The organism is Paenibacillus baimaensis, from assembly GCF_025567575.1.
In genome coordinates this window covers 57,672-115,342 of record NZ_JAOQIO010000038.1, presented here as the reverse complement: position 1 = coordinate 115,342, position 57,671 = coordinate 57,672, and the positions used below count along the sequence as shown (strand labels likewise).

Sequence of the window (57,671 nt, the reverse complement as noted above, 5' to 3'; positions counted from 1 at the left end):
CTCCAAGTAGTACATTTGAGAAACGGAGCCAATAAAGGTATTGGTTACGAGAGAGCTAGACAATGGGGGGCCACATTTATCATTCAAAAAGACCGAAGCACCTTGTAGAAAGGGTTCCGGTCTTTTACTGCGCATAACTGACTGCCTGGTTATCTTAAATCGGCCTTCATCAAGATACCGGCTATTGTCTGGCCCTGATTATTAGTTCTCATTGTAATTTCATAGGGCTTGAAGTTTAATTTGGTGTAAAACATCAAAGCTCTTGTATTCGTATTATGACAAACCAAATGTAGTGCCTTCACATGTAATTCGTCCCTTGCAGCGGACATCATAGAACGGATTAAATATTCAGCGGCACCATTTCCTCTGAATTCCGGTGATACAATTACGTTACCTAACCAACATCTCAGCCCTTCGTCTAAATCATAAATGTTGGCATAGCCAATGACACGATCCTCATCACCCAATAGAACCATTGGCTTTAATCTGCTATTGGATTTCGCTTCAAGCTGATCCACTGTCAGTGGAAATGTTGCTTGGGGATACATATAAAATAATTCTTCAGCATTTAGTGGGAAATTACAAATTGTTAAGTAATCACTTGGCATAACTTGACGACATTTGTACAAAGACCGTCACCACCTATATATAATTTCACTTATGATATCATCTTTTTCCTTTACATCGCTAACTTACTTTGCCGCAAATCATGAAAATATCGTATTTCTTCTCGTATCGCTTTATAATAGAGTGGTTAGCATCTTTTATTTTTGAGCAAGGAGCTTTGCGATGAGTTCTTTTCCTGTTTTAAATGATGAGCAATGGTTGAAGCTGCTTGAGCAAGTAGCTCAATCTTTTAATGAAGTGACACTTAGCCGAGGATTTAATTATTTTAAACAGCAGCGTGTAGCCTCTCTGATTATTACGGAGAATCGTGTGGTACAAGCAAGGGTAACAGGCTCAGAAGATTACAGTGTTAAGCTGTATTTAGACAAGTTTTTGTCCAATACATGTACCTGTCCGGTCCGAACCTCCTGCAAGCACCTGGCTGCTGTTATCATGGAACTGGCTGACCGACTGGGTTATCCGGCTTCCCAAATTGTGAATGCCAATTATCACCTCAAGCGGGCCACTTCGATTATCTCCCCAGAGTCGCAGCTCAAGCAGCTGCCAGACATGGATATTAATAGCTGGCATAAGTTTCTGGACCAATATACAGCTCATGTTAAACCATCTTACGATCAGGGAACCTTTACGAACGTGCTGCGGTATGAGCTGCAAAATATTCGCAAGATAGCTATTCCTTTTTCTAAGATGGACTTGATCTTTTTTGAGTTGCATCAAGAGTTATTTATCCTGAGAAAAATCAAAGAGCAGACTGCGCAAGGAACTGTAAGTTACTATACTTCGTCTGCATTGTACCGAATGTACGATGAAATTCACGCTTGGTTACACCAAAAGTCTGCACAAATCGACTTCACTCTCGCTGGAGAGCGTCTTAAACAAACTTTAAGTTATGTCAGACAGCAGTTGGCCAAAGAAACAGATCAGAAGTATCTTGATTATGGCCTGTATACGGCACTGTGGAAATATTGGATAGCCCCCTATCCCGATACGGAACAATGGGTATTGCAGGAGATAAACGACATAACGCAGCAAACAACCGACTCGATCTCTTCTTCTCTCTCAGCAGCCAAGGCATTCCTGTACCTGCATCAATCAAGAACTAGTGACGCATGGGCGGCTTTAGAAGCGAGTGGTACTTTAAATAAAGCACCGACGCGTCTTTTTCTGCCTTTCCTGAATCATATTGCTGCTGCTCACGATTGGGACAATCTGATTGATTGGTTATTAAGGACGGCCTCTTACTTTTACGGCCAAAGAACCAAGGAGCTCGATGCCTATTTGGGTTACTGGAAGGAAGCTGTCGCACATGTTCCTGAAGCCGAGAAGCAACTGTGGACCGTGCTGGAAGAAATGCTGCCCCATTCGGCCCTGATTATTGATGAAATGTTGTACGAGCAGCGAAAATGGAAGCCTTGGTTGGAAATGCAAATCTTTAAAGGACAAGACCCCCTCTATCATCGGGTTAGCGTCCTGCAGCCAATCGAGAAGGAAGCTCCAGCTCTCCTGCTGCCCTATTATCATCAAGCCATCGAACATTATGTCTCCCTTAAAAATCGGCATGATTATAAATTAGCAGTCAAGCTGCTGAAGAGACTGGATAAAGTGTACAAAAAAATGAAGCAGGCCGAACGCTGGGACCGTTTTTTCTCTGGATTTATGGAACGACACAGCCGACTTCGAGCGCTGCAAGAGGAACTGAAGAAAGGAAAACTGTTGGAATGAGTACACAATTGTATGAGATGACGTTGCATGTAATTCTAACGGATAGTGGGGATGCCTTACTCTGGGGATTTCAGAATGGATATGAGGTTCCGGGCGATAAATTCCGCAAAATTATGTTTGCCTGGCACGAGCCATCCTTCTACGGAACAACGCTGGAGCTGCGGCTGGCAGGTGAGCTCACGGTGACAGTCCTGCCTGCAGAAATGGTGCTCCCCTTCTTCTCTGATCCGAATTTCATGGACATTATTCGCTGGCAGGGTGGGAATGAAGCCACCCAAGAACTGCTTGCAGCCGCACCGCGACTATACAGAGAAGCCAAGGAAGGCCGTTATATGCCAAGCTACAGCTCATTCCGTAGTGGAAAGCTACAGTGGACATGGGAGGCTGGATCAGAGGACCTCAAAGAACTGGATTGGAATACGCTGGTCAGTCTGGAATTGTCAGGCGAGGATATGGTTGGTTTGCGCTCAGCTTTTTCTGCTGCTGTCACCACCGAGCACTATGCAGATGAAGCAGCCGTGTCCGACCTTCGACGGGACTATCCCGCACTCTTTAGAGGAGCACAGGCAGGAGCTGCCTCGGCTCCTACTTTTACAGAGGATGAGTGGCTCGCGGCACTTGGCTGGAAGCCGGATATGGCTCCCTTCCGTCCCGCTTTACAGCTGCTGGAACCGGATGACGAGCAGTTCGATTGGCGGCTCCGTTTGGTGCTTCAGGATAAGAGCGAAGGCTCGGCGATTATACCGATTCGCTTGGGTGCAGACGGTCAGGCTTCCGGCACATGGGCTAGCGATTGGAGCCCGTATATTCAAGAACGTTCTGGCGGATGGGCTACCCGACTGAGCGAGGCGCTTCCAAATGTGAATATCGGTGGTGAGTTCTTTGCTGAACCGCTAACTGATGAAATCGCATGGCGGTTTCTGACCGTAGACAGCCGACAATTACTAAATTACGGCTGGAATGTGATGCTGCCGGGTTGGTGGGAGGCTGCTTCTAAGCGGAAGCCGCGCCTACGCGCTCGAGTTACGTCCGAAGCCGGCGGCAAAGGCAAGTCCTTATTCGGACTCAATGCGCTGGTTGACTTCGACTGGCGAGTTGCCATCGGCGATACCGATCTGGATGCAGCCGAATTCGCTGAGCTGCTCGGCCGCAAAGAAAGGCTGATCCGTTTCCGCGGAGAATGGGTCTACTTGGATCCTGCTCTGCTGGAGCAAATCCGTAGGCTCATGGAAAGCGTGAACCCGGAAGAAGGCTTATCCTTGCAGGATGTCCTTCAGCTGCATCTGTTAAATGAAGCGGAACCAGCAAAGCCAGCAGAGCTTGGTCTGACAACTGAAGCAGATGCGGAAGAAGAAGAAAAGCGGATTCAGTTGGAAATTGAATTGAACTCGCATCTCTTGGCTCTGCTTCGTCAGTTAGGACAGCCATCGAGTTTAAAAGAGCTTGTGATACCTGATGGACTGCGCGCAGAGCTTCGCGGCTACCAGCGTGAAGGCTTTACATGGCTCAGTTTTCTGAGAAAATTCGGGCTGGGTGCCTGTTTGGCCGATGACATGGGACTTGGTAAAACCGTCCAATTCATTACTTATTTACTTCATCACCAAACAGAATCTGAGTCCCCCTCCCTGCTCATCTGCCCAACCTCTGTTCTTGGCAATTGGCAAAAGGAGCTGGCGCGTTTTGCGCCCGAATTAAAGGTATGGCTTCATTACGGGAAGGGACGATTAAACGGAGAGGCGCTGACTAACGTTTTGAAAGATACAGACGTTGTCATCACCTCTTATACAACTGCACTGTTGGATCAAGAAACCCTGCGTGAGACCGTCTGGAGCTCCCTCTGTCTGGACGAAGCCCAGAACATCAAAAATGCGCAAAATAAACAATCGGCAGCCGTTCGCTCGCTCCAGGCACAACATCGCATTGCGCTTACAGGGACGCCGATTGAGAATCGATTATCAGAACTGTGGTCCATTTATGATTTCCTTAATCCTGGTTATCTGGGCAACCAGCGAGGATTTCAGCATCGCTTTGCCAATCCTATTGAGAAGCATCACGACGAGGGGGCAACTGCACAGCTGCAGAAGCTTATCAAGCCCTTCATGCTGCGCCGTAAGAAGAAAGATCCTGCCATACAGCTGGATTTGCCGGACAAGCTGGAGATGAAGGTGTATATCAACCTGACCGCCGAGCAAGGAGCCCTCTACGAGCGCGTAGTCAAGGATCTTATGGAACGTATGAAGAATCTGGAGGGCATTGAGCGAAAAGGAGCCATCCTCGCCGTCTTGACCCAGCTTAAACAGCTATGCGACCACCCCATGCTGCTGCTAAAGGAAGCTGCGCCATCGGGAGAAGCTCTTCTACTTGATGAATACCGTGAAGCGTACATCACACGATCAGCGAAACTGGAAAGGATTGCAGCGATGGTTAGCGAGCTCAGGGATGAGGGTGATTCCTGCTTGATCTTCACCCAATACGTAGGCATGGGCCGTATGCTGGCCGACGTACTGCAGGCTCAGCAGAACGAGCCCGTGCTGTACTTGAACGGCAGCACACCCAAAGCGGAACGCGATAAAATGATTGACGCGTTCCAGGCTGCAGACGGAACAGGTCCGGGTATCTTTGTTCTGTCCTTGAAGGCGGGCGGTGTCGGACTCAACCTGACGGCAGCTAACCACGTGTTCCATTACGATCGCTGGTGGAACCCTGCTGTCGAGAACCAAGCTACGGATCGAGCCTATCGGATGGGACAGAAGCGAAACGTACAGGTGCATAAGTTCATTTCACTGGGCACGCTTGAGGAGAAGATCGACGAGATGCTGGAAAGCAAGATGAGCTTAAGCGAGAACGTAATCTCCACCTCAGAAAGCTGGATTACAGAGCTATCGAATGAGGAGCTTCATGATTTGTTCGCGCTTCGGCAAGCTTGGTGATGCTTATGTAAATGATGTCGAAGCTAAAGGCAGCCCCATAAACCCACAGTATCGACGAGCAGTTTCCAGGATGCCCTCTTCCCTGTCTTGATGATGCGCAAATAAATGGAACTCGATATCAATACCTTTCTTCTTGATTGTGCGTTTCCATATGCCCGCGACTTGACCATCGATGATGATGGTCGATCTGAATACACCATTATTCCCAGGTACAATATGTTGAGCATCTTCGGCTTGCAGCACCGCACTGCGGTCCTTGTAGCCGAGCAGATGCTCGTCAAATCCCGGTAGCAGATAAACAGTTGATTCAGAATCGGTAATTCTTGTTTGGATATGTTGGCCTTCCCAATATACCTGATTGTTTACCTTCTCCGACACCAGACGGGACTGCACAGCTTCGACTCCCTGACGAGCAGCGGAGAGCGTAATTCCAGCCCACCAGGCAAAATCATACACGGTTGCAGGCCCATGACTCGTAAAATATCTTTCTGCAAGCGCGGCAAGCGCTTCGCTCATCGATAATTCCTTGGATTTGGGCACCCACTCATCCAACCATACGAAGGTTTGCTGCTTGCCTTCCCTCGGCCCCATACAAATATGACCAGACTGTGCGATATACCAGAGGAGATGATACCCCCACTGATTGTTCGTACTGATCCCTGCTTCCTCCAGCAGTTGCATGAGAAGGGGCCGGGATATCTGCTTATTGCCCTGTAAGGCGTCATACATAATCTGCTTACTGCGTTCAATGATCTCCAGATTAAGCTCCAGTTGTTCCAGCCTTCGGTTATCCTGTGCCAATGTACGGGCAGCCGAAAGCTTCAACAACCATCTCACATCATCAGGAGATACAAAATGGATCGTTCCGCGCATTGGCCAAGTCTGTATGATCTTGCGGTCTGCGATGGCTTGTTCGATATCCGCCGCGGTTGATGCTTGCATCCGCAAACCTATTGCCCACAGGGCTTGATGGTAATCCTGTGCCTGCATAGCACCGAGCTGCTTGACGACTTGTTCAGGCCTATCGAACCTTCCCGCATTGATACGCAGATTGAACAACCGACGATAAGGTATACTTTGCTCCTTCATGGACTGCCCCCCAACATCGAATCTTTTCTAATTTCACATACATTGTATGTGGACGGGCCATCGAATGTATAGCAGAAATTTATCAAAGCTTATTTAAATATTCAGTAGCTCATTGAAGGTAGTCGTAGTAATCGAGCACTGGGATCGAAAAAAAGCCTTTCCTTGGCAAATCGGAAAAGGCTGTGAAGGTCATTCATTCATGTCAAGTTGTTGAGGGGGAAGGGTTCTCCCTTTTTCCTTTAAATGCTAAATAAATACTTGTTCCCACAGCACCAATCGTCCCGCAAATGATGTCTCCCATCGTATCAGTCAAGCTGCCTCTCTGAGATTGAAACCCAAACAGGTAATCTGTAGTGAATTCGTACATTTCCCAGAAGCCCGCCATCGCCACAGAGAAGAAGAAGCCAAACCAGATCGCAGTGGAAGACACGTTACGTTGGTTACCCTCAGCAGCAGTGAGCTTCCAGTAAATTAACATGCCGATAAAGTGGAGAATTACTCCTGACAGCAAATGCTCGATTTTATCCAGATTCGGGATGATACCATAAAATCCGAATTCGTTGGCTAGCAGCATCGTAAGGAAAATGAAAAATAAGATCGAAAACCTCAGTGCGGGAAACAGCTCCGTTTTTGTAAACTTAACAACACCACGAATAATCGTCAGAACAGAAATGATGAGTATGCCTTGTAAGGCTTTCAGAGGGATACCTTGGATCAGAAAGTAAATCAGGCACCCCGTGGATATGAAGTATAACCCCAGTTCAAAGTAATCGTTGAAGCGCTGTTTTTTCTGACTGCTCATGGAACCTCTCCTTTCCGAACTATCCCTATCTATTTATACACATTCTACGATCCAGGTAAACATCATCCAGCTAAGGGGATAACATTATACCGTTTAATAAGTCACGAGTACAAATATTTTTCTTTCAGAAACAACTTAATTTCATTTTCGGTAAACTTGGGGATTCTTACCACAAAAGTTGTACCCATCCCCTGCGAGCTTTCGCATTCGAAGCTGAAGGAATCTCCAAAAAACAATTGAAATCTGCGGACAACATTGGTTAGTCCATAACCATGCTTCTCGTCCGTATCCGTTGTTAAATTCCGTATATAATCGATCATATGCTCCGGTAAGCCTGCTCCGTCATCCGAAACATACAGCTCGATTCCTTTCTCCACTTCTCTGCCACCAATGACGATCGTTCCTTTCTTGGAGGGCATGATGCCATGGAAAATGGCGTTTTCGACGAGCGGCTGAAGCAGCATTTTAATGGAGTAATAATCCATGATGTCATCCTCAACTTCGAACATAACGTCAATATCAAGTGAGTAGACGAATTTGCTAAGCTCCAGGTAGTGACGGATAATTTCAAATTCCGCAGCCAAGCTTATGATAAGCTTTCCTTTGTTTAACATGTTCTTGTAGAAACGAATTAGATGGTTGGTTACTTCATAAATTTCAGTTTGGTTCGATTTCTTGGCCAAGGATGCGATCATCGCCAAAGTGTTATAATGCAGGTGCGGATTGATCTGCTCCTGCAGCAGCTCAAATTTCGTATGGTTCAACAAAATTTTCGATTTATATTCAACCTCGATCAAATTGTGAATTTGCTCAATCATGCTGTTGAAATTTTTATCCAGCTGGCCGATTTCGTCATTGCCACGGATTACATCCGTGATGATAAGGTTACCCTGCTTAGCCTTATTGGTTTTACTAACGAGCACATCAATTCTTTGGGTCATATAGGCGGAGATCAACAAGGCAATAAATATACATAAGACTATGGAGACCAGAATAGACACGATGATCGAATAGCTAATCCGGTTTACTTTATCGGTGATATTGTTCTTATGGGTAAAATAGGTGAGCTTCCAGCCCGTTATTTCCGATTTCATAGCACCGGAAAGGTATCGGCTGCCATCTATTATCGATTCGGATACTCCCGAGTCTAATGGGACTTGCTTGACTCGCTCCCTTAAACCGGGTAATTGCGCAATCATAGGTCCATAGCTGGTAATCATTCGATCCTCTTCGTCCGTATAGATCAGCTGGTAATCGGAATTTTCTATGCTTTTAGCTATAATGTTCTGAATACGTTCCACCGGGATAAGGAGTCTCATAACACCCAGGTCCTTCGAGGTTCCAAAATCGATGAGCCTTCGGTTCAATGCAACATAATATTGATCGCCGAATTTGACCCGGCTTTCCCATATAAAATAAGTATCCGTCTCCAGCATGGTCCGGTTCCAAGCCATATCCTTAATATCATCGTAGTTAAAAATCGTCTGACCATCGGAAAACAGACTGCTGTTTTTGGTATACAGCAGCAGCTGGATGTTACCACCGAAATAGTAAGAATTTTTTAGATAAGGCCGTTTCACATCGTTAATAATTTGTTTGACGATATCATTAATATCTTTGTGCGCGTACACCAAATCATCGATATCCTCCTGATATGTAGACAAATGCTTTTGCAGCTGCAGATTAAAAAACACCATTTCGCTTTTGTTAAAATAAATTTCAAGGAAACTATCGATCGCATTATGAAGCTGCACCATACTTTGGGCAGCTGCATTCTTCTCGGAATTGGTCATGAAATCCCTTGATTGATAGTATGCCGTAAAGCCGACGGAGAGGATGCTCACGGTAAATACCAATGAATAGGCTAACATGAGCTTATATTTGAGCTTTGTGTTACCATGAACCTTCATGACGGTTGCAGCAAGTGAGCGCAATAAATGGTTCATGATTCCAATTGCCTTCTAAAGTCTTTGGGTGTGACACCCATATATTTCTTAAACAAGCTGCTAAAGTAGGCGGTATGATTGTAACCAAGCTTTTCCGCTATTTCGTACAGCTTAATATGATTGACTGCCAGCATGTCCTTAGCTCGCTCCATTTTGTACCGTGTCACATAATCGAATATCGTTCCACCAGTCTCTTGCTTAAAAATCTGATTGATATAATTCGGGCTGTAATAAAGCTCCTCTGATAACATTTCCAATGTAATATTCGTCTGATAATTCCGCTCAATGTAACGTTTGATCTTCTCGACCATGACCTTGTTTTTATGAAACTCCCGTTCCCTTATGCACTTGTTTGCGGTAAGCAAGCATTCGCAAATCCATGTTACCGCATCGGATACCGTTTCCAACGTAACCAAGGTTTCCCATGCAGCCGGAGACGTAAGTTCGGACTGCCCGGCAAAGCCTTCGGGGTTGGAGTGTACGATATTTTGCAAGCAGATCATCATGAAATAAAAAAAGCCTTTAAGCTCCTCAGGGGAGCTGTTGTCCGGCAAGCCAAGATACAGATTATGGATATAATCTGTGATTTCGTCCGCAGTTCCTGTATTCAGCAGAACCCGCAGTTCCTTTTCAATCCCGTTGTAATCAAATAATGGTTTCTCTTTACTGGAAGGTATGTCGCTGCTGTACAAGATCTTTCCTTTACCCAGCAAATATTTGTATCGTAATATATAGAGGCACTGCTCATACAGAAATTTGAGGCACAAAATATGCTTCGAATAGCCGCTGACCATAATCGACAAGCTGATATCCGATTTCGAAAACTCCAATAAAATATTACTTAGCACCGTATGTATTTGACTTAAACGATCCTCAACAGCTTCCGGATAATAAAAAACGATGGCAATATGCGCCTGATGAAGGGAAACCGAAAGCTGATTGCAGCAGGAGCCGAGAACCTCACGGATACGGCTTAATACCATCATTTGAAAGAGATGCTTCTCTTCGATATTCATATCCCGAGTTAACTGGACGAAGCCGTCGATTTCGATCAACGAGGCAACATACCAGCAGTCCTTCATATCCAACCCCAGCAGCTCCAGCTTTTCCGACACATGGATGTCATTGCCAGCCGTTCCGTACATCAAGCTTATCAACAAGCTTTCGATTAAATACGGCTTGTTCTCGTTAAGCTGCCTGGATAAGTATTCGTAATCTTTGCGAAACTTCAAATCGCTAGTGATCCTATCCGTAACTGCGCTGACGCATTGCAGAAGCTCCTTGGGATCAACAGGCTTCAGCAAATATCCGTAACCTCCCAGATACATGGCGTCTTTCGCATATTCAAATTCATTGTAAAGGCTGGAAAAAATGATTTTGATCTGTGGATACAGCTGACGTACCATCCTGACCATTTCAAATCCATCCATGACGGGCATTTCAATATCACTGATAATAATATCCGGTTGAAGCGTTTTCATAAAATCCAATGCTTCCTTGCCATTCTCGCATGCGCCTATGACAGCCACATGCTGAAATGCAGGTTCGGTTTCTAACATCAGCGTAAGATTCTCACGATCAACCTGAAAATCGTCTACGATCAGCACCTTGATCATATTGTGGCCTCCCGGTACACGTTTTCTTCCATAAAGCGAATGTAACGGGATATCTTGTAGGATATCCCGTTAAGCTTATTGACAGACTATTATTTTTTTGGAGCGTTGGCTTTGAACCATTGTACCATATTTTTAGCTGCCTGTTCGTAGTTTGTATCCTTCATGTACTTCGTTTTTATCGTGTCCCAGTTCTTGTCGAACTCTTCTTTGGTCTTGGGCGTCAGCAGCTTTGCTACATCCAGTGTTGTGAATGTCCAGTACGTATTGGAGACCAATTCGGCTTCCTTGCTCCCATCGCCATAGGAAGCCGTTCCGGTAACATTATAACCCCCTTTGCCGACCATGCCACTGTTCATTACATAAATGTCATAGTTCGGCGGGTAGCTTCGCAAGGGACTCTTGGGATTGTAGTCTCTTGCCATATACCAACCAAGTCCGAAATACGATGCCTTGCTGTAAAACTGCTTGGCGTATAGACCATAATAATCCGCGCCTTTACCACCCAGCTTGCCTGTGAGCATATCACTTTCCACCTGCGGGTCTACAAACACCTTCTTGCCGTCTTGCATCTTCCAGATGCCTGTGTTCTCAGGTCCCCACGACATCAGATCAAGCGCTTCATCACTTAGGGTCCAATCCAAATATTGCGTCAGCCGTTTTATTTCCGGGAAATCCTTGCGTATAAGCAGCCGCCAGAACGAGCCCTCGTAAATATCGTAAAATCCTTTGTCCGGATCCATCTTGGGCCACGGAATGACACGAAGCTCCATCGAAGGATCGGTAGCCAGTAGGGATTGTCTCACCGCATCCAGGTTCAGTACTGCAAGTATCACACCGAGCTGACCTGTAGCCGCTTTAGTCTGTAATTGATCGTCCTTTTGGATGATGAAATCTTTATCAAGCAGCCCTTCCTGATACAGTCGGTTCAAATATTCATGATACTTCTTGGCATCCTTGGAACCAAGAAAACCGTCTACAGTACCATCTTTATCTTGGGTCCAGTGCCCAAAATCGAACATCGAGCCAAAATGGAATTGCGCCCATATCGGGAACGAAAGCGGAATAAGCGGCTTCCCGTTAGCTGTTACGTTCAGCTCTTTGATTTTTTTTAACAGCTGGTAAAAATCTTCCGGTGTGCGGATAGCCGGTTCGATCGCAAAATCCTCAACAGTCGGTTTTTTGCCCTTATCAATCGTATCTTTCTTGATCTCTTTGATCGGCTTGAATTTATATCCAGCCTTAGCGAGAAGGTCCTCACGTACCTGCAGCGAGGTTAATCTTTTTCCTGAATTGTAAGGATCATTAGCGAATTTCGGATCATTGGAATTCGTGTTTACGACTGGAGTCGGGATTTGATAGTTTTTACCGTCATTCGTAAATCGGCCCCAATATTCCTGAGGAAACCATTTCTGCAGGCTTGGCATGTCTTTGACATAATCCGTCAGATCGGCGAATTGTCCAGTACTGATAGCGTAGTTGGCATTTGCTTTGTCCATCATCATAATATCGGGCAAATTTTTGGTGGCAATCCATTGGTTCAATCTTTCTTTGAGCGGCTGGTCGTTGTTCACATACATCTCTGTAAATTCCAGATTAAATTTGTTCTCGATAAAAGGTGTTACCACGTCATGCGATGCTACATCGATGCGGGTCTGGTAGCCTTGGCTGTAGAATCGGATTGGCAGCTTTGCTTGCTTCGTGTTCCCTTCTGCCTTTTTATCACCGCCAGGCTTAATTACAGCACCCCCGTTATCACCACCAGTGCAACCGGCAGCGGTGAGCAGGCCTAACGAGGAAATCAGCATTAGATGAACCGCCTTCTTCCACATAGATACATCCCCCTTTTTCTTAAAATGATAAGGTTTAGCCTTTGACAGCTCCGATCATGAATCCTTTCACAAAATATTTTTGCAAAAACGGATAGATCACGACGATTGGTATGGTCGATACGATCAAGGTGGCCATTTTCAATGATTCTGGCGATGTCTGGTTCGAGTCCATATCGATCGCGCCGACCAGTCCCTGTGACGCCAGCAGCTGCGCGGCAAGCGTCTCTTTAAGAATCCGCTGCAGAATGAACGAAAGTGGTTGCAAACTTTCATTGCTGACATACAACATAGCGTCGAACCAGGAATTCCACTGGAACACCCCATTGAACATCGCAATCGTCGCCGTAACCGGCATGGACAAAGGGATGATGATTTTCCAAAACACCTTGAAGTCACCGGCCCCATCAATTGTAGCCGATTCTACCAGGTTGGCAGGAAGGGAATCAAAGAACGTTCTCATAATTAACATGTTGAACGCCCAGAAGCCGTGCGGCAAAATATAAACGAGAAAATGATTGAACAATCCCAGCTTATAAATCAAAATGTAGCTCGGAAGCAAACCTCCGCTGAAATACATAGGGATCAACAGGAAAATTGCAATGAACCTGTTCCCTGGGAGCGCCCGCTTGGAAATCGCATACGCAGCAAGTGCTACGATCGTCCCGGAATAGAGCACCCCACCTATCGTTCGGCCAGCCGTAACTAGGAATGAGCGGAAAATTTGATTATTTTCAAACACTGTCGCATAATTTTCAAAGGTGAATTGTATGGGAATCAAGGTAACCGGATGGCTCATAGACGCGTTGCTGCTGCTAAACGAATATATGATCGCATACCAGAAAGGATACAGCGTTATAAAACAGATGATCAGCATCATCATGGCGATGACAATATCGGTAATCGTGTATTTGGCCAATCGCGCCATTCAATAATCCCTCCTTTCTATATGCCCTAGAAGGCGCCGTATCCGCTTATTTTTTTGCTTATCCGGTTGGACAGCAGCAGAATACAGAACGATAATATCGATAAGACAAGACCAACGGCGGTTCCGTAAGAAACCTCAGCATGGCGTATCCCTGCCAAATACACATGATAATCGAGTGTCAAAGACGCTTCGGAAACAAGTGCATTGCCCATATTGTAAACGGCGTCGAAGCTGGCTCCTCCCCCACCTCCTCCGAAGATGGTTGCAACCTTGAATATGAACATGAGGCCGATGACGTTAGCAATCCCTGGGAGTGTGATATACAACAGCTTTTGAAACCGGCCTGCTCCGTCTATAGTCGCGGCTTCGTATTGCTCCTGATCGATTCCGGTTAATGCTGCAAGAAAAATAATCGAGTTCCAGCCAAATTCCTTCCATATCACAGTAGTCACAAAGACCCCCCAGAAATAATCCACTTCCCGCATAAACGAAATTTTCTCAAAGCCAAGCATTTGAATGAGCAGATTGATACTACCAAAATCTTCCTCAAGCAGCTTATAGACCAAACCGGAAACGACAACCCAGGAAATAAAATGCGGCAGGTAAGAGATCGTTTGCGTAATTCGTTTAAACTTCACATTCTTGATTTCATTGATGAGAAGAGCGAAAATAATGGGCAGTGGAAACCCGATCACAATAAGAAGCCCGTTTAAGGCTACTGTGTTTTTTAAGCCAAGCATAAACTCTGGATTCGAAAGCATATTCTGAAAATGCTTAAATCCGGCAAACGGACTATTCAGGAAGCCTTGTACGGCACTATAATCCTGGAATGCCATAATTAAACCTATCATTGGAATATAAGCGAATATGATCGTCACCACGATGGCCGGCAGTAAGAACATATACATCAGTTTGTATTTTTTCATCCGGGTCCACAATACCTGTCGATTAGACAACAGTTTCGGTGATGCGGATGCAGTGGTTGATAGCCCCATTATGAAGCGCCTCCTTTCATTGTCGATACTAAGATTATATTTCACTAGGAAACGCTTTCACATATTACAATGTAACGAAAAATGCAGCAATCTATCACAGTTATCAGCAGCAACGTCGATTTATTCCTGTTTAATCGGGTTCCCCATGCCGTCACGGATATAACCTTTGATTGGCTCTATCGAGCGAACATTACCGGTTGTGACAGTAGGAGGAGTGATTGACGGGGCGGCCCACCTTGCAGCATTCTCGATCACCTTTAACACATCTTTATTGTAATATGTCGGATACTCCTCATGCCCCGGCCTGAAGTAGAATATCTTGCCCCTCCCTCTTGTGTAGACATTGCCGCTGCGCATGACCTCTCCGCCTTCAAACCAGCTCATGAAAATCAATTCATCCGGCTCCGGGATGTTAGAAGGATCCCCATACATCTCCTCGTTCGGCAGCTCAATATATTCACCAATACCGTCCACAATGGGATGACCGGGCTTGAGCACCCATAATCGCTCACGCTCGTGCGCCTCCCGCCATTTGCCGCCTCCACTTGTACCCATCAACCGTTTGAACAGCTTGGAGCCAGAGGCGGAATGAAGGAAAATGACCCCCATCCCTTCTATCACACGCCGATACAGCTTATCTGTCAATTCATCCGGTACTTCCTCATGCTTCATATGCGCCCACCAGATCAGGACGTCTGTCTGCTCAATGACCAGATCTGGTAAACCATGTTCAGGATCATACAGAGTAGCCGTGGACACTTCCAGTTCTTCCACCTTTTCTAAATAATTAGCCAGCGCCCGGTGAATTCCTTCCGGATATACCTCTTTGACCATATCCAGATGCTGCTCGTGGTAAAATTCATTCCAGACCGTTACGCGAATTTTTGTTGGCATGTTGCTGCTGCTCCTCTCATTGATAGAGCGGTATGCCCTGATGAAAGGGCGTCCCGTTATCTCCATAGTGTTCAAATGTGACTAGTATGCCTGGTAATGACCGGTGTCCAATCGTACGACGTGACCAGTTTTGGAGGATTCCACGGCTGCTCCGACCATCGAAAAGCTGATCAGGTTGTCAGTAATATGAGTGACAGGCTTGCGTCCTTCTGTGACTGCTAGAACAAACTCGTTGACCGTATAGGCAACACCTTCATACTCCAGCTCCGGCAGCTCCAGCTGCTGACGTTCTCCCGCTTCGGTCACGTAGTACGCTGTACCCTCCGTAAACTCCAGTGTCCCGGAGCTTCCAACCAGACGGAAGTTGCCCGTCCAGGTCGTATCCTTGCCTTTATTGGCGCTGCTGGCAAAATAGTTTACATGAATGCCGCCCTTAAATTTAATGATGGCCGAAGCCGATGAATGACCGATCCGCTCGTTCCATATCGGACTGAAGCTGCTGGCAAATACCGATTCGGGATGGACGTTGAGCAAATACCGCATTAAATCAAAATGATGGATGCTTAATTCCGTAAGTAACGGCTCTTCACGGTCTTTTCTCCATTCCGATTGAGGACCACGGTGTCTGGACCCATCCCGGTCAAACTGCCATTCCACAACTCCAAGCTTCCCGATCATGCCGGATTCCAGCGCATTACGGATCGCCTTCATCTCCGGTGTCCATCTGTAGTTCTGATTAACGGATACCGCCTTGTCATATTGCTGTGAGATTGCAAGCAGCTCAAGTCCTTCCTTATAATTAGAAGCCATCGGCTTCTCCACGATAACATGCATACCAGCATCGAGAGCAGCGCGTGTTAAGCGATGACGGGTCGGAGGCGGCGTAATCAGCAGGGCAAGATCAGCCTTTACTTCACGGAAAGCGTCTTCATATGATAAGTAAACTGGTATATTTCCGTCTCCCAGCACCTTCAGCGCTTCAACCAAATTTTCCTGTACAACATCGACGATAGCTACAATTTGTATAGATTTTACATCTTTAATGCCTTCGATCCAGTTTTTACCGAATCCACCTACTCCAACTTGAATCACTTTTGCACGTTCCATTTCAATTACTCCTCCAATGCTCATATCGTGAGCTCAATTTAAATGAACGGGAATCAACAGCGATTACACTCCGGTAGTCATTTCATTCTTATCTTTCTTCTGCTCCAACCGACCACGGATCGTTTTGTCGGACGGGAGCAGCAAGCCAATAAACCCGAACAATGGCATAAACGAACACAGGGTAATAACAATCGACAAGCTGGTCAAATCGATCAATCCGCCTACAACAACGGTTCCAATCGCACCCATACCGAATGCCAGACCCGTGATTAGTCCTGAAACCATACCTACCTTGCCAGGCATCAGCTCCTGGACATAAACGACGGTAACAGAAAAGCTGCTGTGATTAATAAGCCCCAATATAACGAGAAGTGGATATGTCCAGAGCTCTCCAGCATGGGGCAGCAAAAGGGCAAACGGCGAGGCGCCGAGCACCGATAGCAATATGACATTTTTCCGGCCAATGCGATCCGACAGCGGTCCGCCAAAGAACGTACCTAATATGCCAGCCCCCATATAGAGAAAGATGTAGATCTGCGCCTCGGGTATCGAAAGCTTGTAGTTCTCCATCAGGTAGAATACGAAGTAGGTTCCGATACTGGAACCGAATAACGATCGTGCAAATGCGATCAGAATGATGACTACGATCGCACCAATAACCCTTCTCTGATATTTTAATTCCTCCTGTCCGGCAGTTTTGTTTTTCGTCATTTGCCGGGAAGTCATCAAGTGTCCCTTGTACCAACGTGCCACCCAAGTCTGCAAAACGACTCCCAAAGCGGCAACTATCGTAAACCATATAGCGCCGAACTGTCCAAACGGATAAAAGATTAGCGCGGTCATCAGCGGAGCCATCGCGCTTCCGGCATTCCCTCCCACCTGGAAGATCGATTGCGCCAGCCCTCTTCTCGAGCCCGCAGTGAGATAGGCAATCCGTGCCCCTTCGGGGTGGAATACCGCAGAGGCGATCCCTACGAGGACAACGGAGCCAAGTACCGTCATATAACCCGGAGCAAAGGCGAGCCCCAGCATGCCTAGAAACGATAACAGCATGCCTGCAGGAAGCATATATGGCGTAGGCCGCGCATCTGCGAATGCTCCTACGAAAGGCTGCATAACTGAGGAGGAAAAATAAAGAATGAACGTAATCATACCGAGCTGTGTATAAGATAAATGCAAGGAGTCCCGCAATATTGGATATGAGGCAGGAATAACAGCTTGTAACGAATCATTGATCAGGTGGGCAATGCTTATGGCAAACAGGACAGGAAAAACGGTTGATTTGGCTTTCCCATCGCGTTCGGTAGACATGATCTATGTTCTCCTTCCGAATTGAACTGCGCTTAAATGGTTTCAGTTTGAAACCGATCAGTCGATCCGATTTCCACGACCGTCTCGCAAGAAGCCAGCGATTGGTTCAATTGAATTGACATTACCGCTAGTAATCGTTGGAGATGAAGCTAGTGGTGCCGCCCATCGCGTCCCGTTCTCAATGATCCGCATAACATTCGCGTTATAATAGGTCGGATACTCTTCATGACCTGGTCTGAAATAAAACAGCCGACCCTTACCACGAGTATAAGTAATCCCACTGCGTGCAATCTCACCACCTTCGAACCAACTAGCAAGCACTAATTCGTCAGGCTCGGGAATATCCCAGTATTCACCATACATTTCCTCTTCCTGCAGTTCAACACATTCACCGATACCATCGACAATCGGATGCCCCGGTTTTAGAACCCACAGCCGCTCCTTTTCATGTGCTTCTCTCCACTTATGGCCCCCTACCGCTCCCAACAGCCGTTTGAACAGCTTCGAACCTGAGGAAGAATGCAAGAAAATCGTTCCCATACCGGCAATAGCGCGTTTGTACAATTTGTCTACCCATTCATCCGGTACTTCGTCATGCTTCATGTGCGACCACCAGATCAATACATCCGTCTGCTCTATGATCTCGTCTGATAGACCACATTCCGCATCATAAAGCGTTGCCGTTCTCACCTCCATGTCCGGCTGCATCTCCAAATGCCCTGCAATTACACGGTGAATACCGTCAGGATAAACCTCTTTAATGTTATCCTGGTATTGCTCATGCCAAAATTCATTCCAAACCGTCACTTGAATTTTTTTCACCATTTGTTGATTGCTCCTTTCCGCTTTGTACCCTTTGGTTTCTGATCACACTAGTAATTGTAAAAAAATGCGTAAGACTTTTAAATACAACAATCGAACAAAAAATGAACCGATATCACACTTTTGTATCCACCCTCTATAGGATTATGTACATTCGGCTTGTCCGGTATTTATCATCGTCATGCCATCCATTACCTAAACAACATAAACTAAAAAACCCGCGCTGGGCGCGGGTTTCTATAAGACTCTACTTCTGTTGAAGTACAGATGAGAAGTCAAACCTTTTATATTATATTTTATTTACCTAATATCTTAGGATACATCCTGCTCCTGCTCCGCTCTTCTGAACCTCTTGAACTGAACAGCTATCATCAGGAAATGTACGAAGAAAACTCCGGCAATAACATAAAACACCAGAGAAATGCCAAAGCTGCTTGCCACAAGTCCTCCGAATATCGCTCCTGACAAGTTTCCCAATGATCCAGCACTAGCATTATAGGCAAATACGCTGCCTTGAACAGGAGTTGGGGTCAATTTGCGCAGCAGGGAACTGATAGATGGAATCACACCACCGATACATAACCCGGTAATAAACCGTATGCCCACGAGCACCCAGGCATTGGTGACTAACCCTTGAGGAATATGCAGAACGGCAATCAGAATGAGTGATACGAGCAGTATGATAGTATGACCATGTCGATCTCCCATTCTTCCGAGCAGCGGTGCCGTGATCATCGTGCCTAAGGCCGTAGAAGCAAATATGAGACCAGCCATAATTTCAATGTGATCCACGATATTCATGCTTTTTACATACAACGAAATCATCGGACTAATGCTCGCAAAGCTTATAGAGATCAGGAATGTAGAAATAAATAGCGTGATAATAAGTGGAGATTGCACAAAAATATCATGCCATGCTTTCTTATCTGGAACCTCCTGTTGACGAATTCTGGATTTAAACGGGTTACTCATCCTTAACAAGCTTTTGAACTTGAATTTAGGGTATGTATTCGTCTCCTTCACTCCAAATACCGTCAGCAGCGCAGCCAGGAATATAAAGAAGCCAGTAATAAAGAAGGAATCGCGTATCCCCAACCACTCAGCCAGCACGCCGCCAATCAGCGGCCCTAACAATTGACCGGTGACTTGTCCGGTTTGCAGTGTGCCTAAAGCGTTACCCACCTGTTGCTTGGGAGCTTCTATGGCCAATAAGGCTACAGAGGAGGTTGGATAACCGCCCATCGTCCCAAAAGCGGCGCGGAGCAGAAGCAGTTGTAAGGGAGTATCGACAAGACCCATAGCCGCAATGATAACGGCCGAGCCTATACTGGTTATTACCATAACCAGCTTTTGCCCATATGTATCTGAAAACCTGCCCCACAAGGGAGATATGAGTGCGATCATCAGGTGATTGATCCCGAAAATCATAGCGGCCCATAGAGCGGCTTGTTTCACATCATGTACACCAAGATCTTGCACATAAAGCGGCAAAAAAGGGATAATCATACCAATGCCAACCGCAGTTAAAAAGTTCCCGGTCCATAAGATGTATAAATTGCGTTTCCAGACTTCCATATGGAATGACCTTCTTTTCAGGTTAAATAGGTACCTATTTAATGTATGTGTAATGCTTCACCCCGTCAAGCTTAAAAGTGGCTATGAACAAGAGGTTAGGCCATTCATTTTCTCCATTTAAGTGAAATAGGTCATATATTCGTATTAACATAGAAATAGAGAAGTTTAATATCATGACTGCATGATACTAAACTTCTCTATGGAAACTATTTCTATATCGATCAAAATAAGGCGTCTATCACAGATAAGAAATACGATTCTTACCCTTCCGACGATCGGATATGGATCAGTACATTAACCGCGAACACGATGACACTAAGTACAACCAGAATTGCGCCAATCGGAATCAGGAACTCATATGATTCAGCTCCGCTAAGCAACAGAAACAATCCCAGCATCATCGGTGGCAGTCCAATATTGTGCATCCAGAAATGTACGATGGACAAACGGCTGAATCCCACCCTTGGAAACAAATAGTAGATAATACCAGACACCGCAAACGACAGCCAGCCCAGCAGATTGATATGTGCGTGCACACTTGCGAATACATGCTGGTTAGCCATCGACATATACATACCCAGAAGAATGCCGATGACAAAATAAACAACAGATACTTTGATGAACTTGATTCCCATACCTATCTTCCCCCTGCTTGATTGGGCCATAGCCGCATGAAATAAGATCTTTTGCCTAAATGATGACGATGATGAAACGGTGTTCCACTGCCGATCAGTCGATTATTGATCGTTCGATCATCCGAATGCACCCTATCGCCTTGTCTCCTTTCTACGGCCGTCAACACCCTACAGCCTATTCATGAAACTAATATAACAGGGAGCGTTGGAGTTGGATATTATACGTTCGTATGGTATTGGTCTCAAATATGCAATCGCTGTGTATCATTTCCGGTTCCGTATCTGATGCAAAAAGCGTAAAAAGCCCACACCACTTAAAGGTGTGAGCCGGAAATAGATAAGTCCTCAGGTTTTACTGGTGAAAAGCTTAATTAATTGATTGCGGTTTTTCACTGCCAGCTTGACGAATATCGAACTGACATGCTTTTTCACCGTGATCTCACTTACATAGAGGGTTTTGGCAATTTCTCCGTTGGTTTGACCATCTATTGCGAGCAGAACGACCTCGCGTTCCCGCTTCGTCAGCCGCTCAAGCAGACCCGCCGGCAAGCTCGGTGTAAAACTGGAATACCCTCCCTGCTTAAGCAGAAATCGAAGGAATGCCTCCAGCTTCTCTCCTCTCGTGTCGAGCACGAATGTCGGCGTTAACGTTCTGCCATCATAATGCCGATGAACAACGCCGGGTGCAATTTGAAAGCCCATACTCAAGTGCGCCCCCTGAAAAAATTCCAATGGCGGCGGAGAAGCGATAAAAAGTCCGCCCGAACATAAATAGGAAAAAATCAAATACATCGCTTCGATGATCAGATTGACATTTTTCCAGTCCTTGTAGTCAATGGTTCGGATGAACCATCCCGATTGACCAGGTGGATCGACCGCCAGCAGCTTCAATTCCTCCGCTGATAGAGAAGATAGATACGGAGCCGAAAACGGGTCGGTTTTCAAGTAGGGCAGGGTCTCCGAATGGATCGGGATCATGGAAGCCAGTCCGACGGCTTCACCGCTTCCTGAGCGAAGCAGCATGACGCCCTGCCGATCCAGCCGGACCAAAGTATGCAGATCAATACCCTTGATCGTCAGCTTCATATCTTCCTTGGCTACAAATTCATGATATGTCTGTTCCGTCTCGGGATCTGCCCCCGAGAAAGATAGAGGTGTCGCTGCTTCCAATCTACTTCGTAGGTAGGCTTCCCCTTCCCCGATATTGGCCATCGTCAACGATTCCCAAGCATACTGACCTCTGGAAGAGGACTGAATCAAAGCACGTACCATGATATTGCCCGTTGTATAGTAGAACAGCTCCCCTACCTCCCACTCTGTGCTGCGGGAGCCTGAGATTTGCCTGATCAAATCAGCATAATAGTATGCAGCTCTGCCCATCAGTCGGTGAAAGTATTCCGGTGTGCGCTCCTCCAGTTGCTTGCGCGCGGCTATCCGCATCAGATCGTGCAGCATCCAGCCACGCCCCGTTTTACGTACAAAGGACAATGAAATCAGCGCATCGAACAATGGATCGTCGACCTCTTCCTCCATAATGAAGGTTAACACTTCCCGGTTAACATGAAGCAGTATGGCTGCCGCTTCAACCATACGACGGAGTTTCACATCTGGAACCTCACGAAGCCAAGCCTTGACCAGAAGGTCAAACCAACCTGTATCGTCGGTTGGGGGAGCTGCCCATTCGTCTTGCAGGGGCACCGCGGCCGCGAGGGACAGGGCGAGGGGATGTCCACCGGTCTTCCTTTGAATTCGCGTGATTCTATGATCTTCTATTATACCGGAGCATCGAAGGTATGACTCGCTTTCGCTGTCAGTCAAGTTCCCGAGCGGCATATAGTGAATCCGTTCTCTCAGAGCAGGGGACAAGATCCATTGGTCACTGAGTTTATAGCGGCCGGCAAGAATGAGCAGTACATTGTCAGGCAGCCGCTTGAATAACCGTTCACGCAGCAAGCCGTCCAGCTCTCCCATTTCCTCATACGTATCAAAGGCCAGCACCACGCGAGTCCTCTGAGACAGCAGCTTCAGCAGGGTCAAACAAGATTCCAGCGGCTGCTGCTGTAAGCCATGTTCATCGTCCTGCTTCAGCAGTATTAGCTGATCCAGCAGCTGACGAAACAACTGCTCGCCTTTATGATTGAAATCACGGCTGTCCAGGTGCAGCATCGGGATGCCTGCAAGCCGTGCTTTTCGGCAAAATGAATCGAGCAGAAAGCTTTTGCCCACGCCCGCTGTTCCGTAAATGTTCCAGATGGATTGACCAGAATTACTTTGTCCCGTCAAATAGGCGTTAAATCGCTCATGCTGCCCCCTTCGACCGACCAGAAACTGTTCCTCACGTTTCTCGAATCCGCTCATTTCACCAAGTTCATCACTATCGTCCACAGAACCCCGCCGCTCAATCGCAGCGTCAATTTCTTTTTCACTCACTATGTTCACCTTCCTCTAATTCTTGACCGCTGCAATCAAGAGGAAAATGGGACGGCGGGTTTCGTCTCGCATTTCGGGATATTTGGCAAGTGTTTCTTGTGTTGGTTGTGGCTCAGAGAGCCTCGTAATGGTGAAACCGGAATCTATTAACGTATTCATATACGTGGCGATCGTGCGATGATATTTGACAACATCGGTATCCAAAAATCTTGCCTGCCGCAGACCTTCATTCTGGTAATGATCGATAGGCCAATGCAAGCGTTCGCCCCCCGGACCATAAAACCAATCTTGTGCAGCAAGTGCGGTAAACACCGGATGTTCAACCGAAAGCACGAATGTGCCTCCGGATACGAGACAATGATATACTTTACGGCAAACGCTATCAAATGACTCCACATAATGAAGTGCCAGTGAGCTTAGCACAACATCAAATTCCTCTGCGGCAAAATCGATATCTTCAATTGCCAGCCGACGGTATTCGATCGCGGAATCGTTAGTATTATCTATGGCGCGTGCTAACATTTTCTCGGATAGATCTACACCTATCACTGACCTGGCTGACTGCTCGCGCGCATATCGGCAATGCCATCCATAGCCGCAGCCAAGATCAAGAACTCTTTTATCGCGTAGTTCGGGAAGCATCGCACGGAGTGCGGGCCATTCCCCCGCGGCCTGTAATCCACCGATTGAACGAGGCATCTGACTATATTTATCAAAAAAATCGTGGTCATCATATTGGTTCTGTTTCATAATCGTTCAACACTCCTGACTAAATGGTCCTTATGTACTGCCTGTCTTTTACTTTACCATTACGGTATAGGAAGTATCCATTGAAAATTTTATTTTAAACAAACATTGCTCCCATTTTGGAGTAGATTACTCGGGTAGGGTTACATTATTGGGGTAAATTTGTTACACTGAGACTTACTTTTGAAAAAGGAGTCTTGTATTCATGAAAAAAGGAGTTATTTATAGTGTATTGGCTTATCTTTCGTGGGGCTTTTTGCCGTTATATTGGCGTCTCTTCCAATCCATGCCAGCTTGGGAGATTCTTGCTCATCGAATTGTATGGTCATTAGTTTTTGTAGCTATTCTGGTCAGTGCAGCGAAACGATGGAAGCAGCTTAAATCGGCTGTGCCCAATCTAAAAAGTAAAGTAGCCGTCTTGCTTTGCTCCATATTCATAAGCTGCAACTGGTTTTTATTCATATGGGCAGTCAATAATGGACATGTGATCGAGACGAGCTTAGGCTATTATATGAATCCGTTGATAAGCGTTGTATTCGCCGTCATTTTCTTAAAAGAACGACTTTCAGTCGGTCAATGGGTGGCAATCCTGCTGGCGGGCTTCGGTGTGTTGATAATGGCCATTCAATATGGAACGATTCCTTGGGTGGCGATTTCCTTGGCTGTCTCTTTTGCGCTGTATGGACTTGCCAAAAAGATAGCGGGCCTGGATGTTTTGCTGGGTCTCACTTGGGAAACCATCGTTGTTTTCCCTATTGCGTTCATTTATTTATTGTATATTCAATCAGCCGGTTCAGCCACAGTCTCTTCTTTACCCAGCTATTCGATTGTACTTCTTCTATTATCGGGAGCGGCAACCGCCTTGCCATTATTCTGGTTTGCTCAGGCAGCCAAGCTGCTTCCACTTTCGATGGTCGGCTTTATCCAATATATTGCTCCGACAACAAGCCTGCTGTTAGCTATTTTTGTATTTCACGAACCGTTTACTGAACCTCAATTAATAGCTTTTTCGTTTATCTGGCTTGCCTTGCTCATCTATTCCTTTGTCACGTTCAAGAAGTCGAGAGCCACTAAAATTATAAATCAAGCGGCGTAGGGATCTGGCATCAAAAATAAACCTTCCTGAATTAGGAAGGTTTTTACGTGTGCTGATTTACTTGTAGATGCAGCCTGTTCGATTATTCCTCACAAGCGCTCGGCAATCCTTTGCGCGGTCTGTTCTCCGTTAAGGATACAATCGGGAATACCTACACCATAATAGGAGCACCCAGCCAATATAACATTAGGATAGTTCTCCGCTAGTTTGGTTTCCAACGATTTCACAATATGCGGGTGCTTCAAATGATAGTTGGGCATGGTTTCATGCCATTTGGTAATATCAGATGAAATCGGCGTACCTGTAAGGCCAAGGCTGTCTTCGATATCTTTTCGCGCTACCTGGATTAATTGTTCCTGTGTCATTTGTAGAAGCTTATCATAATCACGACAGGTGCTTTTATAAAAAAGCCTTACCAATAAACGGTTCTGCTCTGAGGTATGCTCCCATTTGCGGCTGGTCCACGTACAGGCATTACATACCAGATCACTACCTTCTGCGACGATGAAGCCTGTCCCGTCCTTGGGTAGCTCGCTGTCCGGAATGTCAAATCCCAGATAGACACTGATGAGAGAGCTGTTGGTCAATTGCTCGAAATCCTCATCCAGCCACTCATCATGAAGAAGGTGCTGTGCCACCGGATGCAGTGTGCTCAATACGATGAAATCCGCTTCCAGCTCAATCTGATTGGACAAAGAAACAATGTACCGATCCTGCTGCTTCTCGATTTGTTCAGCCTGCACGCCTTTATATAGCTCAACATCCGTTAGCCGTTCTTCCATCCTATCAATTAACGAAGACACACCCTGCTTGAACGACAAAAATTTCTTGCCACCTGTCCCCTGAAAACGCTGCTTGTTCTCCGACAAGCCTTGAATGATGCTGCCGTATTCATTTTTATAATCCAGTAAATAAGGAAGCGTCGATGCAATAGTTAAATCCTGCAGCCGACCGGAATACACGCCGGACAATACTGGAGAAATTTGTTTCTCCACTAGCTCTTTACCGAGAAAATACTCCAGGAATTCCCCAATTGAATGCTCCTTGGTAAAGGTTTCATTCGGTGTGTAGAAGTCTTTTAAGGCTTCTACCTTCCCCTTCGCTGAAACCAGATCCGTCTTGGCCAATGATTCCAAACTGAGCGGGATACCGAAAACTGCATCCTTCGGAATGGCTTTCAATTCGCCATCTGTTTGAATAAAAGAGACTCCTGTTGCGTTATACACAACGTCCTCCTGTAAGCCCAGCTCTTCCAGAAATGGAGCTACATTCGTTTTACGGGCGACAATCGAATCCGCTCCCGTCTCCATTATAAACTCACCCTCATGAGCGGTTCTGATTTTACCGCCCAAGGTATCATTGGCTTCTATCAGCACAATTTTTGCCGCCCGCTTTTGGGCTTTTATCGTCTTTTGAAGATAATAGGCAGTGGATAACCCGGTAATGCCACCACCAACAACAACTATTGTTTTCATAGTGATTCCACCTAACCTAGTAGATAAATAGTATTTAAATTATTACCCTTACAATTGTAGTAACATTGGATGTCACTATACGTATTATACGTCTACTTGCCTGTTTTAACCATTCATAGATGAGCCAATGTAAGAGTGAATAAGAAAAATTCATACATCCGACAATTTTGGATGCTATCTATCTGTCTGTGGCATTAATGTTCTTTCCCACGAAGGCTTCGGAACCAGATCGAATTCCTCATCATCGCGTATCTATTTAAATACTTCCCACCGAGCCCGAAGCCGATCAGAGCTGCTGGAATGCCAATTCCGTAAAGCAAGGTCAGGTGCTTGAGGAAGTCTGGAGCAGGACCATCGCGCAGAGCAAGCCCTGATAAACGATCCGGCATAACCCATAGATTAGGCAGCTGAATGCAGAAACCGTAACTTGCTAATAACGGAACCAGAAAAATTATGAGAAGCGGATACTTATTAACGGCTGGCATGATTTGTACAGCTAACACGTAAAAAACAGCAAGCGGAATCATGAGTACCACATTTTCTGCGATATATTTTCCTGCGATGAGAAGATCCGTCCCCGACATTGGATTCAACCATTGCCGCAAAGCGAGTCCTATACCTGCACTTAACATGGCCAGTAACCAATAGGTCAACATCGACGTTAAATAAGCAAATATTCGGCTGCCAAGCAATACATAACGAGAATGTGGAAATGCCAGCCACCACTGGGCAAATCCTTTTCTGAAATCCGCATTTTTATTCAACCCATACACAACAATACCCATGTAGCTGAACATGGTCAAGGTCGACTGAAAGAAGATCAAATCCGTCAGGCTGCCGCTATTCTGATAGCCAAAGAAGGCAATGAGGGCCAACAGTGCATACACGACCCAGCGTATGCGCCTCGGAGCATGGCGACTGATCCAGTCATACCGTCGTTTCTCCATGGCAACCAAAGCCCAGAAAGCACCAGAACGTCGTTTCGTTACCTGCGATGGCACCATTATCTGTGGAACCTGCAATTCCGGGGATGATACAACCGGATAGCCATGAAAACGCAGCCGCGCAAGCTGCTTCATGCCTATCGTGCTTGAAAACCATACAGCCGTGCAAGAGAACGTCCATCCTGCAACCACCAGCAGCCATACCGTTTGTAACTTCGGCAGCGTGTATTGAAAATCAATCGTAGCGGAGCTGCCAGCCAGGAGCGAAAAGATAAGCAGCGGCATCGAAATATAGATGAAGACAATCACGGTTCCGATGCGAGCCCACCACATCTGAAACACGGACATGAGCAAACCGATACTGCTCAAGACGGGGAGTATAGCGAGAGCTACCCATCCTGCGGTACCTGCCGTTTGCCATAAGTTGCTTGCGTCTGCATAGGGTACGCTTCCCCATAAGACGAATAACGCGTAATGGATGGTACAGAGCAGAAGCATGAATAGAATGAGATAAAGTCCCAGGCACACAAAGCCAAGAGCTTTGCCAAGAACAAGCGTCCGCCTTGAATAAGGCAGCAGCAGCCACCACTGCTGGCCTCTTCCGGCTCGGCCTCCGTTCAGTGCCTCCCATACCATGATGACCAGCATCGTCTCCACGAACACGATGAAGCCCATTGCATACAAGCTGCCGACGTTCACGTTACCACGTGACCACGCTATACTGGCTGCAAGCAGCAGGAGGAAGATCAGGCCGATGCGTATGTAATTGCTTTGCGATGTTCCAGGCAGGTAAGTGCTGTACCTACTAAGCTCAAGCCTTGCAAGTGTCCATACACTTTTCATGAGAACACTTCCCTATAACGGGATTCCACGGAAGTTCCTTGTTCCCTTAAGCTATCGACCTCATTATCCGCCACAACACGGCCATTCCCGATCAAAATAATCCGATCAAACAACTGCTCCATCTCGCGTATATCATGAGTTGCAATGAGAAAGGTCCGTTCTCCGTCTGCCAAATCTGCAACGACCGATGAAGCGATCTGCTCCCGTGAAATCATATCCACACCGGTGAACGGTTCATCAAGCAGGACAAGAGGTGAGGTGCGAGCCAGACAGCTGATAAGCTGCAGTCGAGCTTCCTCCCCGCGGGATTGGGCGGATATCCGTGTTCCCAAGTTGATTCGTAATGACTGAACCAACTGCTCCTCCCTTTCGAAATCCCAATCCGGATAGAGCTGACCAGCAAAAGCTAGCCATTCCCCAGCCGTCAACCATTCGGGCAATTTCCCACGGTCCGGCAGTACTGCGATGGAACGCAAGGTTTCTATGCCTGCTGGCTGACCAAAGATCCGAACTGATCCGCTTGTAGGTTCCATTAATCCGGAGCAAATACTGAGCAGGGTTGATTTGCCTGCACCATTTGGGCCCAGCAATCCGGCAATACGTCCCTTTTCTAAAGAAAACGTAACCTCATTTAAAATCTCCTTTTTTCTTACTTTCATCGTTACCTGCCTGCACTCCAAGGCTATTGAGGTGCCAGTATCATTCGTCATATGATTACTCCTCCTTCTCTTGTGCCAGTTCAAGCAGTTGGTCAACGGTCAGATCAAGCGATTCTGCGATCTCCCGCAGATGCTTCATGGCTTCCTTGACGATTGTCCTTTTACTTTCCCTAATGGCTTCATTGTCGGTGGTCACATAGGTTCCCTGTCCACGAAACGTAACGATGAGTCTGGCTCTTTCGAGCTCCTGATACGTCTTCATTACAGTCGTCGGATTGACACGGATATTCGCTGCGAGCTCCCGTACTGAAGGCATCCGAGTACCAGGAGCCAGTACACCACGCACAATCAAAGCGCGAATCTGCTCTACGAATTGTTCATATAGCGGACGGGAGGGATCTATCAGAAACTGTTCCGACTTCCAAACAAAATCCATCTACGTTCACCTCTGCTGACAGGTTACATCTATCGTTGCTTGCTATCGTATGTAGTGTATCATAACAGACCATACACTTCAACGTGCGAATGCCACGAAGCTATCTGGAATATCCAATAGCTTCAATACCATATACAAAAACGAACCTCAGAATTATTCAAAGCTTCTCATTTCTTAATGCTCGAAATCCCGCCACGATAGACGGGATTGTGCAGTTCACAGCATGCTATTATCACGGGTTCAATGAAAGCGAATATGGTGAAAGTCCGGGAAAACCGAACACCCCACGGACGCGCACAAACTGGCCCCATACGCCGCCTCCTCCGGATGAGCCGCAATTTGTAGCGGTAGGTTAAAGGTCGTGGACAGCCTTTGGCGTAATGTAGCATTATTTCGAATTCCATTGCCGGACCCGATAAGAGTTTTGAACTGCTGCTTGCGCTCGTTCGGGAACGAAGTATAAAACTGGTAAAGCTCCGCAATGATCCCATCGATTACACCGATGATGAGATGACCAGGTGTGAAGTTCAGTGAGTCAATACCTTTAATGGACCCTCTCTTATTAGGATCGGATCTGGAGCCATAAAACTGGGTCTGGACGTGAAGCTCTCTATCCAGGACAGCCTTCTCTGCTAGTTGACTCATCCTTGCATACAGACTGTCTGGGTCTTCCAAACCGCCAAGCTGTACACAGACCTCACGAAAAAAGCTTTCCAGCAGCGCATAGGATTTTCCGCCACTTAGGGAAGCTCCAACAAGCAGGTATCCCCCGCCTGGGAATGGACGAATATCAAGAGATTCTATCGTAAGAAAGCGTTTGCTAAACATTGAAATTTGTGAACCGGTTCCAACATTCAACAGCACCGAGTCCGTGATCGAACTGACGGATCCGAGAAAGCTGGTTTGATTGTCTCCAAGTGAAACTGTCACGGGTATCCCTGCTTGTGAATGTCCGATGACGGTGCCTGCAGGAACTATTTCCGGCAGCATCCTCCACTCGATTCCAGCAGCTTCCAACGTATGGGCTTCGAAATCCATTAACTCGAGGTTAAATAGACCAAGGCTTGCAGCGTTGGTCGGATCCATCATCGGCTTGCGCCCTCCTATTAACTTCATAGCTACATAGTCCGCGATGGTGCATATGCAGGCAGCATTTTCCGGTATAAGTCCATTCTGCAAATTATAATTATGGGTCACCAATCCAAATCCCGTCGCCAGAGGCATCGATGTAATCCGCGATAAGTGGGACACATAAGTTTCACCGTCACTGGTGTCGTTGATCGGTAAATTCCCTCGTTGATCCTGCCACGTATACAGTGGTGATACGTGGTTACCCGCGTCATCCACGTAGAGGATGCCATGCATTTGTCCAGTTAAGCCTATACCAGCTGCATGAACACCGCCGCTTGTCAATTGATCCAAAATCTCGAAGACGATTTTGAGGATCACGCCTGGATCCTGAATGAATTCCCAAGGATGAATCGAATGTATAGAAGCATTGTTGCTTTTCGTTATGGAATTAAGTATCTTGCCACTCTCTGCATCCATGATAATACCGCATATCGAGGTGGTGCCGATATCCAGGCCGATAAAGTTCATATTCTTAAGCCTCCAGTCTCCGTAGGTTGTCAGGCACTTGTCAGTGCAGAACGGCGCTGTAGCAGCCGCCGAATGTTCTTTCTTGAGATCATTGTGAGCGTGCGTTTGTATACAAGTCTAAGGGTATAACAATGCTGCTATGTGGAAATGACCTGTTGGAGCGCTTGTATATAGGCATAGCCGAGCTTGGACAACGCAACATTGCGATGAGAAATCCAACCGACATTAATGACTTCCTCACAATCCAAAGGTACAGGAATAATATCATTCCCATTCAAATCTTTGCTCAGCACGCCTGTCGATATGGTGTACCCATTTAACCCAATTAGTAAATTGAAAAGCGTCGCCCGATCATTCACTCGTATGCTTTTATTATGGCTGAGTGTGCTTAGAATTTCTTCGGAGAAATGAAAGGAATTGTACTCGCCCTGATCAAAGGAAAGATACGGATATTGCTGCAGCTGCTCTATGGTTACGATGGATTGATGGGCCAGCGGATTTTTGCTGCTGATGAAAATATGCGGTTTAGCGGTAAATAAGCTGTTAAATTGCAAATTAGCTTCTTTCAGCAGCTTATTGATGACTTTTCCATTAAATTCATTCAGATATAAAATGCCAATTTCGCTGCGTAAGCTTTTGACGTCCTCGATGATCTCGTAGGTTTTGGTTTCACGCAATGCAAATTCATATTCGTCTTGACCATGCTCCTGACATAGATTTACAAATGCATTGACCGCGAAAGCGTAATGCTGGGTAGATACGGAAAAATGCTGCGGGGAAGGTTTGGCATCGAGATAACGGCCTTCTAATAATTCAGCCTGCTCAACAACCTGTCGCGCGTAGCTTAAAAATTCGACACCTTCCTTCGAAAGTGAAATCCCTTTATTGGATCTTTCAAAAATGGCAATTTGCATTTCTTTTTCGAGATCTTTAATCGCATTTGAAAGACTCGGTTGAGAAATAAATAATCTCTTGGCAGCTTCATTAATGGAGCCTTGATTCGCCACCTCAATCACATACTTTAATTGTTGCAGTGTCAATGAAATGCCCCCTTTACTTCATATCTTATTACATGTACGAATGTAAAGGAAGCCTGTTACGTTAAGCTGCATGAGTAGAGGTGCCGGATAACTTGATTTTCATATGTTTTTATAATACATTGCTTAATATAAAGGTTTAGGAGGAAAATAATGAGATTTAAAGCAATCCAGATTTCTTTGACTTTACTAGCGATGATCAGCATGGCTGCGTGTAGCAAGAGCGCCCCTGAGCATGCTGCATCCCATGGAGTAGCCCACAATGGAGATCTGCAGGAAATGACCAGTTCGATCAACACTCTGCCCAAATTTCTTAATAACCAGCCTGAGCAAACTCAAAAAATTTATCAGATCGCCGCTCTAAGCATCGATAAGCTCAAATGGATTCCTTGTTACTGTGGATGTGGAGATGAGGCTGGTCATAAAAGCAATATGAATTGTTTTATAAAGGAAGTAAAAAGTGATGGAAGTGTTGTATGGGATGATCACGGGACACGGTGTGGAGTTTGTATGGAGATCGCTTTAACTACAGCTCAGTTAAGTAAAGATGGAAAATCGGTAAAGGAAATTCGTGATTATATTGATACGCGATACAACAAAGGATATGCCAAGCCTACGGATACACCTATGCCTGCATAAAAAGAGACTCTCCAACAAAGGAGAGTCTTTTTATAATATCAAAATTTATAAGTTTTCAGCGGAGCTGAATATTCTGATATTGCAAGAAAAGCTACATGTAAAACACGGATGTATCTTCACCGAATAGGCTTCGATCAGAAGCTTTCCTTACATTTATATCCATAATTCTATTCCGTTTGACGTTAAGACAGTTCAATTGTGCTTACAGTGTCCACTTATTATTTACGTAAGCTGGCTGCCACATCGAGAATCATGTCTTCCTGCCCGCCAACCGCTTTGCAACGACCCAATTCCATCAGAATGTCGCGTGGATCGACGTCGAACCGTTTGCCAGCTCTTTCTGCATGGAGCAGAAAGCTGGAATACACACCGGCATAGCCCATGGCCAAGCTTCCTTTATTGATCTCTGGCACACGATGCATGATCGGTGCGACTACATCCTCGGCAAGATCCATCATTTTGTACAAATCGATACCCAGGTGCATATCCATACGCTGAAGGACGGCTATCAGAGCTTCTGTCTGCGTATTGCCAGCCCCTGCTCCGAGACAGCGGGTACTGCTGTCGATACGGGTCGCACCTTCTTCTATCGCGACAAGTGTATTAGCTACAGCAAGTGAAAGATTATTGTGTGCGTGAAAACCGATTTCACAAGACAAAGCACCCCTCAGCGCTTTGACTCTTTCTCTAACGTCTTGAGGCAGCATGGCACCTGCGGAATCGGTCACATACACAGCCTGAGCACCATAGCTTTCCATCAGCTTGGCCTGCTCAACAAGAACTTCGACAGGTGCAGAGTGGGCCATCATGAGAAAACCGATTGCTTCCATACCCAGCTCGCGAGCAACATGAAGATGCTGAGCCGAAACATCCGCCTCTGTTACATGTGTAGCGACTCGCACCAGCTTAGCTCCTATCGAGTGAGCCTGCTTCAATTCCTGTACAGTCCCGATACCGGGAATGAGTAGTACGGCAACCTCTGCTTGCTTGCACTGCTCTACCGCTGTCTCGATAAGCTTCATTTCATCAACGAGCGAACGTCCATACTGAAGTGTTGAACCGCCCAAGCCATCACCATGGCTCACTTCTATATAATGCATGCCCGCATCATCCAAAGCTCGGGTAACTGCGCGAACCTGTTCTACGGTGAATTGATGAGCAACCGCATGGCTGCCGTCTCTTAGACACACTTCGGTTATTTGAATCGATTCTGTGCTGTTACGCTTCAATCCGTTTCCCTCCTTCCTCTAACAGAGCACCGGACAACCGATGACGGGCAAACTCTTCACCGATGCGTACAGCAGTAGCTGTCATGATGTCCAGATTACCGGCATACGATTCGAAATAATCACCGGCTCCCTCAACCTCGAGGAAAATCGTTACTTTATCTTCATCGAACAGCAGCTCCTGCTTGAGACGATAGCCTGGAACGTATTCCTTGACTCTGGCCACCATGTCATGAACCGATTGGCTGATAGCAGCCTGGTCCATATTTTTCACTTGGCAGTAAACCGTATTTCTCATCATAATCGATGGATTCGCCGGATTTAAGATAATAATTGCTTTACCCCGATCGGCGCCTCCGACTTCCTCAATTCCACGGCGAGTTGTGTTCGTAAACTCGTCGATATTGGCCCGAGTGCCGGGACCCGCGCTTTTACTGGAAATGGTAGCTACAATTTCCGCATAATAGACGTCGGCCACGCTGTTAATAGCATGAACAATCGGAATCGTCGCTTGTCCACCGCAGGTAATGAGGTTGACATTAGGAGCATGAAGATGGTCCTGGAAATTGACTACCGGGCTTAAAAACGGACCGCGAGCTGCCGGGGTCAGATCAATGGCCGTTATTCCCAATTGCTGCAGTACCTTGGCGTGACGTACGTGAGCCTTAGCCGATGTTGCGTCAAATACAAGGTCAGCCAGATCCGGATGATCCACAATGGCCTGTATCCCGTTATCATAGGTGGTATAGCCGAGGGACCGTGCTCTTTGCAAGCCTTCGGAGGCAGGATCAATACCGATCAAAGCTGTCAGCTCCAGAACATCGCTTCGTTCCAGCTTATACATCAAGTCAGTTCCAATGTTGCCTGATCCGAGTATGGCTACTTTTACTTTATTCATATGCTTCTCCTTTCTGATCGCAATTAAAAAGTAGGACCGATACGGTTAATCCCAAAATCGTACTGCTTCAAAATTTCCGACTTCGTCCATTTTCCATCCGATACCATCAGCACCTCGTCATAAATTCGGCGGCCAACCTCTTGTACCGTTTCTTTTCCTTCAATAATCGTTCCTGCATTCATATCCATGTTATCGGCCATCGTTTCAAACATGCGGCTGTTCGTCGCAATTTTGATAACTGGAGCTATTGGTGAACCAGTAGGCGTTCCTCGACCGCTGGTGAATAAAATAACCTGAGCACCACCGGCAACCATACCGGTAAGCTGTTCGATGTCCTGTCCTGGTGTATCCATCCAAACAAGGCCCTTCTTGGTTGGATGCTCAGCGTAATTAATAAGCTCTTGTAGAGGGCGAGTACCCGCTTTGGCGGCGGCTCCAAGCGACTTCTCCTCCAACGAGCTAAGCCCCCCCTCGATGTTGCCTGGAGTAGGATTACCCGTACGGATATCTACGCCCATCAGTGTCGCTTTGCTCTCCATCGCTTCGATAACCTCATACACCCGTTTAGCAACTCTGTCGTCAACGGCACGACTCGCCAGCAGATGCTCGGCTCCGATAATTTCAGAGGTTTCCGCCAAAATCGCGGTGCCGCCTCCGTCAACAATCATATCGCTGACGACGCCGACAGCCGGATTGGCTGATAAGCCGGAGCATGCATCCGATCCGCCGCATTCCGTTGCAACGATCAGCTCGCTGATGTCGCACTCGACCCGGCGCTGCATCGATGCTTCCTGAACCATTCTGGCAGCGATCTGTGCCCCTCTGGCAATGGTCATCAGGGTCCCGCCATTTTCCTGAATCGATACAAGCTCCACCGGTTTCCCTGTTTGCTTGGCGATCTCATTGGCTACGCTCCGACCCTGGTGCGTTTCACAGCCGAGTCCAAGTACAACAACTCCATACACGTTCGGATTGCTTCCAATGCCTACGTAGGTGCGGAAGGTTTGCTCGTAATCCACGCCTACCTGGGCACAGCCGTGCTGGTGAATAAAGGATACAGTGCCTTGCACCAAATCTGTGATGCGGTTAGCTGTTTGTGTGGCGCAAACAATCGTTGGTAAGATCAGGACATGATTGCGAACGCCTACGCTTCCATCCTTGCGACGATAACCCCAAAATTTTGAATTAAGCTCCATGTTGATCCCCCCTGCCTCGTTTTCCGTCCAGATTGTGGACATGTACATGCTCGCCTTCCTGAATATTCCGGTTCGCCATGCCAATGACTTCACCGTACTTAACAATATCTTCCTCTATGGAAATCGGTCGAACAGCAAACTTATGCCCGAAAGCAATGGAGTCACGCATCGTAACCGTAAAATGGATATCCTCTACGCGCAGCTCAACCGCAACTCCAGCAGGGATGTCTCCCAAAGCCATAGCCACATTATCCTTCTTTTTCATCATAACAGCGCGATGCATATTTTCTGTAATGTCCAAGCTTCTCATCCTCCTGTAACTATCCAGCTCCAAGTGCGGTGGGTCTATTTAGCCCAATACATCTCACCAGCAGTCTCGGTAATCATGACCTCTTTTAAAAATTTCACCGCTTTGTGAAAGCCTTCCTGTGTGGACATGATCCCATCCTCATGCTCGATACTGATTGCACCACTATAACCTACAGTGCGTAATGCGCTGAACATTTCCTTCCATAACTCCTGTCCATGACCATATCCAACCGTACGAAACGCCCACGAACGATTAACGACATCCTTATAAGACTTCGTATCCAGCACGCCGTTGAGTTCATTATTACGTTTGAAAATCTCGGTATCTTTGGCATGAAAATGATAAATACGATGACCGAAGCTGTAAATGCAAGCAATCGGGTCCATCCCTTGCCAAAACAAATGGCTAGGATCGTAATTGATTCCAACGTTCTCACCGGCAGCTTCACACAGTCGTATAGCTGTCTCTGTATTGTAGACAACAAAGCCCGGATGAGGCTCCACTGCGATCTTAATTCCGTTATCCCTCGCATATTGGCCCATCTTTTCCCAATATGGAATTACTTTTTGCTCCCATTGCCATGTTAAAGTATCGAGGAAATCCGTTGGCCAAGGACATGTGACCCACACAGAACGCAGCGAGTGTTCCGATTCACCCGGACATCCCGAAAAATTAACGACCGTGTCTACACCAAGCTCCTTGGCAAGTAAAATTGTATTAATAAAATCTTCATGGTGCTGATCAGCAATTTGTTTATCGGGATGCAGCGGATTGCCATGGCAGCTTAATGCACTGATCGTGACTTGATTGTCCTCAAGCACTTTTTTAATTTTATTGATTTCCTTCGGATTTCCCAGCACTTCCTTCGGTTTCAAATGCTGGTTGCCTACGTATCCGCCAGTAGCTATTTCTATCGTTTGGACACCTTGCCGTGCTACGTGTGCCACAGCGTCTTCAAATGATTGAGTTCGGAACAACTTTAGAAACACGCCAAGTTTCATCGCAGTTTTACCTACTTTCTTATTGATAAAATTCGTTCATCATTATTTTTCTACCCTCTTGTGTGGATTGAATGGCTGCGCATGTAAGCGCAAAGCTGTTAATATTATCTGAAATGGAGGTCGCAGGAGCTCGATGATTTCGAATAGAATCGACCAAATCGTTCAGAGATGACAATCTGTCCCCATGCGGCATCACATCCAACTCCACTGCTGTAGGCTCAGACTCCTCTTCCTTCCAAATATAAATTTCATCGTTGGTCATTTCGATACATCCCAAATCTCCACAAATTCGGATATCCCCATTCCAGGTCGTTTCCCTGCCTCTACTCACCCAGCTGCCAAAATAATGAACTTGAATATCGTTTTCAAAACCAATCATGACGCCGGCCGATGGATTTCCGCTGAACCAGCTCCAATCCGGTCGAAAGCTTTGTGAATACACATCTACAGGCTCTTTATCCAATAAAAATCTCATAATATCAAAGTGATGAAGAGACATATCCTCCAACAAAATCTCCTTCATCTCATCCCGCCAGCCTCCGAATTTGACCGCTTTTCTAAAGTCGTATTCGATATAACCGATTTTACCTACGGTTTCCTCTCGAATCAGTCTTTTCAAAGTTTGGATCTGGGGTCTCCAACGATAATTTTGACTTATCATCACTTTCTTGTCATACTTCTTACTTTCTTGATGAAGCTCCATAGCTTCTTCAAAGGTGTGCGTCAGCGGCTTCTCCAGCATGACATGATACCCAGCTTGCAGCGCCTGCAGTGCCAAATCTTTATGTGTTTTGGGAGGTGTGACGATCAGAACCATGTCCGCGCTCACCGCTTGCGAAGCACTCTCAAGACTATTGAAAAGCTGATGTTCTGGCAGGTTGGTAATGGCACCGGCTTTCAATAAATTGTCCGGAACGACATCGACAACAGCGACCAACTCTACTTGATCGTACTCGCTAAGAACTTTCAACCATGATTCTCCGAATCTTCCGGCACCGATTTGAATAACTCTAATTTTATCCAAGCTATATACCCTCCAACAACTCGATTCAGACACTAATTGAGGAAAATTCCGTTAATGTCAAACTGCATTTCGTTTACATCACCAACAATCTCAACATGATCCAATGCGCGTATTTCCGGCAGCAGCGCTTCGGAAACATACATGAATTCAATGTGAAGCGTATTGGGAATACGGATGACCCGTGCGTGCTCTGGCACAACACCCCAGCTGCAGCGCAATGCGGTTCTCATCGCTTCCAAATCATTGTCCAAAATAATAGGGATCATCGCCCGATGAAGAAAAGTGCTCGTAATGACGTTTTCATTCATTTTATGAAAGTCTATTTTGTCAAACAACCGTTTGGTCGTGATATCGGCCAGACCAATACCTAACGCGTTCCCTTGACATTCGTCACTCAGATCCCCGGCGATGACATACTTGATCTTGGGAAATTCAGGTTCTTCCTCGCCGAGAATTCGCATTTTGCCAATAATATTCGTGTCCATGCCGGTTCCACTATAATTTTTGCCGATTCTATCGACATGCAGCACATCCAGCTCCTGAATTGGAAGTTTGGGCATCAAGGATGCCGACAATTTAAGCAACTCCCGCTCCCGTTCTTCAATAAGCCCGGTTGGGATCGCCTCGATTACAGCTGTTTGTTCATGCGCATTTTCCACAATGGCTACACCGCACAAAATATTCGCTTTATTAAAAACGACTCGTGACACTTCAGGCATATAATCGCGTATGCCCTGAATGCCGTAATTGTGCAAGGCAAGCGCCTGCTTATGCTTGCCAAGTCCGATGGCAGCCATCTTCATAATGCCGCTTTCGATACCGATTGGGGATTTGAAGTCGGTATGCACCTTCACTCTGCCGATAAGGATCACACCATCGCCTTCAGAAGCATGACGATCGATATAAACCGGAACGCCTCGTTCTGTTTCACCGATCTGCACCACCTCCATCGAAGAGAGGATCGGAGCCCCGCAATAAGCTTCAGTTACACCGAGGCTTTCAAGCACTTTGACCTGGCCCTCAGCTGTTGCCCCACCGTGGCTGCCCATAGCGGGAATAATAAAAGGCTTGGCTCCAAGCAGCTGTAAATTCACTACAAAGGACTTGATAATTAAAGCAATATTGGCAATCCCCCGGCTTCCTGCCGTGATGGCGATCCGCATGCCAGGCGTTATTTTCGTTTCCAATCCAACAAGACTGATTTGATGTCTGACTTCTTCCTCGATGTCCTTAACAGCCGGTCCTGTGAAATGCTGCTTGATACGGACCATTCGTGGCAATTTCATTTGAATTACGCCTCCGATCAGAATCCTGCCAATTTGACGGCCAGCTTCATCGCCTGCTCTGTCGCTCCTGGGTCGGCAATGCCTTGACCTGCAATATCAAAAGCGGTTCCGTGTGCAGGGGTTGTAATAATAACAGGCAAACCACCGCTGACCGTGACTCCTTTATTGAAGCCCATCAGTTTCATCCCGGTTTGAGCTTGGTCGTGATACATGCTGACTAAGCAATCAAAAGGATTGGTTTTTAAACGCAGGAAAATCGTGTCTGCCGGATACGGTCCATCCACTTGAATACCTTGTTCCTGCGCTTCCTTGATTGCCGGCTGAATTTCTTCAATTTCTTCCATGCCCAACAAGCCATTGTCGCCTGCATGCGGATTCAAAGCGGCTACTGCAATTCTTGGGTTCTCAAAGCCAGCATTCAATAAAGTTTGTTGGGCAAAACGAATGATTCTGCCTACGCGTTCTTTCTTAACAAGGCTGCTGACTTCTTTCAACGGCACATGTGAGGTTACCCGAGTGAACCATAGATCGCCTAATACATTAATTTCGCTAAATCCTTCTTTGCAATCCAGCAAGGAAGCGAAGAAATGAAGCTCATCCTGAAAATGAAAGCCTCCGCTATGCAGCGCTGCCTTATTAATAGGTGCGAATACGAATCCATCCAGCTTTTTCTGTTGAGCAAGCTTTAAGGCATACGTCAACGTTTCGCCAGTCGCTTTGCCGGAATCGACAGATAATTGGCCCTGTGTATAAGCATCCGTCGATAAGTTATGCAAATCGATGAAATATAGCTCATCTTTGTTATCGATTTGTTCAATGTTTTGAATATTACGATAGGACAGTGTTTGACCCGCATCCGTTTGTCCTTGGTTAAGTACACGTTCGTCACCAATCAATACCCATGTTGCCAAATTGCGAACATCTGCGATTTGCAGAACCTTGACTACCAACTCAGGACCGATGCCTGCTGCATCTCCCAATGTAACACCAATGACCGGTTTTCTTATCATCATTCCCTGCTCCTTTTTATGTGGGTTTCGTTATTGCACGCGCACTATGGTCCCGGTCTCTGCCGATTCTAATGCGGCAAGTATAACCTTCAACGATTTCAAGCCTTCTTCGCCGGAAATCGACGGTTTCGTATTCGTAGCGATATGATGGATGAAGGTACGGACAATACCGCTCTCGGTTTGCTTATCATTCGTGGCGACTTTTCCCATCTGGTGAAGTACTCTTTCGCCATTATTAAAATCAATGATGACGTTGTAGGTAGCATCCTCAATCAGTCGCAAAATACCGTTCTCGCAATACAGCACTGTGCTGTTATCTTCCTTGGCCTTATAAGTCCAGCTGGCAGCCAGCGTCCCGATGATGCCGTTCTCGCTTTTGAGCACACATACAGCGTTATCGTCAACATCCGTATCTTGCTTTTGCAGCGTGCCGACAAATGCTCCTACTTCGACGATCTCCTCTCCCAGAAGGAAACGGATGAGATCCGTCTTATGAACGCCCAGATCACCCATGGCTCCGATAAAGGCAAGCTTTTTTTGGAAAAACCAACCTCCGGGTCCTTCTATGCTCCACGTTTCAGGACCACCATGTCCAAACGAGGTACGGAACGTCAAAACTCGTCCAAGAACACCGCTGTCCAATATTTCTTTGGCTTTAACATGAGGCAGCATGAGACGCTGGTTATGCCCGATCATCAGGAGCTTGCCGGTTGTCTCCGAGGCTGCAATCATCGCGCTCGCTTCCGCAATGGAGATAGCCATTGGCTTCTCGCATAGAACATGCTTGCCCGCTTCCATAGCAGCTATGCTTACCGGAGCATGCAGCGCGTTAGGCAGGCATACGCTGACAGCATCCAATCCTTCGTGCTGAAGCAGTTCGCGATAATCCGTATAAGCATTGGCTCCATACAGAGCAGCCATTTCTTCTGCACGTTCCTGATTCGTGTCGGCAACAGCCACGATTTCAACATTGGGCTGGTAGGCATACTCAGGTAAATGCCTTCTTCTTGCAATGGCTCCACAGCCAATAACGCCTATTCGTATGTTTGTCATATGGTGACGCCTCCCTATACCTATCCTATTGTTATTCTTTAGCCTTTTACAGCTCCCGCCGTAATGCCTTGAATAATATATCTCTGCATAACCAAAAAGAAAATAATGATCGGAACAATAGCCAACGTGAGCGCCGCCAACGCCAAATGCCATTGGTTCGTATATTCACCGAAATATACATACGTTGCGAGCGGAATCGTTTGATTAGCCTTAGCGCTTAGCATGATGAACGGTAGGAGAAAGTCATTCCAGATCCATAATGTATGCAAAATCGCAATCGTCGTTGTGATCGGAGCGAGCAGCGGAAGTAAGATACGGAAAAATACGCCGACCGTGCTGCTGCCGTCAATGGTCGCAGCTTCCTCCAATTCAATGGGGATACCTTTGACAAAGCCGTGATAAAGAAACAAAGCGAGTGGTGTGCCAAATCCCAAATACATCAAGATCATGCCGTATAGTGAATTAATCAGATGAAAATCCTTGGCTACCTTCACAAGCGGAATCATCATCGATTGAAAAGGAATGACCAATGAGGACAAGATGACCAAAAAAATCACATGACTGACAATACCGGGACTTCTCACCAATTGGTATGCGGCGGCAGAGCTAATGAGCAATATACCCATGACGCTTGCTACAGTAATGATCAAGGAGTTCGCAAATACACCCGGAAAATGAATTTGATGCCATACGGTAACGAAATTGGAAAATTGAAAAGATTCGGGCAGCGACGCTGTTGAGGCCATCACTTCGTTGTACTTTTTAAAGCCGTTAACAAATGTCAAATACAGTGGAAAAAAGAACAGTACGGCCAGGATGATCATGAACAGCTCTATCACGAACTTGCCGAGAGTATATTGTTCTTTCATTACATTTCCACCTCCTTGCGCTTCATAACAAACACTTGAACTACAGTAACAGATGCCAAGATGACAAAGAACACAACGGCTTTAGCCGAAGCATACGTGTATTCATTTTTAGTGAAGGCGTCCAGATAAATATGCAGAGCGAGCGATTCCGTCGTTCCGTAAGGTCCGCCTTTCGTCAATGCGAAGTTCAAATCGAACACCTTGAACCCGTGTGAAATCGCTAGAAAGAGACATACTGTAATAGCAGGCATAATCAGTGGAATAATGATCTTCTGAAGCCGATGCCAGCGATTAGCACCATCAATTTGAGCGGCCTCCAACAGATCAGTAGGAATTCCTTGCAGCGCAGCAAGATAGATGACCATCAGATATCCAGCGTAATGCCACACACTCACCAGGATCAGTGACCAGAAAGCGTATTCCGGTATACTGAGCCAGTTTTTTTGAAAAATCTCGATTCCCGTTAAGCTCGTAATTTGCGGAAAGCCTTGTGTAATAATAAACTGCCAGATGAAACCGATCACAAGCGACCCCATCACGTGTGGCAGAAAAAATACGGTTCTTAATGCATTTTTTGTTTTAAGTGCCATATTAAGTACAAATGCAAGAGCAAATCCGACCAAGTTCACCAATATCGTACTGACGAAAACATACTTCATTGTAAAGATAAATGATTTCATATGCTCTGTATCTTCCAGCAGTCGTTTGTAATTGCTCCATCCGGCCCACTTGATTTCACTGCTGATCCCGTTCCAATCCTGGAAGGAAAAAATAATGGCTCTAATAAAAGGCAGCAAAATGAACAAAGCGAAAAAAAGAACAGCCGGGGAGACAAAGGCGATATATATCAATAATTTTCTGGTTCTCATTCGCGACATGAAGAATACTCCTCTTCTCCCGTTTAAACGATCAGCCCATGCCGTTTTGCCTCAATATGACGGGTATGGATGCATGGGCTGACCCCTTGATTTTATTTATTTTTTCACCGCAGTGGTCCACATTTTCTGAATTTCTTCCAGCGTTTTCTCTTTGGTTAACTGACCTCCGACGTAAGCTTGCAGCGCTTTCGTGAATTGCACATCCATCCCGGCAGGCCACAACGAATATGCCCAAGGAATCGTTTGATTTTTCTCAACATACGTGTTCATATCAGCTGCGAGCGGACCCAATTCCTTGGTCGCCTTCATATCCTTAAAGGCCGGGATCAGATGCATCGAATCGACCAAATATTTTTGACCATTCTTATGCAGCCAAATCAGAAACTTCTTCGATTCCTCGACTTGCTTGGAATTTTTGTTGATGACATAGTAAGTAGGAATCCCTACTGGAAGCTTGGTATCGCTTGGGTTGTCGGTTAATGGAATCGCGAACATACCGATATTAAGATTCGGGTTCACTTTCGTGATCAAATCGATCGTCCACACCCCTTGCTGCATCATAGCCGTTTTGCCGGATGAAAAGTCAGCAACCTGGTTATCATAGCTAACACCCACAGACTCAACACCTTTTCCATATTTGACAGTCATGTCCAATACATCAAAAAAGTTATCCATCAGCGGAACGTCTTGTACTTTTGCTGTGCCTCCGTTAATCTTGCCAATTAAATCCGTCGAATCCTTGGCATAAGCGAATGGCAGGTTGAACAGGTTGCGCCCCAATACAAATCCTTCTTTGTACGCTTCGGCATAAGAGGGAATTCCAGCCGCCTTTAACTTTTCATTCATCTGCTTGAGCTCTGTCAAAGTGGTTGGCACCTTGTCAATACCGGCCTTGGCAAACAAGTCTTTATTGTAAATAAATCCATAACCTTCCATAGCTGTCGGGAAACCGTATTTCTTGCCGCCAATGGTCATCCCGGGCATTGCAGACTCCATTACTTGGTTCATCCATGGCTCGCCTGACAAATCAAGCAGTCGTTCACTCCAGTCCTTTACACCGCTGAAGCTTTTGGTGAAAAATACGTCCGGCTCATCCCCGGAAGCAAATCTCGTTTTCAGCATCGTATCCAAATCCCGTACGACCTGGGCATCGATCGTTACGTTCGGATTATCCTTCGTGTAATCGGCTGCCATTTGTTTGATTTGATCGGTAACTTCCACTTTACCCTGAATCAGCTTGAGCGTAATCTTTGGACCTGTGCTTTGCTGGGACGACGCGCTTGTTTTGGGGGCTTCCTCCCCCCCGGCACATCCTGCCAGGATGGTAACCATCAAAGCGGTAGCGGTCACTGTGGACATCCATTTTCTCATCTAAGACTCCTCCTAAGTGTTCTTCAATTCATTGTTGAACTATCCTTATTGTAAAGAATTATGACTTCGTCGGGCATGGAATATACGCGCTGAAAAAGGTAATTATTTAATCTCATTTTCTTTTCGATACGGAAACGGCGACACGCCGACCTGTTTTTTAAACACTTTACTAAAATAATTCTCATCATCGTATCCGAGTTGATTGGCGATATCGGCTATGGAAAGTGTCGTTCCTTCCAGCAGAGCTTTGGCCCGTTCCATTTTCAAATCAGTTAAATAGCTTACAACCGTTGTATGGTAAGTATCTTTGAACTTCTTGGATATATATTGTGGACTAAAATGAAATTGCTCCGCTAAAAATGTTAATGAAATGTCCTCATAAAAATGCGTGTCCAAATAATCCTTAATGTCCGCCATACTTCTACCTGATGAGGTAAGCGGATTCAAACCTTCTATTAAAGTGTGGACTTGATCTACGAGTACCTTCTCCCATTCATCCAAATCGTTAATCCACAGTGGCATATACGGGACCTGCACATCATCCGTCTGATTTTGGACCAATTGCTTACAGCGGCCAAGCAGTAAATTCGCTTCCATCGTGCAAACCTGAAGTTCCTTAAGCAGCAATGCTCCTCTTTGCCTTAAAGCGTCTGTGTACTTGTTCAGGAGATCTGTGGCAAACGCTTTGTTGCCCGTTTCTATTACTTTTTTCAGCAAAAATAACTCGTTCATCAAAGATGGCAGCTCGTGCGGCGCTTTAGCAGATGGATGAGCCCCCTCTGACAGCACATCACCATTTAAGAGCGTATTCCTTGCGTCTCCTATGACTTTATGAATGTGTGTTAAATCGGCAAACCCTCTGTTCGAGCCAACCATTACATCCAGTTGAATCGTTTGTTTCCATGCCCGCATCAACCGATCCACATAAAACTTGTAATCATCCTCGTTCGATCCCCAAGTATCTCCACCCATAAGCAGCAGCCATTGGTAGTCATCCAGTCTACAGAGATAATGGGCGAAGTGGCTGCCCAGCGCATATTGGGCAATATTGCCGACCGCATACGTGAACAAATCGTCATCCATCATAAAGCGCTGATCCAGAATACGTTTTCGGTTTTTGGGGAGTATGAGGGCGATTTTGATCGATTGCTCGGGCAGACCCGTTTTCTCAAATATTTTGCGTACGGATGGGGATAAAGGAATCTCCCCACGGAAGTAGGAGGCAAGCTTTTTTTCGTCCAGCAGGGCATCCGCTTTCCGTACCATATATCCTCTTTCCATTTCGGTTTGCTTCGAGTCCGAGTGTTCCTTCCAAACCTGAATGGCCTTTTGCAAAGCATCTTCTACATCTTTTCTGCGAAACGGCTTTAATATATAATCGACTCCCTTGGCCTTGATCGTTGCGCGGGTGTATTCAAAATCGTCATAGCCGCTGATCACAATAACATGCGTATCGTAGCCTTCCTCCTTTATTTTTTGGAGCAGCTCAATCCCATTCATCTGAGGCATCCTCATATCACAGAACATGACAGCAGGCTTATAGGTCTTCAAGCATTCGAGCGCTTCTATCCCGTTCTCAGCCATATACCTGCCAGTAACACCAAATTTCTCCCAATCGACTGACAGGTCAATTGCCTCTCTAACGTGCTCTTCATCATCGACAATTAATACATTCATACTATAGGTCCTCCTGGATCGGAATAATCAAACTAATTTCCGTTTTGTCATAGGGTGTACTGGTGATATGCCACTTAAATTGATCTCCATATTTGAGCCGTAATCGCTGCAGCACATTGATTAATCCGATGCCGCCTTCCTCTCGTTTGTAAACGTTAGGTTCGTTAAAGCGCAGCTGAACCTGTTCGATTTCGTTATAATCCATCCCTTTTCCATTGTCTGTAATGTGAATGGTCAACCAGCCAGAATCCAGTGCCATGTCCAAATGAATCGTGCCCATGCCTGTCCCGCTTTCGATGCCATGGATAATGCTGTTCTCAACGAGCGGCTGCAATATCATTTTGGGAACCCTCACTTTCAGCGCGGCCGGCTCACTGTGAATGGTGTATGACAGCTTGTGTTTGAACCTGTTTTCCTGAAGCGATAGGTAATCCTCGATATGCTCGATTTCCTGCTGCAAGTAAACGGTTTCCGTATTGAAATCCATGCTGTACCTCAAGATCGATCCCAATTGAAATATTTTATCGTTTATTTCCTCGACCCCATGACGGAGTGCTACGGTACCAATCGATTGCAGCGTATTATATAAAAAATGCGGATTGATTTGCGCCTGCAGCATTTTTAGCTGGGCCGTTGAGATTTCAATGCGCTGTTCGTACTCCCGAATAATCATTTCTTTCAAATTGCGAACCATCGTTTGAAAACGAAGCTCGAGAATGCCGATTTCGTCCTCTCGGGTCTTGAATTCTTCGACATCGAACTGTCCGATCTCCACCCGGGTCATATTGCGAATCAGCCTTTTAATTGGCGTAATTGTGGAGTAGGATATGATGAATGTAAACAATAGAATGAATGCAAGCGCTATGAACTGGATCGCAATGGATTGGTCCAACGTTTTTTGGGCAGCCTGGTTAATGAAATCCGAAGGAATAAATTTGATCATGGTAAGTGGCATCTCATAAAACGTATCGTTAACGATGATGAATACTCCCTTTTTTCCGTTATATTCACCGTATTGATAGCCCGGCTGCTCATCTAATATATTCAAACCAAGCTCTGATTGCTGCATAGCAGATGCATCCGATGCTTCTCTTGACGTATACATAAGCTCTCCGCTGCCATTCATAAACATAAATAGCGACTCTTGACCCGGATCGAATAGCTGTCTGCTTAAACGTCCAATCTCGTCTAACGAAATATACATGGACAGCAGCCCCAGCACATTAGGCTTCGGATAATCAATAAGCTTTTTATTAATGGTTAAATAACGGTTGCCATTCAGCTGCTGCATCTCATAAGCACGAAGGTTATCCCATGATTCTTTGTGATCGGATGGAAGCTGCAGTTGTTGGGGAATACTCAGGACTGAATAGTTAAACTTTGCATATTTTTGTCCACTTATCCCACTATGAAAATTGACTACTTTAATTTCAGGCCGACTGTACATTAAATAAGCCACTTGACGGTCGATATACATATCCTGTTGAAAATTCGTTTTTTCCAGCCAGAGGTACTCCATCAGGTTTTGATCGTAGTACCAGGATACCGATAATTGATTTAATTCCTCTAAATATTTTTTGACGTTTTCCATGCCAATACTCATCGTTTTCCTATTCAGCTCGATCATGTTCGCCTGAAGTGTAGCTGAGGTTGACCTGTATGAAATTAAGTTGGAGCATATAAAAGGAATGGTCGTGGCTAGAAGTGACCAAACTAACAATTTGATAAATAAGCTTCGTTTATACATTCAGGTCACCTGCCTCGTCAAGTCATGTAAGTTTCTAAAGCATCTGATCATTATAACAAATCCTCATGACAGAAATAATGTAAAATTACAGATGAAATAAGGATTATTTTAATGTAATCTATACAATAATAAAACAAGTCCTTTTTTGGCAAATACCGGATCGTATATTATTGTCCCCAACTTCAGATTTCTCTACATGAAAATAAAAAAAAGGCTGATCATCAACAATGTGAGATCAACCTTTTCATATTTAATGTGACTATTTATATCGATTTAATCTGATTTCGCAATTCATTATCCGACAATCTTAATTGTTCAATCTCCTGCTTCATATATACATTAAAAAGCTCCTTACTGACCGTACGTCCATCCAATAAAATTTCCAAGCCTTCCAATTGTAGATAATATTTGGAGCCTGCCGGATAGAGCACACGTCCCATGGCGGAAGACATTCCGATATAATTTTGCAATCGTCTCGCTTGCTCCGGATTCGTTGCGTAAAGATCAAACAGTCTGACATATAAATCAGGTTGGAAGTTGGCCATAATTCCACTATAACCTGACGCACCTTGTTCTAAGGAACTTAATAGTGTTGCCGATTCTGCATTAAAGATTTGCAGCTGTGTGCCTTTCACGGCTTCCAGCTTGGCTTTCATATGCGCCGGGACACCTTCCGTATCCTTCAGGAAATAAAATCGGTTCGTATCCGCACACCATTTCAGTAATTCGGGTGTTAAGGAGCGTTTGTATGGAACCGGGCATTCGTAAAGTCCAAACTTAATATGCGGCACATTAGTCAGGATGGTCTCGACATTTTGTTTAAAAACCTCTTCAGATTCGTAGGCAGTAGCCAAACGATTCACATTTAAAACGAAGGCATCCACACCCGTAGCCGATATTTGTTTGATTTCTTCAATCTGGTCCTCTATCGAATAAGAAATATGGCCAGATGCAACTACCGGTACCCTGCTGCCTGCTTGTTCCTTAACAAACTTCGCTAGCTGCACACGTTCGGCTAACGAGAGATGATACATTTCGCTTGATAGGCACACAGCAAACAATCCATGTACGCCTTTCGCTATATACCATTCGATCAACCGCTCCAACCCATCGTAATCTATTTGTTTGGTTGCCTTGAATGAAGTAACCATTGTTGGCCATACACCTTTAGTAATATTCATGGTTAGTTCCTCTCTTATTAAGGTAATTTTACACCACGGGCACTGACATAGAGCTGATACCATTCTTCTCGTGTCATCAGGTCTGCTTGTCGTTCGGCATCACGGCAGGCAACAATCCTCTGCAGGTTGGTCGTACCGATGACAGGCTGGATTCGAGATGGATGCCTCATGAGCCAGCCAAGTACGATGGCCTCCTGCGACGTTTCCTTCTGCTGTGCCAGCTTTGCCACTAACGCTGCTGTTTGACGAACAGCTTCCGACGCTCCGTCTATGGGCTGTCCTGAAAATATACCCTTGGCCAGCGGACTCCAGGCTTGAACCTGAATGTGCTCTGTATGGCAATGTTCCAACAATCCATCAGCGAAATTGACGCTGGTTCCAGCTTCCTGATTGATATGAACCCCCTGATCAAGGAAATGCAGATGCGCAAGACTTATTTCGAGCTGATTGACGATGAACGGTTGCGATGAAGCCTGCTGCAGGAAACGGATTTGTGCTGCGCTCATGTTGGATACACCGAAGCGTTTAACCTTGCCTGACGTATACAAGGATTCGATCACTTCGGCAACTTCGTTTGGCTCCATCAATGGATCTGGACGATGAAGCAGCAATATATCCAAGGTCTCGATTCCGAGACGCTTCAGAATTCCCTCGACGGAATTCAGGATATATTGTTTTGAAAAATCATAACGTCCCGGAACATCACCGTCCGCGAAGCGAATGCCGCATTTGGACTGAATAATCATGTTATCCCGTAAGGAAGGACGAGCCTTCAGCATTTGCCCGAATACGAGCTCAGCCTTGCCACTCCGATAAATATCTGCATGATCGAACATGCTAATGCCGGCTTCTAAAGCGGCCTCGGTTACTTGTTCAGCTTGATGTACATGTTCTTTGGTGATAGGCCCATTAGTCCAGTCTCCGCCCAATCCCATACATCCAAATACGAGTCTGCTCGTGTTCAATCCCCAATGTGCTAACGGTTGCGGCTTCATAAATTCCTCCTGCTGCTGATATATAATCGATACGAAACTCCAGCATCGAATTACGAGTTGGCTGTCACTTTATTTACGATATTGCTTTCATACACCTCTAATAATTGCTTAATAATAACAGGATCAGTAAGCGGTGGTGTTGGCAATTTAGGAAGGCCAGGAATTCCTTCGTGCTCCATGATCACTTTAATACCTGGAATCACGCCAACATCCGGACGATCCAGCATTTCATATACGTTGTTTGCCTGTATTTGCAGCTTTTGTGCTTTTTCCAGATTACCTGCCTTGTATTCATCCCACATGACGCGCATATGTCCGCAGGTCACACTTTGCAGCGCACCTATCGCTCCATCGGCACCTAACAACGCTCCTGCTTGAACCATTGTATCGACACCGGTGAGCAGATTCAGCTCCGGCATATATTTTCTGATGCGCTCCAAGTAGTAGAAGTTACTGTCCGTATATTTAATTCCAGCAAAATTCCTGACCTGTGACATCGTTTCCACAAGCTTCACTGCAGTTGCACGTTTTCCTGTCTCATTATCAATAATCTCCTGATTCCAGTAAATATAAAAAGGAAGATCGGAAGCTTCAGCGAGGTTTTTAAAATACAGTACGTTTTCTTGCAGCGTAGCTGAATTGGATAAAGGTACCGAAGACACAGCAAATGCTCCTGCTTCTGTTGCATGGCGGGTTAAATCCAGGGCTTCTTCTTCATTGGAATAGCCGACATGGACAATAACCGGTATTCTTCCGTTATTGATACCAAGCACGATCTCTGTCCACTCTTTTCTCTCAGCTACCGACATCAGCCTGCCTTCGCCTGTGTAACCCAGCATGTATAGGCCATCTGCGCGTTCCTCTACATACTTTTCCAACAGCTTTTCAGCTGAATCCTTTACCAAATTGCCATACTTGTCGAAGGGTGTCACCAGTGCGGGAATAATCCCTGTTATTGTTGCTGCCATAATATTTTTCCTCCCATTTCTATCATTATTGTATGGTTTACTAGCCTTTAATAGCTCCACTCGTTAGTCCTGCTATAAAGAAACGATTCAAGAATAAATATACGACCAGCATAGGGATGATCGACATCGTCGTTCCAGCCAGCATCAAATTCCACGAGCTTACTGTTTCTCCTCGGCTCTTAAGTGCAACGACACCAACCACAAGAGGTGAATTATTCGGGTTGCCAATTGTGAATACCATAGGCAGCAAATAATCGTTCCATGCATTCATGAAGGATAATAGGCCAATCGTTGCAATCAAAGGCTTGATCAGAGGAAATATCATATTCCAAAATATTCTAAAAAAACTGCATCCGTCCATCTTGGCTGCTTCATCAATTTCTGGAGAAATCGTATCGATATATTTGCGGGCAATGTACAGCTGAGTAATGTTAAAGCCCAATATATTGATAATGATAACTCCCCATAGCGACGTGTTGAGATGGAATAATTTGGCCACAATCAGCTGCGGATACAGATACAGGGTACCTGCAGAAATGAACATCGTAGATACGAGTATGACAAAAATCAGATTTTTACCGGGAAATTTCCCTCTGGAAAACACATATCCACCCATGGTCGAAGTTACAATAGTGCCCACTACAATGAAAAATGTCATATAAATACTATTCCACGTATACAAATCGAAATGTCCCAGCTTCCAAGCATCCACATAGTTTTTAATACTGAAGCTGGTTGGAAGCAAACTGCCCGAGGACATCACCTCCAGATTGGTCTTGAAGGATGAGAGCATCGTATACAAGATAGGAAATAACGTCAGAACAAAGAGTATACTTAGCCCCGTATACAGTATCGTGGAAGAGATGGCCTTATGGGTATTCATGTGAAGCAATTGCACCTCCTCGGTTCCTAATAAACGGTTTAATCATTTTTGGTCAGCTTATAATACAATCCGGTTATCACAGCAAGCACCATGCCCGTAATGACTGAAAGCGAAGACGCATAACCGAACTGGTTCATCGAATCGGATACTCCGTAGGAGAAGAAGTATTTGAATACATAGGTCATGACCACTTCCGTCTGTCCCCCAGGCTGTCCATTCGTGAGTACGAGTACCAAGTCGGCCATCTTCATGCTTCCAATGATCGCCAGCATCAATAAGACTTTCATGATAGGCGCCAGCATCGGCAGTGTAATATAGATGAACTTTTGCCACCGGGTTACCCCATCGATTTCAGCACATTCATACAATTCGTTAGGTATCGTCTGCATACCCATTAGAAAAAACACCATATTAATTCCGAAATTGTGCCAAACACTGGCAATGACTATGATGGTGTTAGCAAGTGCCTTCGTACCAAACCATTCAATCGAGGTGTCCATGAGTCCAGTTTTGATAAACACCTGGTTCACGATACCTTGGTAAGGCTCGAACATGAGGAAGAAAATCAGACCGATAACCGCTGTACTAATAATCGTCGGCATAAAGAAAGCGGTACGAAACATCGAATTGATTCGCGTCCCCTTATTGAGCAGAACCGCCAGGAACAAGGCCAACGGAAATTCGATCGCTAGCTTGGCAAAAACGATAATAAATGTATTCAGCAGCGCCTCCCAATATTTGGGATCTCGTGTAAAGGCTCTTATAAAATTATCTAGTCCGATGAATTTGGCCGTCGTTATGCCATCATAATCATAAAATGCCCATTTCATCAGCCACAGCATGGGATAAATCGTAAAGAACGCAAATCCGATCAGCATCGGCAGCAGCATCAGATAGGCTTGAAATGAATCTTTACCGAGCACTCTGCCCACGATGGAATGCTCATACCTTTGGCGGTATTTCAATGTTGCGGTCTTCATAAGCTGCTCCTTTCCTGCCAAACATCTGTCATCGTTTCAATGTGGTGTCCCAAGCTCCGTCCTTAAATGGACCGAGATCAAAACCATCCTTGATCGCCCGCGTCAAAGCGTCGTTGTATCGTTTATCAAGACCTTCCAGTTCTTTACCGATATCGGTTACGGAGCCTGATAAAATCTTGCCAATCGTATTTTGATACGTATCACCCTCCAGCTTGATCGCTCCATCCGGTGGTGTTTTGGTGAAATAGGAGGTGCTTAAATCAGAAAATTCCTTCCATCCCTTCTTATCAGGTGTTTTTGCTCCTTCGATTGCTTTGGCATTTGCCATAAAATCTACGCCTTCTTCGTGCATATCCCTTTGGAACTTCTTGCTGTGTACATATTCATAAACGATAAAGCTCTTTTCCGGATTTTTTTTGGCAGCTGCTCCAAAGACGAGATAATCGCCGATTTGGGCATATTCTTTATAGCGCTTTGCTGTGTCCAACACCGGTACATGCGCTACGCCCCAATCATCCTTGGGCTTTAAGGCGTCCGTTAAGTTAGTAACTTCCCAGCTCGCGCCCATCATCATACCAATACGTCCCTCAGCAAACTGAGCTCGTAAGTTATCAATCGCCATCCCCTCAGCTCCAGGAAAAATGCTCTTGTCCTGCTTCATCTGAACAACCTTTTCCAGAATCGGTTTAAAATCAATAAATCGGTATTGACCCTTCTGGAAGTCGTATCCCATATGTCCAACCGATGGAGCGAACATAACGGCATTTGACCACTTGCCGCCCATCGCGCCTACATCCTTGAGATGCGTACCAAAGCCATATTCCTTACCTTCACCTGCAGCTGTAATTTTCTTCGCAGCCGAAACAACCTCATCCCAGGTTTGCGGAACTTCCTTGATACCCGCTTTTTCAAATAACCGCTTGTTATACAGCATTTTGGTCGTAATCACTACGAATGGAACCGAATAGGTCTTCCCTTTGTAAGTGTTATATTCGGGAATAATCATATCTTTATAGTCCTTTAGAAATTCAGGAGCTTTGGCAAAATCCTCAAGCGGAAGCATCCAGCCTGCATTGATGAACGGGTCCTTAACGGTTCCCACGAACTTATACAGCTCAGGTCCCTGATCGGCGGCCAACGCAACCTTCAGGGCATCCGCATAATCATTACCCATCGCGCGAAACTCCAGGTTAATTCCCTGCTCTTTGCCAATCGTAGCGTTAAATTCATCCATTTTGCGTTTCATAAATTCGCTCTTATCGTTGTGCCACAAGCGAATCGTCACTACCTTGTTGTCTGGTGTGCCAGTCACACCCGCTGCTCCTGTGGTCTTCTCTGGAGTGGAGCTGCAGCCTGCCAGCAACGTCGTACCCATGGCTGTCATTAATACCATGCCTGTCCATTTGCTCATGTTCAAGCCCATTCTAACACCGCCCTATTCTATTTATGGATAATCCAGCCTTGTGTAAGCGCTTAGACAATAAGCTGTGATTACACTATTGATCATAATGGAATGATACTCTAAAGTCAGTGCATTAACTTATGATAAAGACTCTAATATCTTAAAGGGTACTCTAATTATTTATGCTCATTGCGGTATTGCTGAGGTTGTAATCCCGTATATTTCTTAAATGCCGTACTAAAGTAATTGTGGTTATCGTAGCCGAGCCCTTCTGCGATTTCCCATATTTTCATTTTGGTTGTTTTTAATAAACGTCCTGCTTCCTCCATCCTGACCTGGTTCAAATATTCATTGATGGTCTCACCCGTTTCTCTTTTGAAAACCGAACAAATATAAGTAACCGACATAAATACCTCATCGGCAATTTCCGATAAACTCAAGTTTTGCGTATACTGCCTTTTGATAATAGCTTTGATTTTATTCACAAGATCCATATGCTTCTGGTTATACTTCTGTGTGTAATAATTGGCTGCCTCTACGAAAATCGAGGTCATGAGCAGCTTCATTTCCTGGATATGCTCCGCCTTTAATATGTTAAACAGAACCAGATTGCGATTAGGAAGAATCCGCTCCAAATCCTCGCCCATTTCATATACCTTTCGGTAGGTTCCACTGATTAATTCCATGCAAAAGCCTCTAATGGACTCCACATCGGAATTCAGAAAACCATTAAAAATCGTATCCAGCAGCTGTAACCCGCCATTCGTATCACCGAGCATAATAAAGCCGATCAATCGATTCTCGGCCTCGAACAAGTTCGTATAATCCATGGAATCGAGTTCACGTTTCGCATGCCTGTTCGTAATATCTTCAATTCGGATGATGGATCGCAAGCCCATATAAAATTTATGCTGAACAGCATGGACCGCATTTTTGTAAGAAGCGTACACGCGGTCAATGCTTCCTACCTGATTGCCGGTTCCAATAGAGACCGAGATTTTTAAATATTTAAATAAGGACTGGATCATTTCCTCACAGATTTGGATATGCTTGTCGTCGTGCTGCGATTTTTCATTGAAGATAAGCACAAATTCGTTCTCATTCAAGCAATGAACGATACCAGCGTCATAATTCCGGAAGATCTCGTCTGTAATATTTTGAATGGAAAAGCTCATTAGCTGTTTCTCTGCTTCTTTCTTGTTTTCAATCTGCTTCAAATAATTGTCCATTTGCATAACGGCCACCATCAAGCAGGTATCAGCTTGCAGCGGTAATTGAAAGTAATCCAGCTTATCTCGGATCTCCTGTCCATTAAAGGTAACGCCTAACAGCAAATCTCTTAAAAACTTTTCTTTCATCAGTCTGGAATTTCCATTCAGCTGCTGCTTCAGCTGTTCAATCTTGTGGTGCATATTGCGTTCCATATCGATATTGCTTACAACCTTCGTGATCACCTCTCGAATATCATTAATCTTGATAGGCTTGAGAATATAACCTTCAGCGTTAATTTCCAATGCAGTTTTGGCATAGTTAAAATCCTGGATGCCGCTTATAATGATAATTTTGGTTCTGCTTCCTGCTTCCTTCAAATTCATAGCGACTTCCAAGCCATCCATAAAAGGCATCTTGATATCTGTAAATAAAATATCGGGAGCTAACTCACTGCACAGATCGAAGGCTTGCTGCCCATGCTCGGCTTCTCCTACAATCGTGATTCCGTATTCCTCCCAAGGGATAACCTCCCTCAAGGTTTCTCTCACAATAAAATCATCATCAGCTAATACCATCCTCAACATGGTAACCCTCCATTGTCCATAAAATTGGAATTTCTACTACCGACGTTAAACCGCCGCCCTCATTGATATAAAAACGCACACCATACTTCATCCCAAATAATCGTTTAATCCGCTCGTTCACATTTCTCGTACCAAACGATTTGGACGTGTGGCTTTCAAAGTCCAGCATTTCATGCATCTCTTCCACATTAGCGCCTGCACCATTATCGGAAATACTGATTTGGAGCTTCTCCCCCTGCTTGACGACGCTTAAGCGAATCCAGCCCTCACCCTCCACCTTTTGAATACCATGTATAATTGAATTTTCAACCAGTGGTTGTAAAATTAATTTAACTGTCAGACATTGCAGAATATCGTTGGGAAAGTCCAAAGTATAGTTCAGCTTGCCGCCAAAACGCATTTTTTGAATTTCCAGATAGCTCTCCACATGCTTCTTCTCATCATTAAGCGTGATAATGCTTTTCCCTTTGCTAAGACCATACCTGAAGAAGTTGGATAACGAACTAACCATATCACTAATATTAGGAACATTGTATCTCATTGCATATAAATTAATAGAGTCCAATGCATTATACAAAAAGTGCGGATTAATTTGCGCCTGTAAGGCCTTCAGCTCCGCGTCCTTGGCTTGCAATTCCGCTTCCTTCTTACTCACCTCGCTCACATACAGTCTTTCGACCAGATCTTTGATCTTCTCCATCATCTGCTTGTATTGTTCAAATAATATACCGAACTCATCCTTCTTGCGATATCTTAATTTTATATCAAAATTACCATGCTCGATGGTAGACATCGACTTCACCAAGGCCAGTATGGGCTTGGATATGTTGCCTGAGAGGACCAACGCCGTAAGTAAAGCAAATAACATACAGATCACAATGACGAAAACCATGATTTGGTTCAGTTTTTTTTGTTCAATATTAACTTCATTCAACGGTGTTAAGGAAAGAATCGTCCACTTCAGAGGTACAATATAATTAGTTGAGATGAGCATCGGTTTACCGTCTATGTGATCCATATGAGATTGTTCAGCTTGGTCATGCATGTCTTTTACCAGCTTTCGGATCACTTCTGAATCCTTAACCGAGTGGGGGCCATCAGGGGATAAATCACTGCTAAGAAGCACATCTCCATCGGCATTAAGCAATGAAATTGAGCTTCCAGGTGTAATTTTATAATTTTTCAGCAGG

48 protein-coding genes (1 of these 48 only partly in view) are annotated in these 57,671 nt (G+C 45.5%); 4 read left to right on the top strand and 44 right to left on the bottom strand.

What is annotated here, in order from left to right; genetic code table 11:
• Positions 1-149: 149 nt before the first annotated feature.
• A complete protein-coding gene (locus tag OB236_RS13640; protein ID WP_262684483.1) occupies positions 150-629 on the bottom strand; it encodes a GNAT family N-acetyltransferase in 480 nt (159 codons plus the stop codon).
• 160 nt (positions 630-789) lie between these two features.
• Here OB236_RS13640 and OB236_RS13635 point away from each other — a divergent pair, with 160 nt between their 5' ends.
• Positions 790-2,349 (top strand): SWIM zinc finger family protein, encoded by a 1,560-nt coding sequence (locus tag OB236_RS13635; protein ID WP_262684482.1) that lies wholly within the window; start codon positions 790-792, stop codon positions 2,347-2,349.
• Complete coding sequence (locus tag OB236_RS13630) at positions 2,346-5,279, top strand: DEAD/DEAH box helicase (protein WP_262684481.1); 2,934 nt, start codon at positions 2,346-2,348, stop codon at positions 5,277-5,279. The genes OB236_RS13635 and OB236_RS13630 overlap by 4 nt, the downstream gene beginning before the upstream one ends.
• A gap of 3 nt (positions 5,280-5,282) precedes the next feature.
• Here the strand turns inward: OB236_RS13630 and OB236_RS13625 are convergent, their stop codons facing one another.
• The 15 genes from OB236_RS13625 to OB236_RS13550 form a co-directional block, all read right to left on the bottom strand.
• Complete coding sequence (locus OB236_RS13625; protein ID WP_262684480.1) at positions 5,283-6,368, bottom strand: winged helix DNA-binding domain-containing protein; 1,086 nt, start codon at positions 6,366-6,368, stop codon at positions 5,283-5,285.
• A gap of 202 nt (positions 6,369-6,570) precedes the next feature.
• Positions 6,571-7,170: a hypothetical protein gene (locus tag OB236_RS13620; RefSeq protein ID WP_262684479.1), complete on the bottom strand. Its 600-nt coding sequence runs from the start codon at positions 7,168-7,170 to the stop codon at positions 6,571-6,573.
• Positions 7,171-7,271: 101 nt separating this feature from the next.
• Positions 7,272-9,116 carry a sensor histidine kinase gene (locus tag OB236_RS13615; RefSeq protein ID WP_262684478.1) on the bottom strand — a complete coding sequence of 615 codons (1,845 nt, stop codon included), beginning with the start codon at positions 9,114-9,116 and terminating at the stop codon, positions 7,272-7,274.
• A complete protein-coding gene (locus OB236_RS13610; RefSeq protein ID WP_262684477.1) occupies positions 9,113-10,732 on the bottom strand; it encodes a response regulator transcription factor in 1,620 nt (539 codons plus the stop codon). Before OB236_RS13610 ends, OB236_RS13615 begins: the two co-directional genes overlap by 4 nt.
• A gap of 89 nt (positions 10,733-10,821) precedes the next feature.
• The gene (locus OB236_RS13605; RefSeq protein WP_262684476.1) at positions 10,822-12,561 is read right to left on the bottom strand and encodes a type 2 periplasmic-binding domain-containing protein; all 1,740 of its coding nucleotides are present in this window, start codon (positions 12,559-12,561) and stop codon (positions 10,822-10,824) included.
• A gap of 34 nt (positions 12,562-12,595) precedes the next feature.
• Positions 12,596-13,486, bottom strand: a complete 891-nt coding sequence (locus OB236_RS13600) for a carbohydrate ABC transporter permease (protein ID WP_262684475.1) — start codon at positions 13,484-13,486, stop codon at positions 12,596-12,598.
• Between the two features lie 26 nt (positions 13,487-13,512).
• Positions 13,513-14,481 carry an ABC transporter permease gene (locus tag OB236_RS13595; protein WP_262684474.1) on the bottom strand — a complete coding sequence of 323 codons (969 nt, stop codon included), beginning with the start codon at positions 14,479-14,481 and terminating at the stop codon, positions 13,513-13,515.
• A 120-nt stretch (positions 14,482-14,601) separates the two neighbouring features.
• A complete protein-coding gene (locus OB236_RS13590; protein WP_262684473.1) occupies positions 14,602-15,375 on the bottom strand; it encodes a ThuA domain-containing protein in 774 nt (257 codons plus the stop codon).
• An 81-nt stretch (positions 15,376-15,456) separates the two neighbouring features.
• On the bottom strand, positions 15,457-16,482 hold the full coding sequence (locus OB236_RS13585; RefSeq protein WP_262684472.1) for a Gfo/Idh/MocA family protein: 1,026 nt from the start codon (positions 16,480-16,482) through the stop codon (positions 15,457-15,459).
• A 63-nt stretch (positions 16,483-16,545) separates the two neighbouring features.
• On the bottom strand, positions 16,546-17,793 hold the full coding sequence (locus OB236_RS13580; RefSeq protein WP_262684471.1) for an MFS transporter: 1,248 nt from the start codon (positions 17,791-17,793) through the stop codon (positions 16,546-16,548).
• 57 nt (positions 17,794-17,850) lie between these two features.
• Complete coding sequence (locus OB236_RS13575; RefSeq protein WP_262684470.1) at positions 17,851-18,618, bottom strand: ThuA domain-containing protein; 768 nt, start codon at positions 18,616-18,618, stop codon at positions 17,851-17,853.
• Positions 18,619-18,927: 309 nt separating this feature from the next.
• Positions 18,928-20,190 carry an MFS transporter gene (locus OB236_RS13570; RefSeq protein ID WP_262684469.1) on the bottom strand — a complete coding sequence of 421 codons (1,263 nt, stop codon included), beginning with the start codon at positions 20,188-20,190 and terminating at the stop codon, positions 18,928-18,930.
• 260 nt (positions 20,191-20,450) lie between these two features.
• On the bottom strand, positions 20,451-20,825 hold the full coding sequence (locus OB236_RS13565) for a cytochrome-c oxidase (protein ID WP_262684468.1): 375 nt from the start codon (positions 20,823-20,825) through the stop codon (positions 20,451-20,453).
• Positions 20,826-21,170: 345 nt separating this feature from the next.
• Positions 21,171-23,255, bottom strand: a complete 2,085-nt coding sequence (locus OB236_RS39805) for a helix-turn-helix transcriptional regulator (protein WP_317259346.1) — start codon at positions 23,253-23,255, stop codon at positions 21,171-21,173.
• Between the two features lie 15 nt (positions 23,256-23,270).
• Positions 23,271-24,005 carry a class I SAM-dependent methyltransferase gene (locus tag OB236_RS13550; protein WP_262684467.1) on the bottom strand — a complete coding sequence of 245 codons (735 nt, stop codon included), beginning with the start codon at positions 24,003-24,005 and terminating at the stop codon, positions 23,271-23,273.
• A 202-nt stretch (positions 24,006-24,207) separates the two neighbouring features.
• On the opposite strand from OB236_RS13550, the gene rarD reads away from it, so the two are divergent.
• Complete coding sequence (gene rarD, locus OB236_RS13545) at positions 24,208-25,098, top strand: EamA family transporter RarD (protein ID WP_262684466.1); 891 nt, start codon at positions 24,208-24,210, stop codon at positions 25,096-25,098.
• Positions 25,099-25,187: 89 nt separating this feature from the next.
• Here rarD and OB236_RS13540 read toward each other — a convergent pair whose 3' ends face one another.
• The 6 genes from OB236_RS13540 to OB236_RS13515 all read right to left on the bottom strand — a co-directional run bounded on the left by OB236_RS13540 (position 25,188) and on the right by OB236_RS13515 (position 32,094).
• A complete protein-coding gene (locus OB236_RS13540; protein ID WP_262684465.1) occupies positions 25,188-26,573 on the bottom strand; it encodes a protoporphyrinogen oxidase in 1,386 nt (461 codons plus the stop codon).
• A gap of 194 nt (positions 26,574-26,767) precedes the next feature.
• A complete protein-coding gene (locus tag OB236_RS13535) occupies positions 26,768-28,360 on the bottom strand; it encodes a hypothetical protein (protein WP_262684464.1) in 1,593 nt (530 codons plus the stop codon).
• Positions 28,357-29,070 carry an ABC transporter ATP-binding protein gene (locus OB236_RS13530; protein ID WP_262684463.1) on the bottom strand — a complete coding sequence of 238 codons (714 nt, stop codon included), beginning with the start codon at positions 29,068-29,070 and terminating at the stop codon, positions 28,357-28,359. Before OB236_RS13530 ends, OB236_RS13535 begins: the two co-directional genes overlap by 4 nt.
• A 4-nt stretch (positions 29,071-29,074) precedes the next feature.
• The gene (locus tag OB236_RS13525) at positions 29,075-29,455 is read right to left on the bottom strand and encodes a GntR family transcriptional regulator (protein WP_076237066.1); all 381 of its coding nucleotides are present in this window, start codon (positions 29,453-29,455) and stop codon (positions 29,075-29,077) included.
• Positions 29,456-29,695: 240 nt separating this feature from the next.
• Positions 29,696-31,054, bottom strand: a complete 1,359-nt coding sequence (locus tag OB236_RS13520) for a sedoheptulokinase (protein ID WP_262684462.1) — start codon at positions 31,052-31,054, stop codon at positions 29,696-29,698.
• A gap of 137 nt (positions 31,055-31,191) precedes the next feature.
• The gene (locus OB236_RS13515) at positions 31,192-32,094 is read right to left on the bottom strand and encodes a LysR family transcriptional regulator (protein ID WP_076237060.1); all 903 of its coding nucleotides are present in this window, start codon (positions 32,092-32,094) and stop codon (positions 31,192-31,194) included.
• Positions 32,095-32,244: 150 nt separating this feature from the next.
• Between OB236_RS13515 and OB236_RS13510 the strand changes: the two genes are divergently transcribed.
• Positions 32,245-32,730 carry a PCYCGC domain-containing protein gene (locus OB236_RS13510; protein ID WP_262684461.1) on the top strand — a complete coding sequence of 162 codons (486 nt, stop codon included), beginning with the start codon at positions 32,245-32,247 and terminating at the stop codon, positions 32,728-32,730.
• A gap of 218 nt (positions 32,731-32,948) precedes the next feature.
• On the opposite strand, the gene dmpG is transcribed toward OB236_RS13510, so the two are convergent.
• The 22 genes from dmpG to OB236_RS13400 all read right to left on the bottom strand — a co-directional run.
• Positions 32,949-33,959: a 4-hydroxy-2-oxovalerate aldolase gene (gene dmpG / locus OB236_RS13505; protein WP_262684460.1), complete on the bottom strand. Its 1,011-nt coding sequence runs from the start codon at positions 33,957-33,959 to the stop codon at positions 32,949-32,951.
• Positions 33,949-34,854 carry an acetaldehyde dehydrogenase (acetylating) gene (locus OB236_RS13500; protein WP_262684459.1) on the bottom strand — a complete coding sequence of 302 codons (906 nt, stop codon included), beginning with the start codon at positions 34,852-34,854 and terminating at the stop codon, positions 33,949-33,951. The genes dmpG and OB236_RS13500 overlap by 11 nt, the downstream gene beginning before the upstream one ends.
• Positions 34,855-34,877: 23 nt before the next feature.
• Complete coding sequence (locus OB236_RS13495; protein WP_076234939.1) at positions 34,878-36,050, bottom strand: UxaA family hydrolase; 1,173 nt, start codon at positions 36,048-36,050, stop codon at positions 34,878-34,880.
• Positions 36,040-36,351, bottom strand: a complete 312-nt coding sequence (locus OB236_RS13490; RefSeq protein ID WP_317259345.1) for a UxaA family hydrolase — start codon at positions 36,349-36,351, stop codon at positions 36,040-36,042. The genes OB236_RS13495 and OB236_RS13490 overlap by 11 nt, the downstream gene beginning before the upstream one ends.
• A 44-nt stretch (positions 36,352-36,395) precedes the next feature.
• On the bottom strand, positions 36,396-37,361 hold the full coding sequence (locus OB236_RS13485; protein WP_262684457.1) for a sugar phosphate isomerase/epimerase family protein: 966 nt from the start codon (positions 37,359-37,361) through the stop codon (positions 36,396-36,398).
• A gap of 19 nt (positions 37,362-37,380) precedes the next feature.
• A complete protein-coding gene (locus OB236_RS13480) occupies positions 37,381-38,385 on the bottom strand; it encodes a Gfo/Idh/MocA family protein (RefSeq protein WP_262684456.1) in 1,005 nt (334 codons plus the stop codon).
• 32 nt (positions 38,386-38,417) lie between these two features.
• Positions 38,418-39,671 carry a nickel pincer cofactor-dependent isomerase, group 22 gene (locus OB236_RS13475; RefSeq protein ID WP_262684454.1) on the bottom strand — a complete coding sequence of 418 codons (1,254 nt, stop codon included), beginning with the start codon at positions 39,669-39,671 and terminating at the stop codon, positions 38,418-38,420.
• 17 nt (positions 39,672-39,688) lie between these two features.
• Positions 39,689-40,684 carry a 4-hydroxythreonine-4-phosphate dehydrogenase PdxA gene (locus OB236_RS13470; protein WP_262684453.1) on the bottom strand — a complete coding sequence of 332 codons (996 nt, stop codon included), beginning with the start codon at positions 40,682-40,684 and terminating at the stop codon, positions 39,689-39,691.
• 27 nt (positions 40,685-40,711) lie between these two features.
• The gene (locus OB236_RS13465) at positions 40,712-41,734 is read right to left on the bottom strand and encodes a Gfo/Idh/MocA family protein (protein ID WP_262684452.1); all 1,023 of its coding nucleotides are present in this window, start codon (positions 41,732-41,734) and stop codon (positions 40,712-40,714) included.
• Positions 41,735-41,772: 38 nt separating this feature from the next.
• Positions 41,773-42,603 (bottom strand): carbohydrate ABC transporter permease, encoded by an 831-nt coding sequence (locus tag OB236_RS13460; RefSeq protein WP_262684451.1) that lies wholly within the window; start codon positions 42,601-42,603, stop codon positions 41,773-41,775.
• Entirely contained in the window at positions 42,603-43,481 is an 879-nt protein-coding gene (locus OB236_RS13455; RefSeq protein ID WP_262684450.1) for a carbohydrate ABC transporter permease, read from the bottom strand. The genes OB236_RS13460 and OB236_RS13455 overlap by 1 nt, the downstream gene beginning before the upstream one ends.
• A gap of 96 nt (positions 43,482-43,577) precedes the next feature.
• Complete coding sequence (locus tag OB236_RS13450; RefSeq protein WP_076234919.1) at positions 43,578-44,852, bottom strand: ABC transporter substrate-binding protein; 1,275 nt, start codon at positions 44,850-44,852, stop codon at positions 43,578-43,580.
• A 102-nt stretch (positions 44,853-44,954) separates the two neighbouring features.
• A complete protein-coding gene (locus OB236_RS13445) occupies positions 44,955-46,529 on the bottom strand; it encodes a response regulator transcription factor (RefSeq protein WP_262684449.1) in 1,575 nt (524 codons plus the stop codon).
• Position 46,530: 1 nt separating this feature from the next.
• Positions 46,531-48,276, bottom strand: a complete 1,746-nt coding sequence (locus OB236_RS13440) for a sensor histidine kinase (protein WP_262684448.1) — start codon at positions 48,274-48,276, stop codon at positions 46,531-46,533.
• Between the two features lie 263 nt (positions 48,277-48,539).
• On the bottom strand, positions 48,540-49,457 hold the full coding sequence (locus OB236_RS13435) for a dihydrodipicolinate synthase family protein (protein ID WP_262684447.1): 918 nt from the start codon (positions 49,455-49,457) through the stop codon (positions 48,540-48,542).
• A gap of 17 nt (positions 49,458-49,474) precedes the next feature.
• On the bottom strand, positions 49,475-50,452 hold the full coding sequence (locus OB236_RS13430) for an aldo/keto reductase (RefSeq protein ID WP_262684446.1): 978 nt from the start codon (positions 50,450-50,452) through the stop codon (positions 49,475-49,477).
• A 50-nt stretch (positions 50,453-50,502) separates the two neighbouring features.
• Positions 50,503-51,420 carry a dihydrodipicolinate synthase family protein gene (locus OB236_RS13425; protein WP_262684445.1) on the bottom strand — a complete coding sequence of 306 codons (918 nt, stop codon included), beginning with the start codon at positions 51,418-51,420 and terminating at the stop codon, positions 50,503-50,505.
• A 40-nt stretch (positions 51,421-51,460) separates the two neighbouring features.
• Positions 51,461-52,303, bottom strand: coding sequence for a carbohydrate ABC transporter permease (locus OB236_RS13420; RefSeq protein WP_262684444.1), 843 nt, complete (start codon positions 52,301-52,303; stop codon positions 51,461-51,463).
• Between the two features lie 38 nt (positions 52,304-52,341).
• Positions 52,342-53,283, bottom strand: coding sequence for a carbohydrate ABC transporter permease (locus tag OB236_RS13415; RefSeq protein ID WP_262684443.1), 942 nt, complete (start codon positions 53,281-53,283; stop codon positions 52,342-52,344).
• A 28-nt stretch (positions 53,284-53,311) separates the two neighbouring features.
• Positions 53,312-54,706 carry an ABC transporter substrate-binding protein gene (locus OB236_RS13410; RefSeq protein ID WP_262684442.1) on the bottom strand — a complete coding sequence of 465 codons (1,395 nt, stop codon included), beginning with the start codon at positions 54,704-54,706 and terminating at the stop codon, positions 53,312-53,314.
• Positions 54,707-54,861: 155 nt separating this feature from the next.
• Entirely contained in the window at positions 54,862-56,481 is a 1,620-nt protein-coding gene (locus OB236_RS13405; protein ID WP_262684440.1) for a response regulator, read from the bottom strand.
• Positions 56,459-57,671, bottom strand: partial view of a sensor histidine kinase gene (locus tag OB236_RS13400; RefSeq protein WP_262684439.1) — the 3' portion only. The gene runs 629 nt beyond the window's last position; 1,213 of the gene's 1,842 nt are visible here — the last part of the coding sequence; its start codon lies off the right edge, out of view; the stop codon is at positions 56,459-56,461. The genes OB236_RS13405 and OB236_RS13400 overlap by 23 nt, the downstream gene beginning before the upstream one ends.

Excerpts from the sequence above, each read along its gene's own strand:
- OB236_RS13535 (WP_262684464.1), bottom strand. The coding sequence starts at position 28,360 with ATGAAAAGTGTATGGACACTTGCAAGGCTTGAGCTTAGTAGGTACAGC.
- OB236_RS13435 (WP_262684447.1), bottom strand. The coding sequence starts at position 49,457 with ATGAATATTACTAAAGGTGTATGGCCAACAATGGTTACTTCATTCAAG.
- OB236_RS13550 (WP_262684467.1), bottom strand. The coding sequence starts at position 24,005 with ATGAAACAGAACCAATATGATGACCACGATTTTTTTGATAAATATAGT.
- OB236_RS13405 (WP_262684440.1), bottom strand. The coding sequence starts at position 56,481 with ATGTTGAGGATGGTATTAGCTGATGATGATTTTATTGTGAGAGAAACC.
- OB236_RS13625 (WP_262684480.1), bottom strand. The coding sequence starts at position 6,368 with ATGAAGGAGCAAAGTATACCTTATCGTCGGTTGTTCAATCTGCGTATC.
- OB236_RS13425 (WP_262684445.1), bottom strand. The coding sequence starts at position 51,420 with ATGGCAGCAACAATAACAGGGATTATTCCCGCACTGGTGACACCCTTC.
- OB236_RS13525 (WP_076237066.1), bottom strand. The coding sequence starts at position 29,455 with ATGGATTTTGTTTGGAAGTCGGAACAGTTTCTGATAGATCCCTCCCGT.
- OB236_RS13630 (WP_262684481.1), top strand. The coding sequence starts at position 2,346 with ATGAGTACACAATTGTATGAGATGACGTTGCATGTAATTCTAACGGAT.
- OB236_RS13415 (WP_262684443.1), bottom strand. The coding sequence starts at position 53,283 with ATGAAGACCGCAACATTGAAATACCGCCAAAGGTATGAGCATTCCATC.
- OB236_RS13540 (WP_262684465.1), bottom strand. The coding sequence starts at position 26,573 with ATGAAAACAATAGTTGTTGTTGGTGGTGGCATTACCGGGTTATCCACT.
- OB236_RS13615 (WP_262684478.1), bottom strand. The coding sequence starts at position 9,116 with ATGAACCATTTATTGCGCTCACTTGCTGCAACCGTCATGAAGGTTCAT.
- rarD (WP_262684466.1), top strand. The coding sequence starts at position 24,208 with ATGAAAAAAGGAGTTATTTATAGTGTATTGGCTTATCTTTCGTGGGGC.
- OB236_RS13605 (WP_262684476.1), bottom strand. The coding sequence starts at position 12,561 with ATGTGGAAGAAGGCGGTTCATCTAATGCTGATTTCCTCGTTAGGCCTG.
- OB236_RS13510 (WP_262684461.1), top strand. The coding sequence starts at position 32,245 with ATGAGATTTAAAGCAATCCAGATTTCTTTGACTTTACTAGCGATGATC.
- OB236_RS13495 (WP_076234939.1), bottom strand. The coding sequence starts at position 36,050 with ATGGAGCTTAATTCAAAATTTTGGGGTTATCGTCGCAAGGATGGAAGC.
- OB236_RS13620 (WP_262684479.1), bottom strand. The coding sequence starts at position 7,170 with ATGAGCAGTCAGAAAAAACAGCGCTTCAACGATTACTTTGAACTGGGG.
- OB236_RS13440 (WP_262684448.1), bottom strand. The coding sequence starts at position 48,276 with ATGTATAAACGAAGCTTATTTATCAAATTGTTAGTTTGGTCACTTCTA.
- OB236_RS13595 (WP_262684474.1), bottom strand. The coding sequence starts at position 14,481 with ATGGGGCTATCAACCACTGCATCCGCATCACCGAAACTGTTGTCTAAT.
- OB236_RS13475 (WP_262684454.1), bottom strand. The coding sequence starts at position 39,671 with ATGAAATTGCCACGAATGGTCCGTATCAAGCAGCATTTCACAGGACCG.
- OB236_RS13445 (WP_262684449.1), bottom strand. The coding sequence starts at position 46,529 with ATGAATGTATTAATTGTCGATGATGAAGAGCACGTTAGAGAGGCAATT.
- OB236_RS13430 (WP_262684446.1), bottom strand. The coding sequence starts at position 50,452 with ATGAAGCCGCAACCGTTAGCACATTGGGGATTGAACACGAGCAGACTC.
- OB236_RS13520 (WP_262684462.1), bottom strand. The coding sequence starts at position 31,054 with ATGAACTTTATCGGCCTGGATATCGGCACCACCTCGATATGCGGTATT.
- OB236_RS13500 (WP_262684459.1), bottom strand. The coding sequence starts at position 34,854 with ATGAATAAAGTAAAAGTAGCCATACTCGGATCAGGCAACATTGGAACT.
- OB236_RS13610 (WP_262684477.1), bottom strand. The coding sequence starts at position 10,732 with ATGATCAAGGTGCTGATCGTAGACGATTTTCAGGTTGATCGTGAGAAT.
- OB236_RS13485 (WP_262684457.1), bottom strand. The coding sequence starts at position 37,361 with ATGAAACTTGGCGTGTTTCTAAAGTTGTTCCGAACTCAATCATTTGAA.
- OB236_RS13530 (WP_262684463.1), bottom strand. The coding sequence starts at position 29,070 with ATGACGAATGATACTGGCACCTCAATAGCCTTGGAGTGCAGGCAGGTA.
- OB236_RS13420 (WP_262684444.1), bottom strand. The coding sequence starts at position 52,303 with ATGAATACCCATAAGGCCATCTCTTCCACGATACTGTATACGGGGCTA.
- OB236_RS13635 (WP_262684482.1), top strand. The coding sequence starts at position 790 with ATGAGTTCTTTTCCTGTTTTAAATGATGAGCAATGGTTGAAGCTGCTT.
- OB236_RS13600 (WP_262684475.1), bottom strand. The coding sequence starts at position 13,486 with ATGGCGCGATTGGCCAAATACACGATTACCGATATTGTCATCGCCATG.
- OB236_RS13470 (WP_262684453.1), bottom strand. The coding sequence starts at position 40,684 with ATGATGATAAGAAAACCGGTCATTGGTGTTACATTGGGAGATGCAGCA.
- OB236_RS13565 (WP_262684468.1), bottom strand. The coding sequence starts at position 20,825 with ATGGGAATCAAGTTCATCAAAGTATCTGTTGTTTATTTTGTCATCGGC.
- OB236_RS13460 (WP_262684451.1), bottom strand. The coding sequence starts at position 42,603 with ATGAAAGAACAATATACTCTCGGCAAGTTCGTGATAGAGCTGTTCATG.
- OB236_RS13570 (WP_262684469.1), bottom strand. The coding sequence starts at position 20,190 with ATGGAAGTCTGGAAACGCAATTTATACATCTTATGGACCGGGAACTTT.
- OB236_RS13590 (WP_262684473.1), bottom strand. The coding sequence starts at position 15,375 with ATGCCAACAAAAATTCGCGTAACGGTCTGGAATGAATTTTACCACGAG.
- OB236_RS13465 (WP_262684452.1), bottom strand. The coding sequence starts at position 41,734 with ATGACAAACATACGAATAGGCGTTATTGGCTGTGGAGCCATTGCAAGA.
- OB236_RS13575 (WP_262684470.1), bottom strand. The coding sequence starts at position 18,618 with ATGGTGAAAAAAATTCAAGTGACGGTTTGGAATGAATTTTGGCATGAG.
- OB236_RS13450 (WP_076234919.1), bottom strand. The coding sequence starts at position 44,852 with ATGAGAAAATGGATGTCCACAGTGACCGCTACCGCTTTGATGGTTACC.
- OB236_RS13580 (WP_262684471.1), bottom strand. The coding sequence starts at position 17,793 with ATGTCTACCGAACGCGATGGGAAAGCCAAATCAACCGTTTTTCCTGTC.
- OB236_RS13410 (WP_262684442.1), bottom strand. The coding sequence starts at position 54,706 with ATGGGCTTGAACATGAGCAAATGGACAGGCATGGTATTAATGACAGCC.
- OB236_RS13585 (WP_262684472.1), bottom strand. The coding sequence starts at position 16,482 with ATGGAACGTGCAAAAGTGATTCAAGTTGGAGTAGGTGGATTCGGTAAA.
- OB236_RS13455 (WP_262684450.1), bottom strand. The coding sequence starts at position 43,481 with ATGTCGCGAATGAGAACCAGAAAATTATTGATATATATCGCCTTTGTC.